Raw genomic sequence first — 48,786 nt, forward strand, 5'->3', positions numbered from 1 at the left:
CAAGTAATCTTTTCTTTTTGAATCTGTAAATAAGGAATGTATAGTATATCTTTATATATAACGTTTTTTAATGTAAACATAAATCGCTCCTTTCTGATTTTAGTTATATCGTATCAAAAAAGAGAAGATAACGGTTATAAAGAGCAACGTTTTTTCTTCGTCTTGAGTTTTATTAATAAGTTAAGTAAACGATCTAATTCTTGGCTGAAAGAAATCACTTTATCATGAGTCAATCCGTATCGTTCAACGAGATAGATTAACTCTTTCTTTTTCGCTTCTATTCGATTGTTTAGTTTCGATAAGTTCATAAGTGGAATGTAATGCCTCCTACAAAAGTATTTATCACATAAAAAATAAGACCGAATGAATTCGGTCTTCAAGGAAATAATAAAACAACTTACAAATAGCATACAATGTTTATCAATATTTTTTAATATAAAAATGAAAAATAAATCATTATAAATATTGAGAAAGATGTGTCTGATAATTTTTAAAAACTGATGCAAAGAGGCTGCCTACATAGTAGACAGCCTGTAAAGTATTAACCTTTATGATATTTGTACATCCAAAGAAGACCAGATTTTAATAATCTCGGTACACGTCCCATTAATGGTTGGTTTGCGAGTAAACCGAATCCATGCTTCTTACCAAGAGATCCTAGAACACCTTTTAATTTAATAACAGGTAGTTCATCCGGGAGTGGTTCATTATTCCAACGTTTTAATAATATTTGGACAATTTGTTCTCCTTGACCTTCAGCAAGTTGGGCAGATGGTGCATGTGGAAGTGCTGCGCAATCTCCTACAACGTAAACGTGCTCATTGTTTGGAATATTGTGATATTTCGTTAAGACAACCCGTCCGCTACCATCTTGTTCAACTGGAAGGTTTCGAACAACTTCATTTGCTTGAATACCAGCTGTCCAGACGATTGCATCACATTCAAGTGGTTCATCGTGGTTGTACACAATATTTGGTTCTACTTTTGTAATGTTAGAGTTTCGTATAATGTTAACTTTATGCTTTACAAACCATTCTTCTACATATCTACTTAATTTCTCTGGATATGGGAATAAAATTCTATCTTTTCGATCAAATAAATAGATTTTTAAATCAGAACGGCTTTCACGAAGTTCACTTGCTACTTCAACGCCACTTAAGCCAGCACCAACAACAGCTACTGTTGCATTTGGTTCTAGACTATTTAATTGTTCATATGTTTTACGTGTTTGTTCAATTGATTGTAGACTATGTGTATATTCCCTAGCCCCAGGAACGTTATGATATTTATCTTCACAGCCAAGTCCGATAATTAAGTCATCATATTGGATTGCTTCGCCGCCATCGAGATGAACAGCTTTTTCTTCGAGGTCAATATTTGTTACTGTGCCGTATTGAATATTGAGGCGTGGGTGTTCAGGAAACGGTATACGAATATGCGTTTCTGAAATAGTACCCGCAACTAATGCATAATATTCAGTTTTGAAGCAATGATATGGTACTTTGTCGATTAATGTCACTTGTACATCATCTGGAAGTTGGTTGCTTGGAAGTAGCCTTTGCAGAATTCTCATTCCACCGTAGCCGCCACCTAGTATTACGAGGTGTTTCATGATGGATTACCCCTTTTCTGTTGAAATATCCCCTAATCATAAAATTTTATATTAATAAAATATTTTGACTTTACTCAATCAAATTATATCGAATTTGTGAACAAATAACAATGCATGAATGAATACTCTGTTGTACAATAAGAAGAAAAGTAAAATAAACTGTTTTTCCTTTGTAGTTACTATTTCATTGGAAGTAGCATGTTATATAGAAGAAGTCATCTACTTTGAAGTGAAATAATGAAGTAACTAAATAGTTTAGACTGTGTAACGAAAACAACAAGAAACAGCTTAGTTTTCTTCTTATAGATAAAGTGAAAAGGTAATTTGTTTTGTAGTACAGGGGGGAGAATTTTGATTAAACCATTAATTGAATTTTGTGTAGGTAACCTTGCAAGTGGTTCACAAGCAGCTCTAGAAAAATTAGAAAAAGATCCGAATTTAGATGTAATGGAGTATGGTTGTCTAGGATATTGTGGTATTTGTTTTGAAGGACCGTTTGCACTTGTAAATGGTGAAGTTGTACAAGGTGCAACAGTAGAAGAGCTTGTTAATAATGTATATGAGTATTTGGATGAAAATCCAATGTTTTAAGGTGTTGCGAATTAGCAGCACCTTTTTTATTAGATAAAATGTGATTTCGATTGGGAAGGGCTAATACTAATTATTAGCTCTCCCCAATCGAAAATAGTGGAATAAATAAAAAAAGGCCCTTTTTAGAAGGGCTTTTTTCTTACACAAATTGTGTAAGAGTGGCTCATCGCCAAACGTTGTCAAATATGAGAAACGGGGGACATTCATATTGTGTTCTAAAAGCATGCATTTTATACTTAACATAACAAATTATTTTTGGAGTGAATATAAATGAGCCAATTTTCTTTTACAAAAATGCATGGTCTTGGCAATAGTTATATATATGTAAATATGTTTGAAGAGCAAATTCCTGAAGAAGATTTAGCCCTTGTGGCGGAAAAGGTTTCAAATATTAATACTGGTATTGGAGCAGACGGGATGATTTTAATTTGCCCTTCAGACGTAGCTCCGGTGAAAATGCGCATGTTTAATAATGATGGTTCTGAAGGAAAGAGCTGTGGTAACGGTTTACGCTGCGTAGCGAAATATGCGTATGAGCATAAACTAGTAGAAGAAACAGTTTTTACAATTGAAACGTTGGCTGGTATTGTAACGGCTGAAGTAACAGTAGAAGATGGTGTCGTGACATTAGCGAAAATCGATATGGGAGCACCGCGTCTAACACGTGCAGAAATACCGATGCTTGGTGAAGGTGAAACACCATTTATTCGTGAAAACTTCTTATACAATAATCATCGTTATGCATTTACAGCTGTTTCAATGGGAAATCCACATGCGGTTATTTTTGTTGATGATGTAGAAAAAGCACCTCTTACAACACTTGGACCAGTCCTCGAGACACATGAAATGTTTCCAGAGCGAGTAAATGTTGAGTTTATCGAAATTTTGAATGATGACGAGATGAACTTCCGCGTTTGGGAACGTGGGTCTGGTGTAACGCAAGCTTGCGGAACAGGGGCGTGCGCTGCAGTTGTAGCTGCTATTTTAAATGGAAAGATGGAACGTGGTAAGGAAATTACAGTCCATTTAGCTGGTGGCGATTTAATGATTGCGTGGACTGAAGAAGGAAACGTGTTGATGAAAGGACCTGCGGAAGTAATTTGCCGCGGAGTGTATGAGTACAAGATAGAAGCGTAAAGATGTATAATGGACTAAGAACAGAAAGGAAGGTGTATTTCATGATTGAAGTAACAGAACAAGCAGCTTTTCAAATTAAAGATATGTTAAAAGATGCTGAAGATGGAGAGAAGTATGTGCGCCTTGCTGTACACGGCGGCGGATGTAGCGGTCTTTCTTACGGCTTAGGGTTTGAAGTAGAACCAAAAGAAGACGACACAGTTCTTGAGTTTTTCGGTGTTGAATTTGTTATCGATACAGAAAGTGCTCCAATTGTTAAAGGAGTAAAAATTGACTATAAACAATCTATGCTTGGCGGCGGATTTACAATCGACAATCCAAACGCAATCGCATCATGCGGATGTGGATCATCTTTCCGTACAGCATCGAATGCTGGTAAGCCAGAAGAGTGCTAAGTTTTTAGCCGAAATAGAAAAGGCCTTTTTAGCGATAGAATAAAATCGTTAGAAAGGTCTTTTCTTTTGCCGTAAAAGCCCGATTACCAAGGCTAATCAATATTTCACTTTATTTTTGCATAGATGCAAGTATCAGTTAGTTGTTTGCCGTCAGCTGAAAAATCTTCATTACGTAATATCCCTTCAAGTTCAAAGCCTAGTTTTTCAGGGAGTGCACGACTTTTCGTGTTATTACATTCACATCGTATTTCAATCCTTCTAAATTTGAATAACTGAAATCCAAGGTTTGTTAACGCACTTACTGTTTCTGTCATATATCCACTGCCACTAAATTGCGTGTTAATCCAGTATCCAATTTCACATTTAGAAACCTTCCAATCAATTCGATGAAGGCTAGCTGTTCCAACAAAATCATTCGTCTCTTTATGATAGATAAGATAGCGAAAGCTTTCTCTTTTCAAAAAATCTATATGTGCATTTCTCAGAAGAATTTCCGTTTCTTCAACAGTAGGAATGGACTGAAATAAAGACAACCATTGCTTTAATTCATTAATGGAATCTTTAATAGCTTGTTGTACTATATCCCCTTCACCAGCTTGAAGTGGTGCTCGAAGAATGAGTCTGTCTGTTTCTATTTGTAACGGAACATCTAATAAAATAGAGTTCATATCATTTCTCCTCTCGAAAACTTTAAATTAGGACAGAATGAAACATATGTAAAAAACTTTCGTTCAAAAGTTAGAGAACAATAAATATATATTCAATTCATCATTTAGAAATCCTTTTTCATCTATTGACTTCTAATTTCTTTATCATTTATTTGAGCTTTAAGTTCTCTTTTTCTAGTTATAATGGAAGGATAGAAAGAGGGGGATATATGCTGGAAGATGTTTTTGAATTTGTATTGAGGTATGTTATAGGTTCTATTTTTAGATGTATAAGATACCTTGTGATAAATATTATAATGGAATGCATAATAGAAGGCGTAATAAACGGTATAAGGAAATTACGTGATAAGTGGCGAAATTGGCGTGAAAGACGTTATTGGCGGTAGTGTAGCTGATGAGCGTGAGAAACAAAAACGTTATACAGAAGCTTAATGGAATGACAATTTCTAAAGTGAAGAAATAATTATTATCTTACAAAAGTGTAATGTTCATGTCATGTTTTTGAATTTCTTCTTTAAGCTCCGGGCTTTAAGATAAGAATATAAGAAAAAACATATGAGGTGAAGGAAATGAAAAGATACATTGCACTATTTAGTATTTTAGTTGTATTTGCAAGTTTGTTAGTTGGTTGTGATTTAAACCGTATGGGTAAAGATGAGTATTATGTTCAAATTACAGTAGATGGAAAAGAATTTGATAGTAAAGCTAGTAATGGGCAGAAATTTAAAGATTATGAATATAAGCTGATTGGCTTTGATAAAGACGGTAAAGAGAAAGAATTAGAATTCACAGCTCAAAAAAATCTTCGTAAAGAAGCATTCCTACGCGTATACCACTCAGATAAAAAGGGTGTAACAGCTTGGGAAGAAGTGAAAAAAGACGAGCTTCCAGCGAAAGTGAAAGAAAAACTAAATGTGAAATAAGACAGATAAAAAGGAATTGACGAACAGGGTCAATTCCTTTTTTTGTTTTCAAATTCTTCTTCTGAAATGACTTTAAATCCGTGTCTTTTAAATAAAGCAGTTGTCACTCCGAAACCAGTTTGCTTATTACCGTTAAATTCTCCAGTGTAAATCGTAGAACTACCACAAGATGGGCTGCGTTCTTTTAAAATAATATATTCTGGGTGTAAATCTTTAATTTGTTCTAATGCTTTATAAGCACCATTTACGAAAGCTTCTGTGACATCTTTACCATCTTTTGTCATCACTTTCGCTTTTCCGTCTAAAACGTCGTCGCCATTCCCGCCAATAATTTCAGCTGAGGGGCGAGGTGTTGGTAATCCCCCTAATACTTCGGGACAAATGAGGACTGTATCTTCTTTTTGCAGAAGCTCCTCTATTTTTGAAACAAGATTGTCATTCCCGTCATAACGGCAAGCGATACCACCTAAACAAGCGCTAATTACGATCATATTTTCATCTCCATTAAAAAAATATTAACTATCACGCCAATTTCACTTCCTGCCTCTTACTTATAAATGAGGTGATATAAATGGGAAGCTTATATAATTTAATGAAACCATATAGTGAATTTCGAAGTAAAGAAGAGTTTAATACATACCAAAAACAAGTTTTGAATTGCTATCGATTTCAATTGAATAAAACGGATGCTACCATCATTCATTTTTTAGGGAAATATGCGGTGAATGAGAAACAGAAAACAGTGGGAGTTGCTTGTCCGTTAATGGAGACGATTGCGACGAATGTTGGAAAGAGTATTCGTACAGTACGCCGCTCAATTGCAAAGTTAGAGGAACTAGGAATTATAAAGCGTGTTGCAACAAAAGAGAGACATAAGCGCGGCGGGTATAGTGCGAACTTATATGTATTTCTTACATCTGCGATTGACCGCATGGATGACCGTATGCAAATGTCCGGTTGTAAAACTGAGAATAATGCAACTGGCTGTAGTAAAAATGAGCAAAAAAGCGCTGGGGAAACAATTCTTTCTAAAAACATTCTACAAATAAAAGAGAAAAGAAAAGGAACGTACGAGCTTGATGAGACGTATTGCCGCCACGATATACCGAAGCCTTTTATATACGCACTTCTGCCGATGACGAGTAATCCGAAGAAAATTAATACATTTTGGAGTAAGGTCGAGCTTGCATATAAAAAGAGCGGGTTACTAGAACAAGGTGTTTTACTAGAGCAAATATTAGCTGAGGAAGAAGTGTATGGAAATTTAATTTGGCGCGTGAAAAGTGTTGTAAGAGCATATAAATATGGGGAAATTCGTAAAGACATTGGGGCACTTTTATACAGTACAGTGCGAAATTTATTTTTAGAGGTTGGATTAGAATGGGGAGCAGCATTAAGGAGAAGTAAGGGAATATCACTATTTGATCCATTCAAAAAAGAGCCATGTGTATAATACATGACTCTAATTAGCTAATCGAACTTCCTTACAACTGGAACACGAATCGCTACAAATAGTACGAAGACGATAACAGCTATTGCACCACTTTTCATAACGGTTACGATTGGAATTCCTATTGCAAGTGCAATGGATGTGAATGCATAAGAGAGCGGGATAAAGCCCATTGATGATAGCATAAGCAAACTCATTACGCGCCCCATCATTTCTTCTTTTACTGTCGATTGAATCATCGCCATCAGTGGAACGATAGCCATTGCGATTGTAATACCGTAAAACATGCCAGCTAATAATGCTTGCCATAGTACGGTACTAAAGTTGATGGATAAGAAGAAGACACCAGACAGTAGCATCATGATAATGCAAAATAGTCCGCGTCTACGATTAATATTTTTTAAACCTACAATGACAGCGCCTATTGCCATTCCGCCGCCTACAGATGCTTCTAAGTAACTGAAATGGAGCGAGTCACCGTGCAGAACATTTTTAACGAAAAGCGGGAAACCGACTTGCATCGGACCGATTAAAAATAAGTTTAAAAAAGCGCTACAAATAAGGAAAGTTGAAAGGAATGGCGATTCCTTTACATATAAGATTCCTTCTTTAATGGAAGTGAACATACCTTTATCTGTATCTTTTAGTTCTGGCATCGTAAATTGTATTTTTTGAACGAGTATGGCTGCGACAATCAGTAATAAAATTGTAATAGAAAATATTGTCTCGTAGTTTGTAAATTTAATGAGAATTCCGCCAAGTACAGGGCCTAAGATGACCGATGCTTGGTTCGTCATTTGTGTAAGTGAATTCGCTTGTGTTAACCGGCTTTTTTCTACCAATTCAGGTAAGATAGATCCATCTGCTGACCAGAAGAAAGCATCAGCAAGTCCAAAGAATAAAGCGAATAAAGCAAATGTATATAGTGTTACATCACCAACGATAAACCATGTGAGAATGGTTGCGACAAGAATCGCTCGAATAATATTGGAGTAAAACATAATATTTTTTTTCGGGAATTTATCAGCTACAGCACCGCCGATAATCATAAAAATAAGCCTTGGAACACTAAGAGCTACGAAAACAACACCGAGTGAAGCTTCAAGGTTTAATGTTTTTGCTATGTACCACGTTTGTGAAAAAGTAAAAAAGGCTAAAGCAAAGCTTGAAAAAAGAGTAGCTGCCCAAAGAAAAAGGAAATTTGTATTTTTTAATAACGGTTTTCCGCTTCCTTCTAAAGCAGTTTTATTTTGTTGTAGTTCCTCCATATTGCTTCCTTTCTATGTGACAAATTTAAACTAAAAAACCAGTAAACGTCCGATTGGTGAGGGCTAATACTTAATGGGAGATGCCCCCACTAATTATAGTTTCACTTTATACAGTTTCTAATATTTCTATACTGCACTTTCTCATTGTAGACAATAATAATGAATTTGCCCAGTAGCTATTTAACGACAAAAAAAGATGCCGAATGGGCATCTTTTTTTAGGCTAACGCAATATAAATACCCAATTGTGCATGATTTGGGTCTAATGCTCTTTCGTCGTAAAGCTCGAAGTCTGTTGTGAAGGCACGTTTATTTTCTTTCGACCATTGCCAAATATATTCCCAAGCTTCGCAAACGACTTCAGCAACTGGTCCCTTTCTCGTTGTAAATACCGCATATGTAGCAGCAGGTATTGTTAAAGTTGTCATATTTTCAGGAACGTCTTCTAATGAAGAAACGGTCGTACCGATTGTAAATGTATATGTACCAGTTTCATCTGATTCATAGTTGGAGTAGAATGCGAATGTTTCTTTCGTTTTTTGATTTGGGATGTGATGCATCATTTGTTCTTGAAAGTATCGGTTCCAGAGCTCGGGAATTTTCCCTTCAGTAGATGCCTCTATTTCGTTAGTCGTCGTAATCGAAACGCCGATTGCTTGGAAAGCTTCTTTTTTCATTATAATGGGCTCGTTAATCATGAAAATTCCTCCTTTAAAATAAGAACATTCGTTCTTGGTTTTAATATAACATATTTTTATATGTGAAGTTTTTTGAAAATTTTAATTATAAATAAAAAATAAGTAAAAAATGGTAAAATTTCTATTTCGTGTACAAATAGATTTGGGAGTATGTTAAGATTTTTATGTATCCTTTAACTGTTATATAAACCTATACAATAGGGCATTTTTTACTATGTTAAAAAATGGTGAAGGTTTGTATAAGTGTCCGATATATATATGCTATTTTTGATAAATTAAAATAGTAATATTCTATGAGATTTATATTGTTGACATTGGGATTTCAACGATACATTTTCGTAGGTCGGATTGTTGCGAGTGGATATATATTGCTATGTATACGGCTACGAAATTAAGTAGACGGATAGCAAGTATATAGAAAGGAGAAAGGTAGAAAATATGAAGCAAGTATTGAAGTGTTTTAATGTCGTAACGATGATCACACTTCTCCTATCCATCATATTGCCTTCACCCAGTGCTTTTGCTACAGAGATAAATAAAAAAAGCTGGGATGAGCTACAAGGAAATGATGTGAAAATTAAGGCAGAGCAAGTAAATGCTGAAATATATAAGGGAGAAGTAGCAGAGAGGGAGCACGTATTTCAATATACGATTGAAAATACGGGAGCTACACCAATTCAAGAATTGGTGCTTAAACAAAATAATGAAAATGAAATTACGTTCCCTTCGCAATCTGTGAAAGTAAACGGAGAGAAGTTACCTGAAAATAAGGTAGCGGATTTCTATGTAGAGGAAAAAGATAAGGGAGGAAAGGTTCTTTCTTCTAATCTTAAAATTAAAGATTTAAAATCACATGAAAAAATGACTGTGTTAATAAAAGCTCGTCGTGCACAACATTTTAATAATGAGTATAAGCAAAAAATTAGTGTGCAAAAGGATCAACTACAAATAGGGAACATGTCTGTAGATGTTGAGGGAATCCCTTCTGAAGAAAAGGTAGCAGCTAATGCCGATGAGGAGGCTGACAGTAGTAAGAAAGAAGTTGGCCCATCAGCTAATAATACAATTAAAAAAGTTGATGAAAAGCTAAAAGTATCTGTAGAAGATAAAAATAACCCTACATCAAAAACAGAACCACCAAAACAACCAGTAACCGAAGCTGAGAAACAGCCAGAAAAAGAGGCAGTAACCGAAGCTGAGAAACAGCCAGAAAAAGAGGCAGTAAAGCAGAGTGTTGCAGAAGTACAAGCTGCATCAGAGAATGCTTCGAAGGTTCAAATGCAAACAGGGGATAAGCAAGGATTTGGAGATCCACTGTATTCTACAATTACTGCTGGTAATTTAGTACAGACTGGTAATGTAACACTTGGTTTGACGACTGATCATTATGGCAGACAAAGTCTGGGGTATAAGACGAATAAAATGACTGTGGACGTTGATAACGATGATAGTACTTTTAATTCGTCAACAGGAGCTTTTCCTAACATTCCTGCTGGAAGTAAAGTGAAAAAGGCTTATTTATTTTGGACAGCAGCTATGGGAACGCCAACTTATCCATCTAAAGAGTATAGAGTTAGCGATGCAGATGTAAGAGAGCCCGTTAAAATGAAAATGGGGAATAAAGGATACGCTGAAGTAAGTGCTGATAGTATACGAAAAGCGGATTATTTACCGTATATTTCAAATTACTCGGGTGCTGGTGCCGGTTATGTTGCATATGCTGACGTAACAAATGTAATTGCAAAGCAAGGTATTTCTCAAACGGTGACAGTTGCGAATGTGCCACAAATTAAATTTGAAAAAGGCAGTGGTTACTACTGGGGCAACTGGAATCTTATATTAGTGTATGAAAACCATAAAGAAACCGTAAAAGATATGAAGATTTGGGAAGGGTTAGTTGCTCAAAAAAGTGCAGCCTGGACAACTATTGGTATTAATAAAATAAACACGCCAAAAGAAGGGGCTTTTAAGGCGAAATTTAGTTATTTCTCGTCACAAGGAGATCCTGCTGAAAATGATATATATGCCTATGATTTTGGGCAGTATGATTTTGGATTCGGTTATAAAGATTTAGAAAACATTAACGGTAAAAAAAATGATGTTAATGATTCATCTATGACAGAAGTGCAAGTGGATGGTACTAACGAGTTTGTTACGAAAAAATATCCAGGATATAATCCGGATTGGACAAATTCATTTAGTACTGATATTCATACGTATCATCTTGAAGGACCTGCTAAAGTAAAAAATGATTTAAAAGAAGGTAAAATGCAATTTAAAGCAAATGGTGCTACTGGTGATATTTACGTATTAAATAACGCTACATTTGTTACAGAACATAATGCGCCAAACTTACAAGTTGATAAAAAGGCGTTAGATAGTGCTGGGAAAGAAATTAAGGACGTTAAAGCTGGTGAAGAGTTTACGTATCAAATTGAAGTGAAAAATGATACGAAAAATAACCAAGCCCCTGTATCTAATGTAAAAGGTTTTGATAAATTAGATGATCGTTTAGAGTATGTTCCGGGATCTATTCAATATGTGTCTGGAAGTAATAAAGGAAATAAAACAGATAATGCAAGCGATGATGAAGCAGAGTTTGTAAATAATCAAATTGATTTCCGTATTGGTGAAGGTGCAAATGCTAAAGACGGCGGTGTTTTAAAGCCTGGTGAAAGTGCTGTTATTACATTCAAAGTAAAAGTGAAAGATTCTGTACAATCAGATACAACAGTAAAAAATATCGTTGTTGTAAAGGGACAAGATAGTGCCGAGATAAAGTATGAAACTGAGGACGATGCAGATATTACGGTTACGACTCCAAAAGAGATCCCTGGAGAAATAGAAGCTAAAAAAATAGCATCTAATAAAACACCGAAGTTAGGTGATGAGGTAGAGTATCGTATTACATTTAAAAATAAGACAAAAGATGGACGTCTAGATGTATTGATGATTGAAGATGAATTACCAAGCAATCTTGAATACGTGAAAGATAGTTTGAAAGCAGAAGGTGCAAAACCAGAGCCAGTAGAGCTGAAGTTTGAAAATGGAAAAGTAATTGCAAAGTATCCAGAAATTATGGATATGGAAGAAAGAAGTATCGTCTTTAAAACAAAAGTAAAAGAAACTGCAAAAATTGGTGAAGAAATTGTTAATAAAGCAACCGTTAGTGATAAAACAAATCCACCAAAGAATCTAGAAGAGAAGATTACACCACAGCATAAGGCCGGTAAAATTGCTGCAAAGAAAAAAGCAACAAATAAGAAGCCGAAGCTAGGAGAAGAAGTTGAATATCAAATTAGCTTCCAAAATACGGTGGAAAACGGAAAACTAGATGCAGTTACAATAGAAGATGAAATTCCAGCTAACTTAGAATTTGTTCAAGGTAGTGAGAGAGCTGAAGGTGCCGAACCAAATCCAGTAGAGTTAAAAGTAGAAAATGGTAAGATAATCGCAAAATATCCAGAGATTACGGATACAAAAGAGCGAAGCATTGCCTTTAAAGTGAAAGTAAAAGAAGAGGCAAAAGCGGGAGAAACGATTGTTAATAAAGCGGTTGTGAGTGAGCCAAATGGACAAACTGAGCATCCAGAAGAAAAGATTACGCCGGATTATAAATACGGTAAAGTGGATGTAGAAAAAAGCGTAACGAATCAAACACCAAAACTAGGAGAAGAAGTGGAATACCGCATTACATTTCATAATACGATAGAAAACGGAAAACTAGAAAAGGTGCTAGTAGAAGATACACTACCTAAAGATGTTGAATACGTAAAAGATAGTTTGAAAGCTGAAGGGATAAAACCAGAGCCAGTAGAACTAAAAGTGGAAGACGGCAAAGTAATGGCAAAGTATCCAGAAATTACGGATACAGAAAAAAGAAGTATTGTTTTTAAAGTGAAAGTAAAAGATTCGGCAAAAGTAGGGGAGGCAATCGTAAATAAAGCAATTGCAAAAGATCCGAAAAATGAGCCTGTTGAATCAAAGGTTGTTATTACACCGCAAAGTAAAAAAGGTGAAATTGCTGCTACAAAGGTAGTTAATAATAAGAAGCCAAAGTTAGGCGAAGAAATCGAGTACCGCATTAGTTTTCATAATACGGTTGAGAACGGAAAACCTGAAGAGGTGCGAGTGGAAGATACAATTCCAAAAGGTCTTGAATATGTAGAAAATAGCATCAAGGCCGAAGGAGAAGCACCTGGACCAGTAGAATTAGCTGTTGAAAATGGGATAGTCAAAGCTAAGTATATCGATATTATGGATATGAAAGAAAGAAGTATCGTCTTTAAAGTAAAGGTGAAGGAAGAAGCAAAAGTAGATAAAGAGATTGTCAATAAAGCAATTGTTGATGATACGAAAAATCCACCGATTGAGCCGGAGGAAAGAATTACTCCACAACATAAAGATGGGATAATTGATGCGATTAAGACAGTAGATAATCCAACACCGAAACTAGGGGAAGAAGTGGAATACCGAATTAGCTTTAAGAATACGGTAGAAAACGGAAAACTTGAAAAGGTAATAATAGAGGATACAATTCCTAACGGTTTAGAGTATGTAAAAGGCAGTGAAAAGGCTGAAGGTGATAAACCAGCTCCATTAAAGTTAAGTGTGAAAGATGGAAAAGTCACTGCTGAATACGAAAATATTACGGATATGAAAGAAAGAAGTATTGTCTTTAAGGTAAAGGTGAAGGAAGAAGCGGAAGTAGGTAAGGAAATCATCAATAAGGCAATTGTGGATGATATGAAAGATCCGAAAGAACCAGAAGCGAAAATTACACCATTACACAAAGATGGAAAAATTAAAGCGAAGAAAAGCGTAAATAATGAAACACCGAAGTTAGGAGAAGAAGTAGAATACCGAATTAGTATGAAAAACACGGTTAAGTACGGAAAGCTAACAGACGTGATAATAGAGGATACTTTACCAGAAGGTTTAGAGTATGTAGAAAATAGTTTGAAAGCAGAAGGTGTCGGAACAGATTCAGTAGAGCTGAAATTTGAAAACGGTAAGGTAATGGCAAAATATCCAGAAATTATGGATACAGAAGAAAGAAGTATCGTTTTTAAAGTGAAAGTAAAAGAAGGAGTAACAGTCGGTAAAAAAATCATTAATAAAGCAACTATTGATGATTCGCAAAATAAGCCAGTTAATCCGACTGCGGAAATTATTCCTCAGTATAAAGATGGAAAACTTGAAGCGAAAAAGATGGTAAATAATGAAACGCCGAAGTTAGGAGAAGAAGTAGAATACCGAATCAGCTTTAAAAATACGGTAGAACATGGAAAGCTAACAGAGGTAAAGATAGAAGATGATTTACCAAATGGATTAGAGTATGTGAAAGATAGTGTGAAAGTAGAAGGTTCTAAGCCAGATCCAGTGGAATTGAAATTTGAAAACGGTAAGGTAATGGCAAAGTATCCTGAGATTACAGATACAAAAGAGAGAAGTATTACCTTTAAAGTGAAAGTAAAAGGTAAAGTGAGCGATTCAATTGTTAATGAAGCGATTGTGAGCGATACGAAACATCCGCCAGAAACACCGACAGCAGAAATTATTCCGCAACATAAAGACGGAAAAGTGAAAGCGAAGAAGACGGTAAATAATGAAACGCCGAAGTTAGGAGAAGAAGTAGAATACCGAATTAGTTTTAAAAACACGGTAGAAGACGGAAAACTAGCAGAGGTGAAAATAGAAGATACTTTACCCGAAGGTTTAGAGTACGTAGAAAACAGTGTGAAAGCAGAAGGTTCTAAGCCGGATCCAGTAGAATTGAAATTTGAAAATGGTAAGGTAATGGCGAAGTATCGAGAGATTACGGATACAGAAGAAAGAAGTATTACTTTTAAAGTGAAAGTAAAAGATGAAGTGAAAGTCGGTAAAAAAATCGTCAATAAAGCAATTATTGATGATACGAAAAATGAGCCAGAAACACCGACGGCAGAAATTACTCCACAGCATAAAGACGGAAAAGTGGAAGCGAAGAAAACGGTAAATAATGAAACACCGAAGTTAGGAGAAGAAGTGGAATACCGAATTAGCTTTAAAAATACGGTAGAAAACGGAAAGCTAGCAGAGGTAACAATAAAAGATGATTTACCAAATGGATTAGAGTATGTGAAAGATAGTTTACGAGCAGAAGGTTCTAAGCCAGATCCGGTAGAACTGAAAGTGAAAGATGGAAAAGTAATCGCAAAATATCCAGAAATTACGGATACAGAAGAAAGAAGTATTACTTTTAAAGTGAAAGTAAAAGAAGAATTTAAGGTTGGTGAAGGCATTGTCAATAAAGTAGTTGTTGATGATACAAAAGATCCAACAACTTCAGAAGTAACAATTACGCCAGAATATAAAGACGGTAAGCTTAAAGCAGAGAAATTTGTAAACAATAAAAAACCGAAATTAGGAGAAGAAGTAGAATACCGAATTAGTTTTAAAAACACGGTAGAAAACGGAAAACTAGTAGAGGTTACAGTAGAAGATGAAATTCCAGCTGGATTAGAGTACGTGGAGAACAGTTTACAAGCAGAAGGCTCTAAACCAAGTCCGGTAGAATTGAAATTTGAAAACGGCAAGGTAATGGCAAAGTATCTAGAAATTGCGGATACAAAAGAAAGAAGTATTATTTTTAAAGTGAAAGTAAAAGAAGAGGTAGAAATAGGTAAGGAGATTGTTAATAAAGCAATCGTAGTAGATACAAAAAAAGAGCCAGAAGAGCCTCATGTGGAAATTACTCCGCAATATAAAGATGGTAAAATTGCTGCGCAGAAAGTGGCAAATAATCATAAACCGAAACTAGGAGAAGAAGTAGAATATCGAATTAGTTTTAAAAATACGATAGAAAACGGGAAACTAGCAGAGGTAAATATAAAGGATGCATTGCCAAATGGTTTAGAGTATGTAGAAGGTAGCATCACAGCAGAAGGTTCTAAACCGAAACCAGTAGAGCTACAGGTGAAAAATAATAAGGTAATGGCAAAGTATCCAGAAATTACAGATACAGAGGAAAGAAGTATTGTCTTTAAAGCGAAGGTAAAAGAAAGCGCAAAAGTGGGTGAAGAAATCGTAAATGAGGCGATTGTGGATGATACAAAGAATGTACCAGAAGAGCCTTATGTACCGATTACACCGCAATATAAAGATGGAAAAATTGAGGCAAGAAAAGAAGTAAGTAATCATGAACCGAAGTTAGGTGAGGAAATCGAATATCGAATTATTTTTAATAATACGGTGAAAGATGGAAAACTAGCAGAGGTAAAAATAGAAGATAAAATTCCAGCTGGATTACAGTTTGTAGAAGGAAGCGAAAAGGCTGAAGGTGACGAGCCAAAACCAGTGGAATTGAAATTTGAAAATGGCAAGGTAATGGCAAAGTATTCAGAGATTATGGATACGAAAGAAAGAAGTATTGTCTTTAAAGTAAAGGTGAAAGATTCAGTTACAATAGGGAAGGACATTACAAATAAAGCGATTATTCATGTGGATGATCCGAACCATCCAGTAATTGATCCGACAGCAAAAATTACACCGCAATATAAAGACGGTAAAATTGCTGCTCATAAAAAGGTGAATAATGATAAACCGAAGCTAGGGGAAGAAATCGAATACCGAATTTCATTTAATAATACGGTGAAAGATGGAAAACTGGCAGAGGTGAAAATTGAGGATGAAATTCCGTCTGGTTTAGAGTATGTGAAAGATAGTCTAAAAGCAGAAGGTGATAAGCCAGCACCAGTAGAGTTGAAAGAAGAAGCTGGTAAGGTTAGTGCGAAGTATGAAAATATCACTGACTTGAAAGAAAGAAGCATTATCTTTAAAGTGAAGGTGAAAGATTCTGTTGAAGTGGACAAAGCAATTGTAAATAAAGCAATTGTTGATGATACAAAAAATCCACCAGAGCGACCAGAAGTAGAAATTACCCCGCAGCATAAAGACGGTAAAGTTAAAGCTGATAAAAAGGTAAATAAAAAAGATCCAAAGCTAGGAGAAGAAGTAGAGTACCGAATTAGTTTTAAAAATACGGTAGAAAACGGAAAACTAGCAGAAGTGAAAATTGAGGATCAATTACCAACTGGTTTAGAGTATGTGAAGGATAGTTTAAAATCAGAAGGTAATGAGCCAACGCCAGTAGAGTTAAAAGAAGAAGCTGGGAAAATTATAGCGAAGTATGAAAATATTACTGATACAGCTGAGCGTAGTATTAGCTTTAAAGTGAAAGTAACGGAAGTAGCAAAAGTCGGTAAGAAAATCGTGAATACGGCAATTGTGGATGATGACAATCCGAAGAATCCTCCGCAAAAACCAGAAGCGATTATTACGCCGGAGTATAAGGACGGAAAACTAAAAGCTGAGAAAACAGTAAATAATCCAGCTCCAAAATTGGGAGAAGAAGTAGAGTATCGAATTACTTTCCGTAACGTAGTAGAGCATGGAAAAGTAGCGAAGGTAAAGATTAAGGATGAATTACCAACGGGCTTAGAGTTTGTAGAAGGTAGTGAAAGAGCCGAGGGAGAGAATCCGAAACCGTTGTATATGAAAGTGAAAAACGGAATCGTCCTTGCGGAATATCCAGAAATTACGGATACGAAAGAAAGAAGTATCGTCTTTAAAGTGAAAGTGAAAGAAAAAGCTAAAGTAGGCGAAGAGATTGTGAACAAGGCGATTGTGGAAGATACAATAAATCCACCAGAGCAACCGAATATCTCTATTCAGCCTCAATATAAAGATGGTGCATTACAAGCAGAAAAAACAGTAAGTAATCATGAACCAAAGTTAGGAGAAGAAGTAGAATATCGAATTAGCTTTGAAAATACGGTAGAGAATGGAAAACTAACTGAGGTAAAGGTAGAAGATGAAATTCCAGCCGGTTTAGAATACGTACAAGATAGTATAAAGTCTGATGGGCCGGAACCACATCCAGTGGAACTTAAAGTAGAGAATGGAAAAGTAACAGCAAAGTATCCAGAAATTACGGATACGAAAAAAAGAAGTATCATCTTTAAAGTGAGAGTACAAGAGACGGTACAAGTAGGAAAAGAGATTGTAAACAAGGCGGTTGTGGATGATAATAATCCGACGACTCCGCCAGTTGAGCCACTTATACCAATCACACCGCAATATAAAGGTGGGAAACTAGAGGCAAGAAAAGAAGTAAGTAATCATGAACCAAAGCTAGGGGAAGAAATTGAATATCGAATTACTTTTAACGGCACAGTAGATGGCGGGAAGTTAGTTGATGTGAAAATTGAAGATGAAATTCCAGCCGGTTTAGAATATGTGACAGATAGTTTGGAGGCTGTAGGTGATAAACCTGCACCAATAGAGCTTAAAGTAGAGAATGGAAAAGTAACAGTGAAGTATCCAGAAATTACGGATACGAAAGAAAGAAGTGTCATCTTTAAAGTAAAGGTAAAAGAAACAGCAAAAGTTGGAGGAGAAATAACAAATAAAGCGATTATTGAAGTGGATGATCCGAAACATCCAGTTATAGAACCGACAGCGAAAATAAAGCCAGAATATAAAGATGGTAAGTTAACAGCAGCGAAGACAGTAAGTAATAAAGAGCCAAAGCTAGGAGAAGAAGTAGAATACCGAATTAGCTTCAAAAATACGGTGGAAAACGGAAAACTAGATGTAGTTACAATAGAAGATGAAATTCCAGCCGGTTTAGAATACGTGCAAGATAGTCTTAGATTTGAAGGTGCTGAGCCAAATCCAGTAGAGTTAAAAATGGAGTTTGGAAAAGTAATCGCGAAATATCTAGACATTGCGGATATGAAAGAACGTAGTATTATTTTTAAAGCGAAGGTAAAAGAAGCACCAAGTAAAGGGATAACAAATAGAGCGGTAGTGGATGATGGAATAAATCCGCCACTTGAGCCTACAGTTACAATTTTACCGAAAACAAAAGAAGATTTTAAGATACCGGAAGAACCAGAAGTGAAACCGGAAGATCCGAAAGAACCAGAAGTGAAACCGGAGGATCCGAAAGAACCAGAAGTGAAACCGGAAGATCCGAAAGAACCAGAAGTGAAACCGGAAGATCCGAAAGAACCAGAAGTGAAACCGGAAGAGCCGAAAGAACCAGAAGTGAAACCGGAAGAGCCGAAAGAACCAGAAGTGAAACCGGAGGATCCGAAAGAGCCGAAGGAGCCAGAAGTGAAACCGGAAGATCCGAAAGAACCGAAGGAACCAGAAGTGAAACCAGAAGTAAGATTGGAAAAATTAATTAAAGAGCCGCAAGTAAAAACAGAAAGAGAATTACCGAAAACAGGGGCAGCGTCTCCATGGATGATGTCAGTTGGTGCTGGAATTTCATTCTTAGTTGGCGGAGTATTATTCGTATTAGGTAGAAGAAGAAAACAATAATTTTTTTAGACGAAAAGCACACTGAGTTCGATAGTTTATCGAATTCAGTGTGCTTTCGTGGTATATAAAATAAAAGCTCCTTCCACGTATGGAAGGAGCTTTTATTTTTACATATTAAAACATGCTTGAGCTATGCATTGGTTGAAGTTTTGCATTTGGATCGAAGTAAGCTTTTGCATTGTTTACTGCTGTTGGTGCTTCACCGAAGCCGCAAGCAATGAGTTTTACTTTTCCTTCATATGTACAAATGTCACCAGCAGCGTAAATGCCAGGAATATTTGTTTCCATTTTTGAATTTACAAGGATGCTGTTTTTTTGTATATCTAAGCCCCAGTTTTTAATTGGGCCAAGAGAAGAAACGAAGCCATAGTTTACAATTACGTCATCAACATCGATGATAACTTTTTCTTCCGTTTTTACATGTTGAAGAACGACTTGTTCAATTTTGTCATCACCAATGAGTTCTACTGGAACGTATGGTGTACTTACTTCTGCACGAGAATTCATTAAGCTTTCTACGCTATGTTCATGCGCACGGAATTTATCACGGCGATGAACGATTGTAACTTTTTCAGCAATTGGTTCTAACATCATTGTCCAATCAACAGCTGAATCGCCGCCGCCAAATACTACGACGCGCTTACCGGCAAATTTATTCATATCATCAACGAAATAATGTAAGTTTTTCTTTTCATACTTTGCTGTACCTTCTAATTCTAAGCGGCGTGGTTGGAAAGCACCATTGCCAGCAGTAATAATAACTGATTTAGAATAGTGAGTTTGCTTATTCGTAACAAGTTTAAATATACCGTCAGCTTGTTTCTCAAGCGTATCGACAGCTTCTTCTAAACAAACGGTTGGGTCAAATTTCTTCATTTGCTCTTTTAAGTTATCAACTAATTCTTGTGCGCGCACTTTTGGGAATCCAGCTACATCATAAATGTATTTTTCAGGGTAGAGTGCGGATAATTGTCCTCCAAGTTGAGGTAAGCTTTCAATGATTTTTACACTTGCTTGTCTCATACCGCCATAAAATGCTGTGAACAGTCCCGTTGGACCACCACCAATAATTGTTATGTCGTAAACTTTTTGATTTTCTGCCACTTTCATTCCCCCTATAGATGGAATTTTGATATTGATTTCATATATTGTTCATATGTACACGAAAATCCTGCAAATGATGATACTTTCAAATAAATGATAGCATATTTGAGTTCATAATACTTCTGAAAACGACTGAATTGTGTGTAAGTTTTCGCATAGGTTCTTTTTTATTGTATAAAATATACAAAAAGGAAAATACATGAAAAAAAGGCTAAAAAACCCTTGAAAACGCTATGTTATTTTAAAATATTGATAATTCTCCAGACGCTTGAATTCTGGAATAAAACCGACTAATATAGGGAAGTATTATGTTAAATTTCTATGACAAAATTCGTACGATTTTTTGACTGCGTTTTGTTATGATATAGAATGTGATAAATTCCACATTCTTGACAAATAGAGTTTTTAGTACTTGGTATTATTTTTCATTACTATTATATAAAGAAAAGGGTTGTGATTTGGTGAAGACTCCAAAAATCGTAGTTTTAGGTGCAGGTTATGGCGGGATGATTACGACTGTTCGTCTGCAAAAAGCATTATCTGTAAATGAAGCTGAAATTACGCTAGTAAACAACAACAGCTATCACTACCAAGCGACTTGGTTACACGAGAGCGCAGCTGGTACATTACAAGATGAAAAAATCTGTCTAGATATTCAAGACGTTATTGATACAAATAAAGTGAACTTTGTACAAGACACAGTAGTAGAAATTAAAGCTGCTGAAAAACGCATTATCTTAAAAGACGGCGAGTTAGAGTATGACTACTTAGTAATTGGTCTTGGTTTCGAATCAGAAACATTCGGAATTACAGGATTAAAAGAGCATGCATTCTCAATCGCTAACATTAATGCAACTCGTGAAATTCGTGAGCATATGGAAGCTAGTTTCTCTAAATATGCAACTGAACAACGCGATGAGTTAGTAACAATCGTTGTTGGTGGTGCTGGATTTACTGGTATCGAGTACGTAGGTGAGCTTGCAAACCGTGTTCCTGAACTTTGCAAAGAGTACAATGTACCACGTGAAAAAGCACGTATCATCTGTGTAGAAGCTGCTCCAACAGCACTTCCAGGTTTCGATCCAGCGTTAGTAGAATACGCTGTAAAACAACTTGAGAAAAAAGGTGTAGAATTCCGCATCGGTACAGCAATTAAAGAAGCAACTGAAGAAGGTATTATCGTTGCGAATGGCGATGACACTGAATTAATTAAGTCTGAAACAGTAGTTTGGGCTGCAGGTGTTCGTGGTAACGGTATTGTGGAAGAGTCTGGATTTGAAGCAATGCGCGGACGTGTAAAAGTTGATGAGTACATGCATGCTCCAGGATACGAAGATGTATTCATGGTTGGTGACGCAGCGTTAATCATTAATGAAGAAATTAACCGTCCATACCCACCAACAGCACAAATCGCAATTCAACAAGGTTACAATATTGCACACAACTTAACTGTATTAGTTCGTGGTAAAGGCGAAATGAAGAAATTCGTATTTGATAATAAAGGATCTGTATGTTCTTTAGGTCATGACGATGCAATGGGCGTTGTTATGGGTAAAAAGTTAACAGGTTGGAAAGCTTCCTTCATGAAGAAAGTAATCGATAACCGTTACCTATTCTTATTAGGTGGACCTTTATTAGTTCTTAAAAAAGGTAAATTAAAGTTCTTTTAATATATATTAGAAAAAGCAGAAACGGCTAAGAGCTGTTTCTGCTTTTTTCATATTAAAAATATAGTATAATATAAAAAGAAAGAATATTCTGTCCGTTCTGAAAGAGGAGGTTATTACATCATGGAAAAACGAGGGAAGGTATGGCTAGCTGTTAGTGGTTTAGTAGCTACAAAAGATGGTAGGTGGCTATTTGTTAAGAAGAAATACAGTGGATTAAAAGGGAAATGGTCTTTACCGGCTGGTTTTGTAAATGAAGGTGAGACGGTTGATGAAGCTGTGAAACGCGAAGTGTTAGAAGAGACAGGCATTGTCGCTCATGTGAAGGGAATCATTGGTGTTCGATCGGGTGTTATTCGTAATGAGATTAGTGATAATATGATTATTTTTCTTTTGGAGCCTGAAGGAGAAAATATTATTATACAGGAGAAAGAATTGTCTGAAGTGGCGTTCTTACATCCGGATAAGATTGTAGACGATCCGAATACGTCTGTGCTTATTAAATATTTGTTAGAAGGAAGATCAGAACTACATCTTGAAGTGGACAAAACATTAAATCCAGGCGAACCATTTGGTTATACAGCTTATCACGTATTTACGGCACGTGCGAAGGAGAGGGGAAAAGAGTGAGTATACCGGTACTACTTATTTCAATGATGTTATTCTTTATTTTGTTCTTTGGAATTGGATTTTTACTCAACATGATTTTGCGAGCTACTTGGGTAATGGTTATTGTGTATCCGATTGTTTGTATGCTGATTATTAATAAAGCGAGTATGTGGGATTATTTTTCAAAACCGAAAGAAACATTTTCTTCATTTGGGACAAGTGTATCGCACTTAGGACAAGCAGACGTATTTATTCTATCTACTGGATTAGTAGGGGCTGCTTTAGCAGGAGTCGTAATCAAGAAACTTCGGAAAAGCGGATATCAAATGTTTTAATCTCCAATTAAGTTGGAGATTATTTTTTTGCATATTCCTTCATGGTATAGGGAATGATTAACGATGAAGGAGTGTGGAATATAAAAATGTTAAAACGATATTGTATTCGCATTATGATGACTTGTTTACTTGCAATTGCATTATGCGTAACATGGAATGCTTTCACAGGAGTTTCTTTATTAGAGATTGTAAAGAAGTATGAGGGAACGAGTGCAAAAGAAGTACATGCAGCAGAAGTTAAGAGAAATGTTGCTCCGAGTAAAGAAGTGATAAATGCTTTAGAGCAGGCAAACGACTGGTCTAAATATCGTTCAATTGAAATGACTGCAACAGGTTATACGTCGGGAATTGAGTCAACTGGTAAGAGGCCGGGACATCCGGAGTATGGTATTACATATTCAGGTGTTAAGGCGAAAAGGGATTTATATTCCACAATCGCAGCGGACTTACGCGTATTCCCAATTGGAACAATTTTATTCGTACCAGGTTATGGGTATGGTGTAGTAGCTGATAAGGGCGGTGCAATAAAAGGAAACCGTCTTGATCTATATTATGATACGGTGAAAGATGTTTATAGCCAATGGGGTAAGAAAAAAGTAAATGTGTACGTAGTAAAAGTAGGAAATGGTAAGTTTACAGAAGAAGAGTTAACGATGTTAAATCAAGACGAAACGATGCAAGTGTTTCGTGGTCAATATTTAAAACAAAGATAGTCTAGTCGTAATTACGCTAGACTTTTTTTCTTGGCTTATTTCATAATAGAGGGGATTTTACACGTCATATAACTGTAGTTAGAATTGTCGCATTTTATCGAAAATAAAGTTATAATGGTGGTAGAGAAATTTAGGGGGTCTGAACATGTTTCAAGTACAAAAAGAATTAGCAGGTCACGAAGCAGTAATTGTCGCTTTATTTGAAGAAGAGAAAATGAGTAGTTTTGTACAAGAACTGGACAAAGCGTTTGAAGGACAATTACAAGTTTTACTAGAAGAGAAAGAATTATCTACGAAGAAAAAGGCCATTTCGAAAGTACATAGCTTAGGAAAAACAAATGTGAAACGTTATTACTTTGTTGGTTTAGGCAAGAAAGAGTCTTACACGACAGAAACGTTACGTGCGGCTCTTGGTAAGGCATTTAAAACACTGCAAGTAGCAAAAGTACAAGATGCAGCAATCTTACTTGATTCTTTCGTAACAGAGAAATTAGAGGCGATTGATGTCGCTCATATTGCAGCAGAGGTACAAGGCCTTGGTACATATGAATTACAAACGTATAAATCAGATAAAAAGGATCGTGTAGAGTTAGAGAAGTTCACGGCTATTACAGCGGAAGATGCACAAGAAATTGAAGCCGCATTAACAGTTGGCTACGTACATGGACGTGCAACAAATTCAGCTCGTACACTTGTAAATATGCCGCCAAACGTATTAACAGCGACAAAGCTTGCTGAGTATGCTGTTGAATTAGCGGAGAAGTATGATATGGACTATAAAGTTCTTGAGAAAGAAGAGATGGAAGATCTTGGTATGGGTGCGTTACTTGCAGTAAACCAAGGTAGTGTAGAGCCACCAAAAATGATTGCTCTTATTTATAAAGGAAAAGAAGAGTGGACAGATGTCATTGGATTCGTTGGAAAAGGTATTACATACGATACAGGTGGTTATTCTTTAAAACCACGTGAAGGCATGGTCGGTATGAAAGGTGATATGGGCGGTGCAGCTGCTGTATTAGGTGCGATGGAAATTATCGGTGAACTTCGCCCAGAACAAAATGTGATCGCTGTTATTCCTTCAACTGATAACGTTGTAAGTGGTACGGCATTTAAGCCAGACGATGTAATTACATCTATGAGCGGAAAAACAATTGAAGTATTAAATACGGATGCAGAAGGTCGTCTAGCTTTAGCTGACGGTATTACGTATGCGAAAAAACTTGGTGCAAACTACCTTGTTGATGTTGCAACATTAACAGGCGGTGTAATTGTTGCACTTGGAAACTATACGACAGGCGCAATGACAAATAATGAAGAGTTATTTGAGCAAGTGCTAGAGGCTTCTATGGAAACAGATGAGCCAATTTGGCAACTACCGATTTTTGATCGTGATAAAGAACGCGTTCGAAACAGTAAGTTTGCTGATTTAAATAACTCACCAGGCCGTGAAGGACATGCGGTTATGGCAGGTACATTCTTAGGCGAATTCGCTGAAGATACACCGTGGGTACACTTAGATATCGCTGGAACATCAGAAACAAAAGGCGCGCACGACTTAGGTCCAGCTGGAGCAACTGGTGCAATGGTACGTACACTTGCAACACTTGTGGAGCGCTTCGGAGAAGAATAAGAGTATAAGTGAAGACTGTTCCAATATTTTGGAACAGTCTTCTTTTTATAGGTTTGTTTACCCCGCTATTTGCCGGGTAGTAAGACTCGCACCCCAAAATTCAGCGAAAGCAAAGCAGTTAGGTGGGGTTGTTGGTAAAAGCCCGATTGGTGAGGGCTGATTAAAGTTTCACTTTATAAAGAAATCGTATACAAAATCCCGTTTAAAGCAAAAGAAGTACGGCCCGTTTCTTCAGAGACAACTAATATAAGTGCATCACTCTTTTCTGATAAGCCAATTGCAGCTCTGTGACGTGTTCCTAGCTCAGGATCAACTTCTGTACTTTTCGTTAAAGGAAGAATATTAGCAGCTGAGACAATATGATTATTTTTTACGAGAACGGCACCGTCATGAAGAGGGTTACCTGGATAAAATATTGATTCGAGTAATGGCGCAGTTAAATGAGCGTTTAATGTCGTTCCAGTTTGAATGAGAGCTTCAAGCGTCTCGTTTCTTTCCACAACGATAAGAGCACCATGTTTTCTGGCGCTTAAATGTTGGATAGCTGTTGTAATAAAAGATGAACTTTCCGTATAAGGTGATAAATATGCCTGAATATAGTATGTAGCTGCCAATGTTTGTACATTTGCTAACATATGATGAATATCTTCCATTTTGCATAAAATACATTCGTCTTCTTTATCGATTGCGTTCCTCATAATCGATAGTTCTTTTTCAGCAATTTCAATCATTTGCTTTGTTTGTATTTTGAGCTCTTCTGACAAGCCCCATTCGTGCATAATCCTCATTCCCTTTAGTGGAGTATTTAACAATAGTGTATACAAATATTCCTAGTAAAATCCTACTAGATTTTATAAAATATTGAGATACAGCATGTTTTTTTCATATAATAAAGGTATGACGAGCGAGAGGAGAGAGAAGAATGAATTGGAAACAAGAATTTAGTCGCTGGCTTTCTTACGCACAATTAGATGCAGAATTAAAAGAACAGCTAGAAAATATGAAGCAAGATGAGAAGAAAATCGAGGATAGCTTTTATAAAAATCTAGAGTTTGGTACAGGTGGTATGCGTGGTGAACTTGGTGCTGGTACGAACCGTTTAAACGTATATACAGTTCGTAAAGCAACAAAAGGATTAGCAAGCTTTATTGAAAAATTAGGTGAGGAAGCGAAAAAACGCGGTGTTGTTGTAGCCTATGATTCTCGTCATAAATCACCTGAGTTCGCAATGGAAGTTGCTGCTACACTTGGGGCACGCGGTATCACAACATATGTGTTTGAAAGCTTACGTCCAACGCCAGTACTTTCTTTCGCAGTTCGTCATTTACATACAGTAAGTGGAATCGTTCTTACGGCAAGCCATAATCCACCTGAATATAACGGATACAAAGTATACGGTGAAGATGGTGGACAGTTACCTCCAAAAGAAGCAGATGAGTTAATTAGCTACGTAAATGCAGTAGAAGATGAATTAACAGTTGAAGTCGCTAATGTAGAGCAATTAAAAGCTGACGGTTTATTACATATTATTGGACAAGAAGTAGATGATGCATATGCTGCAGAATTGAACAATGTCATCATTAATAAAGAAATGGTGCAAAAGGTTGGTAAAGACTTAAAAATCGTCTTTACACCATTACACGGAACATCAAATATTTCTGTACGCCGTGGTTTAAAAGAAGTTGGATTTACAGATGTAACAGTTGTAAAAGAGCAAGAGTTACCAGATCCAAACTTCTCTACAGTAAAATCACCGAACCCAGAAGAGCACGCAGCGTTTGAGTATGCCATTCGTGACGGTGAAAAGGTAGGCGCAGATGTATTAATCGCAACTGATCCTGACGCAGATCGTCTAGGTGTAGCGGTGCGCAATCATAATGGTGAGTTCCAAGTATTAACAGGAAACCAAACAGGTGCATTAATGCTTGATTACTTACTATCTCAAAAGAAAGAAAACGGAACGCTTCCGGAGAACGGTGTCGTATTAAAAACAATCGTAACGTCTGAGATTGGTCGTACAATTGCGAAAGCATACGGTTTAGATACAGTTGATACGTTAACTGGATTTAAATTTATCGGTGAGAAAATTAGGCAGTATGAAGAAAGCGGACAATATGAATTCCAATTCGGTTATGAGGAAAGCTATGGTTATTTAATCCGCCCATTCTGCCGTGATAAAGATGCAGTACAATCTGTCCTATTTGCATGTGAAGTAGCTGCATACTACAAATCACAAGGGAAAACGTTATATGACGGTCTATTAGAAGTATTTGAGAAATACGGCTTCTTCCGTGAAGACCTTGTATCGTTAACGTTAAAAGGAAAAGATGGAGCGGAAAAAATCCAAGAGATGATGGCAACGTTCCGTGAGAATCCTCCGAAAGAAGTAGCGGGCTTAACAGTCGTAGCAGTGGAAGACTATAAAGCAAGCATCGTTACATCTTTACAAGATGGACATAAAGAAGAGATTCACTTACCGAAATCAAATGTGTTAAAATATCAATTAGAGGATGGTTCATGGTTCTGCCTACGTCCATCTGGAACTGAGCCGAAGATTAAGTTTTACTTTGGTGTAAAAGATAGTTCTTTACAAAATAGTGAACAAAAGTTACTTACTATTAAAGAAGACATTATGAATCGTTTATAATACAAAGTAATTTTAAGTAGTAAGGAACAAAAGGGAGCGAAATCTCCCTTTTGTTTTATGTAGGAAATAATTGCTATTGATTCCGACAGGAGAGAGGGTATTTTGTGATGAAAAAAGTAAGAAAAGCGATAATCCCAGCAGCTGGATTAGGAACACGTTTTTTACCAGCAACGAAAGCAATGCCGAAAGAAATGTTACCGATAGTAGATAAACCAACGATCCAATACATTGTAGAAGAAGCAGTGAAATCGGGTATCGAAGATATTATTATCGTTACTGGTAAAACAAAGCGTTCTATTGAAGATCATTTTGATAATGCATTTGAACTAGAACAAAACTTATTAGAGAAGAAAAAATATGAGTTGCTTGAAAAAGTACAAGCCTCTTCAAAAATGGTAGATATTCATTATATCCGTCAAAAAGAGCCGAAGGGACTAGGACATGCTGTTTGGTGTGCGCGTAAATTCATTGGTGATGAGCCGTTTGCAGTGTTACTAGGTGATGATATTGTCCAAGCTGAGAAACCGTGTTTACGTCAATTAATGGATGAGTATGAAAAAACACTTTCTTCTGTTATTGGTGTACAAACTGTTCCAGAGTCGGAAACACATCGCTATGGAATTATCGATCCATTAGAACAAGAAGGTCGTCGTTACCAAGTTCGCAATTTCGTTGAGAAACCAGCACAAGGTACAGCTCCTTCAAACTTAGCAATTATGGGCCGTTACATTTTAACGCCTGAAATCTTTATGTTCTTAGAACAGCAACATGTCGGTGCTGGTGGTGAAATTCAATTAACAGATGCAATCCAAAGCTTAAATGAAATCCAACGTGTATTTGCTTACGATTTCGAAGGAAAGCGCTACGACGTAGGTGAAAAGCTAGGATTCGTTCAAACGACAATTGAAATGGCCCTGCAACACCCAGAATTACGTGATGACATGGTTGCAATGATGAAGAAAATTTTAGAAGAACAAGCGAATCAAGAGTCATAATAAAAAATGAGTTATTTCAGTATACTGAAATAACTCATTTTTTTATTATGAAATCGTCGAATGAGAATGCTGATAAGCAGAACGACGCACAGCATAGTATATGCGAGGTGCGATAATAGCACCGATAATTGTAAATGCAATATCTTTTACTGCAAACCACATCATAATCATCCAAGCAGCTTTATAGCTCATATTACCGCCCATAAAGATATTGACTGCTCCGTACATGTAAGTAGTACCGATTATATAAGTTAAAATAATTCCAGTGAAAGAGGCAATTGCAAATGTAATGAAAGTTGGTCTTTCTTTTTGTTCTACTAGTTTTCCTAATACGTAAGCAACAATAATAAAGGCGATAATAAAACCACCAGTAGGATCTAAAAGTGCTCCAAATCCAGCTTTGAAGTTAGCGAAGATTGGTGCGCCGGCTAAGCCAACGAGCATATATACAGTCATGGATAAGGCACCAAGTCTACTTCCAAGAAGAAGACCTGCTAAAATTGCGAAAAATGGTTGCATAGATAATGGGATGCCTGCTACTTGTAAGAAAGGTGCCCAAGATACAATATTTGCACCGATGGCCATAAGAGCAACGAACATGGCAGCTAATGCTAAATCTAAAACATGAAATCTTCTCATAATGTTAACCTTCTGTTGTTTTTAGGTTAACATTATCGTAGCGAAAATATTTACTTGTTGTCAATCAAAATATTTTGATAAGAAGGCTTTAAATAGTCTCTTAGCAACGTATATGGAATACGAAATTGCGGAATTCCACTTGAATAGGGAGCAATCTCATATAAAGGGAAATAAATGACGAGATTATCTGGCTCTAAAAAGAAGTGAAATTTTTTCATACTCATTACTTTTTCAGTTGCATCAGGAAAATAAATGCTTTCATTTTGTTTAATTTGTCGTACAATCTCTGCACGGATTACATCTTTATATTTATCCTTTTGTTGAAATAAATCGTCTAAGTGCAGCACCTTTTTTTCGTTTAAATCAAATGTATTTGCCTTCCACGTATAAAGACCGTGTGCTCCGCCAGTATATTGATAGTAATTCACATATAGGCTAAGAAAAGGTGGTTTGTTTAAAGAGACTTTATAATCAACATTTGCTACGTACGGATGAAAGGGTGTACTAGATCCTTCTGTCTCTTTATAATATTTTTTTGCTTCTTTTTCTAATTTGTTTTTAAATTTGTCAGTGGATTTTTTGTAGTATAAATTGAGTTTATTTTGAAATTTAGAATCAGAAAAGTTGTGAAAAGAAGGCCTATTTATTTGATATTCTATATAAGGTTTCTTACCTTTTTGCGTTACAGTCTTAACATCGATTGTCAGGTTAGATGCTTTGGCTGTTATTGCACAATTTGGTACAATAGTCAGCAAGGAGAACATAAGCAGTAATATACAAAATTTCTGTTTCATTTAGGTGAAGCCTCCTTATATAAGTGTTATAAGTAGTTTGAAAATAAATAGGTAAAATTATACATTTAATTAAAGTAAGAGAAGGGGGAAGCGATATGGCAAAAACTTTAATGGATTCACTTGGAATTGAGTTGTTAGAGATGACAGAAGATAAGGTAGTTGCTACGATGCCTGTTGATGAGCGTACGCATCAACCGTTTGGATTTTTACATGGAGGTGCATCGGTTGCATTAGCGGAAACAGTGGCAAGTGTTGGTTCATATAATTTAATTGATCAAGAAAAATGTATTTGTTTCGGATTAGAAATTAATGCAAACCACATTCGCTCAAAGAAAGATGGAATTGTAACAGCGATCGGAACACCGATACATAGAGGACAATCGACAATGGTTTGGGATGTTCGTATTATTGATGAAAATGATGATTTACTATGTATATCAAGATGTACAGTAGCAATTAAAGAAAAACGTGAAAAGTAAAAAAGAGGCGCTCTTATGAGCAGCCTCTTTTTCTTATAATTAGAACTGGATTTTCTTCTCTAAGAAACCTTTTAGTTCGCTAATTGGCATACGAACTTGTTCCATTGTGTCACGGTCACGTACTGTAACAGCTTTGTCTTCAACTGAGTCGAAGTCGTATGTGATACAGAATGGTGTACCGATTTCGTCTTGACGACGGTAACGTTTACCGATAGAACCAGTTTCATCAAAGTCTACCATGAAGTCTTTAGCTAATTCTGCGAATACTTCAGTAGCACCTTCAGATAGCTTCTTAGATAATGGTAAGATAGCTGCTTTGTATGGTGCTAAAGCAGGGTGGAAACGAAGAACTGTACGAGAATCGTTTTCTAATTGCTCTTCTTCATATGCATCACATAAGAATGCTAATGTTACGCGGTCTGCGCCTAAAGATGGCTCGATGCAGTATGGCACGTAACGCTCATTCGTTTGTGGATCAATATAGTTAAAGTCTTCGTTTGAATGTTCCATGTGACGTTTTAAGTCGAAGTCTGTACGAGATGCAACGCCCCAAAGTTCGCCCCAACCGAATGGGAATTTGAATTCAATGTCAGTTGTTGCATTACTGTAGTGAGATAACTCTTCTTCACCGTGGTCACGAAGACGCATGCTCTCTTCAGACATACCAAGTGAAAGTAACCAGTTTTTACAAGTTTCACGCCAGAATGCAAACCACTCTAAATCTTCACCAGGCTTACAGAAGAATTCAAGTTCCATTTGTTCGAATTCACGTGTACGGAATGTGAAGTTACCAGGCGTGATTTCGTTACGGAAACTCTTACCGATTTGGCCGATACCAAATGGAAGCTTTTTACGCATAGAGCGTTGAACGTTTTTGAAGTTTACGAAAATACCTTGTGCTGTTTCAGGACGAAGGAAGATTTCGTTTGTGCTAGACTCTGTAACACCTTGGAATGTTTTGAACATTAAGTTGAACTGACGGATTTCAGTGAATTCTTCACTACCGCAATCAGGACATTTTACTTCATGTTCTTTCATTAAGTCAGCCATTTGGTCGAAAGTAAGACCGTCAACAACCATTTCGATGCCTTTTGCATCTAAAGCATCTTCAATTAATTTGTCAGCACGGTGACGAGCTTTACATTTTTTACAGTCAATCATTGGATCGTTGAAGTTACCAACGTGACCAGAAGCGATCCAAGTTTTAGGGTTCATTAAAATAGCTGCGTCTAAACCAACGTTGTGTGGAGATTCTTGAATGAATTTTTTCCACCAAGCTTTTTTAACGTTATTTTTTAATTCGATTCCAAGTGGACCGTAATCCCAAGTGTTTGCAAGACCACCGTAAATTTCAGAACCAGGGAAAACAAAACCGCGATGTTTCGCTAAGTTTACAACTTGTTCCATTGAATACATAAGAAAATCCTCCTTTTGAAAGTTAACGTATTGGCGATGACATACTCTGATACTTTGGAAACGAGCAGTATATGCTAAAAAGAACATAAAAAAACGCTCATCCCAAGGCTTATTTGCCTAGGGACGAGCGTTTGCCCGCGGTTCCACCCTAGTTGATACACAAAAGGTGCATCCACTTTATCATGTATTGCTCGGGACTGCCGTTTCCTTGCGGCTTCAGGCTTTCACTATCCCTGAATCGCTTTTTATGCAAGTACTTATAAGTCCGTCATCGCTACTTATATTAATAATAATGAACATATTCTAACACGTTCTTTTTTAAATCTCAATAGAGGAACGCGTCTATCTATGATAGAGTCTCGCCTATTTTTTCATTATTTATTCCGTAATTTTCTTTAATATGCTTAATTGCTTCACGCTTACTTAATGGAGCGAGCTCATTGTTTTGAACGTATTCCCAAACTACATTCGGATTTGTTTTTGCATATTCACGAAGGACCCAGCCAATCGCTTTTTGAATGAAAAATTCTTTTGAAGAATGTAGTTGTCCAATAATCCAGAAAAGAAGTTCTTCATCCATCTTTTGTTTATATTTTAGTTGGAATAAAATAGCGGCACGTTGTAACCATATGTTATCTGATGCAATCCATTTTGGAATATAGGCAGAAATTAATTCTGGATGTTTTAAAAAGATATCGCCTAAAAATGTAGGGACGATGCTATCGACAGAGTCCCACCAAGATTTTGTGACAATCAGTTCTTCTAAGAAGGGGATATGAGTTTCGTTTATATGCTTTTTATATTTTTGCATAATATCAAGTGCGGCCGCTTGGAATTCACGTTCTGGCAAGTCCCAAAGCTCACGTATGATAATTTGGAAGTCTTTTTGATCTGGGAGAGTATGTATTTGAATGATGTCTTTTAATAATTGGCGTCTTTCCGGTGTTTGAATACCTAGAAATGGGAAGTGATTTTTCATATAACGAGCCATAGGTTCTGCTTTTTCAGGATTTTGATGAGCTGTGAAATGCTCTTGTAATGCTTTTACAAATGGATGCATAAGTGTTGCTCCTCTCTTATTCTCTTTCTTCTCTTATTATACAAAGAGTTTGGATAAATTTTAAAACATAACTTGCAATGTAATGAAATATGTTGAAAGTAGAGAGGAGAGGATAAGATGGAGGATCAAGGCGTATTAGCAGGTTTCTTTGCTCTTAGTTTTGCGTTTATTCTTGTTATATTGATTTGGGCAATTATTTCATATTTGTTAACGGCTTTTGCACTTTATTCGATGGCGAAAAATGATGGTGCAACGGACGGGGTGCTTGCGTTTATTCCGTTTTTGAATAGTAAGACATGGGGTGACTTAGCGAAAGATAAATTACCAGATTTTTTGAAAGAAGAAGCAGGGTGGAAAGTATTCGGCATATATGTTGCATGTTTTATTTTTAATTTCGTACCAATTATAAGTTTACTAGCAACAGCTGTATCGATTGTATTGTCCATTTATCTTATCTACGCTATTTTAGACAGATACGGAACGAACTCTATATTATTTACGATTATTCATGTAATCACATTTTCGGTGTTCTTACCGATTCATTTATTTATTATTCGGAATGAACCGGTGAGATATAAAGAGTAGATTTTTCGTTTTGTTGATAAGTCGATATATTTTAGATATAAGTAAAAAAGCGCCCTGATTATCAGAGCGCTTTTTTTACTACATAAGGTAGCGTAAATAAATATAAATGTGAGAAATGATTAATGAAACGATCATAATTGGGAAACCGACTTTTAGGAAGTCCATGTAACTAAATTTATGTCCTTCGCGGCTCGCGATACCTGCAACGATTACGTTGGCAGAAGCTCCGATTAATGTTCCGTTTCCGCCCAGACAAGCACCTAGTGCTAATGCCCACCATAATACATCGATTTGTGCGTCAGATGGTGATAAGCCTAGCCCAACTGCCATATCGTTAATAAGTGGAATCATTGTTGCAACGAATGGGATGTTATCAATTGTTGCAGAGGCGATACCAGATACCCATAAAATAAGGATGGATGCGTAAGAAATATCTCCGCCTGTTATACCAATTACTTTTTGAGCTAACATTTTGATAAGACCGATATCGATAAGTCCTCCAACAAGTACGAATAGCCCTGCGAAGAAGAAGATTGTTACCCATTCTACACTTGCGAATACCTCTTCAATTTCATGTTCTTTCACACCAATTAACATAAGTACAGTAGCACCAGTTAAGGCGATAATAGCGGCATCAATATGGAAAATAGAATGAGTCATGAAACCTACAATTGTAAGTCCAAGTACCGTTAAAGATTTTTTCATTAATACTGGATCTTTAATGTATTGTTTTTCATCTAAGCTCATTAATTTTTTTACTTGTACAGGATCGGCAATTAATTGTTTGCGGTACATGAAGTAAAGTATTGTTGCTGTAACTGCAATAATAATAATTACGATTGGTGCTAGATTCAATAGGAAAGCATTGAAGTCTAAATGCTTATTTGCAGAACCAATCATAATGTTAGGTGGATCACCAATTAATGTTGCTGTTCCTCCAATATTTGAAAAAATAATTTCAGAAAGTAAATAAGGAACAGGATTTACTTGTAGTATGCGCGTAATAGATAAAGTAACTGGAACAACAAGAAGTACAGTTGTAACGTTATCTAAAAATGCGGAGCCAAGCGCGGTAAGTAGGGAAAGGGAAATTAAAATTTTAATTGGATTTCCTTGTGCCCCTTTTGCTGCTTTAATGGCAACGTATTGGAAAACACCTGATTTACTTGTAATGTTCACCAAAATCATCATACCGATGAGTAGCGTAATCGTTCCCCATTCAATATGTTTCGTAAAGGCGTTATGTAAATCGACGACCCCCACAATTACCATGAATGCTGCACCGAGAAGTGCGATGACAGCGCGATTAATTTTTTCAGAAATAATAATGGCATATGTAATTAAAAAGACTGCGATAGCAAAATAATACTGCCAGTTAGCGAGTTCTTGCGTTGTTTCATGCAAAGATCTCATCTCCTTTCATTCATTTTTCTTAGTGTGTCAAATATTAACTAGATGAAACACACATAACGTCATTATAAAGTAGAAAAACTGCGGATGTAAATGAAAGGAGAGATTTTGTCATATTTTCTGCATAGGTCATTTTTTCTTATTTTTTAAAATATTTGTGGGCATTTGACATATATATAAGATACATCCAATCTGAATATTTAAAATGGAATTAGCATTCGAGCTTGTTCGTGTAGGAGTGTCAAATAGAAAGGAATGACAAAAATGATAAGGAAGGGATCGTATGGATGAACAACGATTTTTATTTTTAGACTTTGAGTTTACGATGCCCCAGCATAGAAAGAAACCGAAAGGATTTTTTCCAGAGATTATTGAGGTAGGACTCGTTTCAGTTGCTGGCTGTAAGGTAGAAGATACGTATTCATCACATGTCAGACCGAAAACATTTCCCTCTTTAACGGATCGATGTAAGAAGTTTTTGGGAATAAAACAAGAAGTCGTAGATAAAGGGATTTCATTTCCTGAACTCGTTAAGAAGCTTGCAGAATACGAAACGAAATGTAAACCGACAATTGTAACGTGGGGAAATATGGATATGAAAGTGCTGAAGCATAATTGTGAGATGGCAGGGATAGCTTTTCCATTCTTCGGACAGTGTCGTGATTTATCGCTTGAGTATAAGAAGTTTTTTGGAGAAAGAAATCAAACAGGATTATGGAAAGCAATTGAGGCGTATGGAAAAGTAGGGACAGGGAAGCATCATTGTGCGCTTGATGATGCGATGACGACGTACAATATTTTTAAACTAGTAGAAAAAGATAAAGAGTATTTAGTAAAGCCAGCACCTCCAACATTAGGAGAACTCGTTGATTTTTCAAAAGTGTTAAAGAAAGTGAGCACACAGTAACGACCAAATTGCACATTATGTAATTTGGTCGTTTTGTTTTTTAGAGTTTGTAGTCTTTCTTTAACTGTTGTAATGTTTCTAGACTACGCTCTGCAAAAGGTGAATCATCTTCAAAAAATGAATTCATTTGAGTTTCTAATGCTAATTTTAGTGACTCGGTATAATCCGGAATTTCTCCTTCATATTTTTTCACCATTTGCTCTGGAATGTTCGTCTGTTCACGGAAAGCTAAAGCGCGTCTTTCATGGAAAAATGGTACGTCAGCTTGTTTTACGTTATGTAAGTCACCTTGCACCGGATGTTTTAAAACAGCTAATACTTTTACGACGTAACTGCCAGGGCGGCTATTTGTAACTTCGCCAATGTATTTTCCTGTTTTATAAATACCAGTAACGATTTCGCCAATTTCAAATGTTTCTCTCATATTTTTCACCTCAAGTTTATAGTAAGGAAAGTAGGAGAAGGAGTCAAAGAAATCATTTGCTTTCAGAACGCCCCTTGAGAATATGGATAGGTTCCACTATAATTTAAAATGATATAACAGAAAATTCTGATGTTTTATAAATCCTATAATAAGGAGTGTTCTATATGATGCCTTTATATTTTCCGGAAGATAAAACAGAATATATTATTCCAGGGATTGTTTGCGTTCTATTTATTATCGGTGCTATTGCCACCTGGCGCATGTTTATTCGTGTATCAAAAAGAGAAGCAGAGCGATTGCAGAAAGTTGAAGAAAAACTATTAGCTGAAAAGAAACAGTAATGCATTTTTGTATGTTTCCCTCTATGCTCGGACAATCTAAGGGCAGAATATATTTTGGAGGGAATAAAATGAAGAAACGGCTTTTTTTCAGTTGTTGTTTATTATTTCTGATGGCAGGTTGTGACCAAGGAAAGCCGAAAGAAATTGAAGTGAAATTACATAATGCTTCAGGAGATGAAGTAGGGACTGCGAAAGTAGTTCAGCAAACAAGTGGAGTGAAAATTACGATTAAAGGGGAAGGTTTCACGCCAGGCCCGCACGGACTACATGTACACGAAATTGGAGAGTGTAAAGCACCTCGTTTTGAATCAGCTGGAAATCATTTTAATCCAGATGATAAAAAACATGGTCTTCTTAATCCGAAGGGTGCAGAAAACGGTGATTTACCGAACGTAGTTGCAGATGGTTCTGGAAAGATTAAGGCGGAAATTAATGCCCCACACATCACACTTGAAGAAGGAAAAACGACGATTCATAGAAAAGATGGAGCGTCTATTATTATTACAGAAAACCCTGATGATGGTATGACTCAACCGACAGGTAAATCAGGGGATCGAATTGCTTGTGGCGTAATTGTAAAAAAAGCATCGGATATGAAGAAAAAGTAAAAGCTACCGTGAATGGTAGCTTTCTTTGTGAAATGTAATTGAAAATATATTAGCGATTATTGGAATATATCGACTGTAACTCAAATTATATCGGCGATTATTGGAATATATCGACCGTAACTTGAAATATATCGACTTACTGACAAAATATGACAAAGGAGTCTGTCCAAGAATGATTAGGGGGACAGACTCCTTTCTTATTATGAAACCGTATGACGCAGTCTGTTTAAAATTTCTTCTAAAACAGATCGTGGACAGCCGATATTAATTCGAATATGTTCTTCGCCACCTAACCCGTATTTCTCACCAGGTTCAACAATGATTTTTCCTTTTTCCTCAAGTAATGCAGTACGCTCGTTTTGAGAAAGCTTTAGACGAGAACAATCAATCCATAATAAAAAGCTACCTTCTGGCTTCGTTACGGAAAGAGCAGGTATGTGAGTTTTAATATATTCACAAGCAAATTGAGCATTATCTTCTATATATAATCGAATTTCGTTTAGCCAATCATTACATTCTGTATAGGCACTTTGCATCGCTGTATAAGCGAAGATATTTAATCCGTGGAAGCCTTGTCTATATTGGATAGATGTAAAGGCTTGACGGAGTTTTTCATTTGGAATGATAATAATCGATGCTTGTAATCCAGCGATATTAAATGTTTTACTTGGAGCCATACAAGTGATAGTGCGCTCTGCTAATTCTTCAGATAAGGAAGCGAACGGTGTATGTGTATGATCTGCATAAATAATATCGGAATGAATTTCATCCGCCACAACGATTACGTTATATTTAGTACATAACGATCCGAGCTGCAAAAGTTCCTCTTTCGTCCAAACGCGCCCGATTGGGTTATGAGGGCTACAAAGAAGCATGAGTTTGATGCCTTGCTGAAACTGCTTTTCTAAATGCTTGAAGTCTATCACATATGTATCATTTTGTTTCTGTAATGGACTCACGTATAACTGTCTGTTGTTTGTTGTGACCATTTCGAAAAATGGAGGATAAATAGGTGGTTGTACGAGAACGGATTCGTTTTCTTTTGTGAAAGCTTGTATGCTCGTACTAAGAGCTGGAACGATTCCGGCGCTAAAGACAATCCATTCTTTTTGAATATCCCAGTCGTATTGTTGTTTTGTCCAGTTACAAATAATATTCCCAATATTTTCGGGAGGAAGTGTATAGCCAAAAATCGGATGTTCGATTCGTTGTTTTAAGGCAGTTTGGATTGGTTTTGGTACTTCAAAATCCATATCAGCAATCCAAGCATGGATAAGTTCTTCGTTTTTATATGTATCCCATTTTATACTATGCGTTCCACGTCGATTGATTGCTTTATGAAATAGTTGCATAAGTTTGCTCCCTTCTTCTGTAAAACCAATAAGTTATGAAAGTTCTCTCTCTTCTTATAGAATAGCTGATGTGATAGGATAAAGAAAACTATTAAAAAGTGAAAAGGCGGGAAGCGAATGGGTACATATGAAAAGATGATAGAGGTTGTGAAGAATTGGGATCCGTTTCAAATGGGACCGGAGTTTTATGAAACAGAAGCGAGCGATGTTGTGAACGTCATAAGTGTGTTTGACGATCCAAAATACATCGCAAAGAAGATTCAACATATATACTTTATGTCTTTTGAGGAAGTACCTGCGCTTGAAAAATGTGAGAAATTAGCTATGGAATTACTTATAATAAAAGAAGGTGGAAGCTGTTCATTATAGGCTGTCAGAATTTCCGACAGCCTTTTTTATATTATCCCGCTATTTGCTGGGTAGTAAGACCCTCACCTCAAAATTCAGCGGAAGCAAAGAAGTTAGGTGGGGGCTGATTAAAGTTTCATTTTATTGCGCGGAAAAAGCGATAATTTCTTCATAAACATGTTCAGGCTTTTCTTCAGGTAGTAAATGTCCTGTATTTTCATAAGAAATAAATTTTGAATTCGGTAAATCTTTGTGTAGACGATGACCTACATGTACAGGGACGACGCGGTCTTTTTCACCCCAAATGAGTAGGATAGGTGTTTCGATTTTTTGTAATTCAGTTGAAGATAAGTCACCTTCACGGTCTCGTATCATGCGAGTTAAAGCGGGAAATATACGGTTGTCATAAAAAGGAGCGGAGTAACCTTTTTTCATTTCATCGTCAATTAATGAGTGATCATGAACGACATTCATTAAGTTATGAACAATGCCGCGTCTAATAATCCAGTTCTTTACGTATAAATGAAAGAACGGTAAATAAGAAGAGTATAGTAAAGGTAAGGTTGCGCGCGCTAAATAGCTCGAGCTACATAGTAAAATCGTCTTTGAAATGAGTTCAGGACGTATACGGTTTACATAGAGAGAAATTTGCCCACCCATAGAATGCCCAACTAATACAATGTTTGAGAGAGATAAATGTTCAATTAAATCAATAATAATCGTTGCTAAATTGTGATAAGAATACTTAAACAGATGAGACTTATCACTTTTTCCGAACGGTGGTAAATCAAGAGCAATGACTGTTCCTTCCTTCGCTAGTAAAGGAATGAGACGGCGGTAACTGAATGAGGAAGATAAAAAGCCGTGAACGAGTACGAAAGTAGGGCGTTCTGTTTTATTATCATGTTCATACAATTCGTAATGAACAGTAGTGCCGCGAGTGGAAAAAGTGAAATAAGGACAAGTATATTTATGATTCATTTTTTGTCACTCCATTGATTTTTGTTCATATCATCTCCAAGGAAGAAGAAAATATGTTAACAAAAAAAGGCAAGATGACGATGTCATCTTGCCTTTCGTTTATTCAGTATTACCCGCGCACAATATTAGGCGGTGTTTTTCCTTGTAATCCTGCAACTAAATTTTCAGCGGCGGTCATGGCCATTTGCTGACGAGTTTTTAATGTTGCAGATCCGATATGTGGTAAAGTCACAACATTTTGTAATGATAAGAGTGGATTATCTTTTTGAATTGGCTCTTGTGTAAAAGTATCGATGCCTGCTGCAAAGATTTTCTTTTCTGTTAAAGCATGGATTAACGCTTCTTCATCTACTGTTTTCCCCCGAGAAGCATTAATGAAGATTGCTGTTTCTTTCATTAATGAAAATTCCTTTTCTCCGATAAGGTGATATGTTTCATCTGTTAATGGAGTAAGAAGAACAATAAAGTCAGACTGCTTCAGTAGCGTCTGTAAATCACAATATGTAGCATCGAATTTTTGTTCAGCTTCTTCTTTACGACGGCGGTTATAGTAAAGAACATTCATATCAAATCCGAATTTTGCTCGTTTTGCAACGGCTTCTCCAATTCGGCCCATACCGATAATACCAATTGTGCTATGGTGTACATCTAGTCCGAAGTGTTCTTTTCCGATTTCAGCGTTCCATTCACCATTTTTTACGTAAGAATCGAGTTCGCAAACGCGGCGCCCAGCTGATAGCATAAGGGCGAAAACGAGATCAGCTACTGTATCATCTAATACGTATGGTGTATTCGTTCCGATAACATTTCGGTTTTTCATCGCTTGTAAATCAAAATTATCGTAACCAACAGAAATATTGCTCACTACTTTTAAGTTAGGAGCCACTGTCAGTAATTCTTCATTAATAGCAGATCCGAAATTTAATAACCCATCTTTATCTTGTATTTTCTCTAATAGAACATCACGAGGTACTTTCTCATTTTGATCCCATTTTTCGTAATCACAGTGTTCTGATAAATAGTTTTCTACAAATGTCGGAACTGGTTCAGCAATATAAATTTTTGGTTTCACGGTTCCATCCCCTTTCGCTTTATCACGCATTTTTCCACTGATTAAAGTTTCACTTTACCCCGCTTTAACGAGCAGTAAGACTCCAACCTAAAAAGACGGTTGAGACAAAGAAGTGAGGTGGGAGATCAACTGCTCGTAAAAGCCCGATTGGTGTGGGCTGATAATCAGCGGGGTGAAGCATTCCGCTGATTAAAGTTTCACTTTATTTTGACATAATTCAATAGAAAAATCTTCTTTTCAAACTGGAAAGGGTATTTGTATAATTTAGACACAAACGAAAAGGAAGGATGATTTATATGGTGACAGAAAAAGAATTAGAATTATTAGCTTGTCTTGAAAAGAGTAGTCGATTATCTGTAGATACATTAGCGAAGCTGTTAAATATAGAAGTAGAAGAAGTAAAGAAGATGGTTGCGAGATTAGAAAATGAAAAGATTATTGTGGATTATGTAACACATATCGATTGGACGAAAGTGAAAGAACATACAGGTTTAACGGCAATGATCGATGTGAAAGTTACGCCAAAGCACGGCGTTGGGTTTGATGCGGTTGCTGAGCAAATTTATCGTTATTCAGAAGTGAAATCCGTTTATTTAATGTCAGGGACATATGATCTTTCTATTACATTAGAAGGGAAAACGATGGGGGAAGTAGCGATGTTTGTTTCTGAGAAATTAGCAACAATTGAATCTGTCGTTTCTACAACTACTCATTTCATTTTGAAGAAGTATAAACATGAGGGCGTTATTTATGAAAAAGACGATGATGATAAGCGAATTGTGGTGACACCATGAAGCAATTTGAACTATCTAGATCAGCAGAATCTTTAAAACCATCTGGTATTCGAAAATTTTTTGATTTAGCAGCAAATATGAAAGGTGTTATTTCCCTCGGGGTAGGAGAGCCGGATTTTGTTACCCCTTGGAATGTAAGGCAAGCATGTATTCGTTCTTTGGAACAAGGGTATACGTCATATACAGCAAATGCAGGATTATTGGAGCTCCGTCAAGAAATAGCAAAGTATCTAAAAAAACAATTTGCAGTATCTTATGATCCAAGTGATGAAATCATTGTTACAGTTGGAGCGAGCCAGGCGTTAGATGTAGCGATGCGTGCCATTATAAATCCTGATGATGAAGTGCTCATTGTTGAACCAAGCTTCGTTTCTTATGCACCACTTGTGACATTAGCTGGAGGAGTTCCGGTTCCTGTGGCGACTAAGCTAGAAAACGAGTTTAAAGTACAACCAGAACAAATTGAAGCAGCTATTACAGCGAAAACAAAGGCGATTTTACTTTGTTCACCAAATAACCCGACAGGTGCAATGCTAAATAAATTCGAGCTTGAAGAAATAGCAGTGATTGTTGAGAAGTACAATCTAATTGTATTATCTGATGAAATTTATGCAGAGCTTGTATACGACGAAGCATATACAAGTTTCGCGAGTATTAAAAATATGCGCGAGCATACGATTTTAATTTCAGGATTTTCAAAAGGATTTGCGATGACAGGATGGCGTCTCGGTATGATTGCAGCTCCTGTTCAGTTTTCAGAATTGATGCTCAAAATTCACCAATATTCCATGATGTGTGCACCGACGATGTCTCAGTTCGCAGCACTTGAAGCGTTACGTGCGGGGAATGATGAAGTAATTCGGATGAGAGATAGTTATAAGAAGCGTCGTAATTTTATGACGACATCTTTCAATGAAATGGGCTTAACGTGTCATGTGCCGGGCGGAGCATTTTATGTTTTCCCTTCTATATCTTCAACAGGATTATCTTCAGCGGAATTTGCAGAACAGTTATTGCTGGAAGAAAAAGTAGCTGTTGTCCCTGGTAGCGTATTTGGCGAAAGTGGTGAAGGGTTTATTCGTTGTTCTTATGCGACGTCGCTTGAACAACTTATGGAAGCAATGAAGAGAATGGAACGGTTTGTTGAAAATAAAAAAAGGACAAAACGTAATACGTTTTGTCCATAAAAGGGGGGGAATACTAGAAAGCCATGTGTTAGTAGTCTATCCCAATATTGGAGAATTATACTTCTTTAAGGGAAATTTTTCATGAATTTTGAATGAGTTCTGTCATAGTGGTATAATTTACTAATATAAGGTATGCGCATTCTAGATATTGTTATCTAGAATGTGTACTAACCAATCGGATATTTAAAATAAATATATCTGCTTTGCTCTCTATAATTGTAGAGAGAATGGTAAACGTATGGGAGTGTTTCATATGTCAGAACAATATACAACAGGAGTGGTTGTAACAGGGAAAGTGACTGGAATTCAAGATTACGGTGCGTTTGTAGCGTTAGATGCAGAAACACAAGGACTTGTGCATATATCTGAAATTACAAATGGATATGTAAAGGATATTCATGACTTTTTAAAGGTCGGCGATACAGTAGAAGTAAAGGTACTTTCAATTGATGAAGAGCACAGAAAAATGAGTTTATCGTTAAAAGCGGCGAAAAGAAAACAAGGAAGGATTCTTATACCGAACCCATCTGAAAACGGATTTAATACGCTGCGAGAAAAGTTGGCAGAATGGATTGAAGAGTCCGAGTTAACAAAGTAAAAGAGGAACGCATATGAGCGTTCCTCTTTTACTTTATCTTATGATATATATTTGCAAATATGATTGCATGCAATCATATTCGTATGTCGGAGGTGAAAGGACATACTGATTATCGAATTTCGTTTGTTTCTGGGTGCGTACCAAGATTTTCAGATGGTTTAAACAGTAAACCAAGGTTGATAAGCCCAGATATACCAACGATGCCGTAAATAATACGTGCAAGAGCTGAATTTTGTCCACCGAAAATGGCTGCTACTAAGTCAAACTGGAAGAACCCGATTAGTCCCCAGTTCACAGCGCCAATTACAGTAAAGACTAATGCGATACGTTGTAAAGTACTCATGAAAAAGCCCCCCTTAATTGTGAAGCATGAGCAAGCGATGAGTTAATTAACTCTTTTATAGAATGGGGTAGTTATGTTGTTTTTATACATAAAAAATGTTTGAAAGAAGATGTATATACATCTATACCGAAAAATGCGAATTTTTATGCAAAAAATGAACTTTTTCTAAAAAATATATATTGGTTACGTTTACAATGTTTGAATCGCTTGATTTACAACTTCAGTTTCGCTAAAGTGAATACAGAAATACATATCCATAATTGGAGGGAAAAAGATGAGTACACATGTAACGTTCGACTATTCTAAAGCGTTATCCTTCATCGGTGAACATGAAATCACTTATTTACGTGATGCAGTGAAAGTAACACATCACGCAATCCACGAAAAAACTGGAGCTGGGAACGATTTCCTTGGGTGGGTAGACCTTCCGCTTCAATATGACAAAGAAGAATTCGCTCGCATTCAAAAATGCGCAGAAAAAATTAAAAATGACTCTGACATTTTACTTGTTGTAGGTATTGGTGGTTCTTACCTAGGAGCACGCGCAGCAATCGAAATGTTAAACCATTCTTTCTACAATACGCTTTCTAAAGAACAACGTAAAACTCCACAAGTGCTATTTGTTGGACAAAACATTAGCTCCACTTACATGAAAGATTTAATGGACGTATTAGAAGGTAAAGACTTCTCTATTAACGTTATTTCCAAATCAGGTACAACAACAGAGCCAGCACTAGCATTCCGTATCTTCCGTAAGTTATTAGAAGAAAAGTATGGAAAAGAAGAAGCTCGCAAACGTATTTATGCAACTACAGATAAAGCGCGTGGTGCATTAAAAACATTAGCTGATAACGAAGGTTACGAAACATTTGTTATTCCAGATGATGTTGGAGGTCGTTTCTCTGTATTAACGCCAGTTGGTTTATTACCAATCGCAGTAAGTGGCTTAAATATTGAAGAGATGATGAAAGGTGCAGCTGCTGGTCATGATGACTTCGGAACATCAGAACTAGAAGAAAATCCAGCTTACCAATACGCAGTAGTTCGTAACGCTTTATACAATAAAGGAAAAACAATTGAAATGCTTGTTAACTATGAGCCAGCACTTCAATACTTCGCTGAGTGGTGGAAACAGTTATTTGGTGAAAGTGAAGGAAAAGATCAAAAAGGTATTTTCCCATCTTCAGCAAACTTCTCAACTGATTTACACTCATTAGGTCAATACGTTCAAGAAGGGCGTCGTGACTTATTTGAAACAGTTCTTAAAGTAGGTAAATCTACACATGAACTAACAATCGAATCAGAAGAAAACGATTTAGACGGATTAAACTACCTTGCTGGTGAAACTGTAGACTTCGTAAACACAAAAGCATACGAAGGTACATTACTTGCACATAGCGACGGGGGAGTACCAAACTTAATCGTAAATATTCCTGAATTAAATGAGTACACATTCGGTTACCTTGTATACTTCTTCGAAAAAGCATGTGCGATGAGCGGCTACTTATTAGGCGTGAATCCATTTGACCAACCTGGAGTAGAAGCATACAAGAAAAACATGTTTGCTTTACTTGGTAAACCAGGATTTGAAGAATTAAAAGCAGAATTAGAAGAGCGTTTAAAATAATAAAAAGCGACCGGATTCCGGTCGCTTTTTATTATTTTATCGAAAAGTTCATCAGTATATTCAAACTAAAGTGGGTATGCTAAAGGAAAAGTCTAGGAGGGATGGGCTTGATTCCGATTCAATCAAATTTAGAAGGACGTACATATGCGTTATATAAGTTAGAAGAGATTATGAAACCACTTGGATATAGCATTGGTGGTAATTGGGATTATGATAAAGGATGCTTCGATTACAAAATTGATGAAGAAGATGGGTATCAATTTTTACGAGTTCCATTTACAGCCATTGATGGAGAACTAGATGTACCAGGCGTAATAGTTCGTCTTGGAACGCCGTATATTCTTTCGCACGTATATCAAGACGAACTAGATGATAATGTGAATACTTTAACAGCTGGAACAAGTGGAATGGATCAATTTGCTGAGCCGAAAGATCCAGATGGAGATGTGAAAAGAAAATATATCAATATTGGGAAAGTGCTCATGCAAGAATTAGAGCGTCATTTTACTAATGGTGAATAACAATGAGTATGTCGCTTTCAATGAGAACAAAGGAATGAACTGGATTAATCATATATTGTTCGTCGCGCTTTATACCTAGTAAGAGAATGTTTTGCTTTAAAAGAGTATAGCTACAATTGGCAAAAGTTTGTCCGGTGCAGGATGGGGGAAGCTCCATCAGTTGTAATTTATTATCAGAGATTTCGTCGTAAAGTGAAAATAGTACACCTGAAATGGAAGGGAATAAAAGAGAAGCGGTAAATACATAGCTCGTTAATTTATTTCCTTCTATAATTTCTGACACGCCAGCTCTCGTTGCATTTTGTATTTGTTCAGAAGTAAGAAGTTCAGCGATGCAGTGAATGTTTGGGTTGAGCCCTTTTGCAGTTAAAATATTTAAAATGGACTGTGTATCCGCTGAGCTTTCGTTTTTTTCTTTATCAGCTGTTATTAATATGGTGTGTGCCGTTGCAATATTAGCCTTTAATAAAGTTTGATCGTGATGCGGACAACCTTTTATAAATTCTAAATGATGAAATGGTTTTGGGAGTAAAGAAAGTGTTTCATCAATTAAAACGATATCAAGGTTTGGTTGTAATACGTGCATTTGCTTTACAACATGTTTTGCACGCTCATTCCAGCCAACGATAATCATATGACCGTTAGAAGTAGCGGCTTCTTCACCTTTAATTTTCATATATTGTTTATTAATCATTTCAGTAGCAAACAGCACCATATAATAAGAACAAAAGCCAGTTCCTAATAAAATAATACTTATACCTATTAGTTTTCCTATCGTCGTATGGGGAGCAAAGTCGCCATATCCAACTGTAAAAATGGTAACGATTGACCACCAAATTCCGTCAAACCATGTAGTGAAATGAAAAGGTTCTAATCTATGTATAAGAAAACCGGAAAAAGCAGTCAGTACAATAATAAAACAAATTAAACGAAAAATAATGGAATCACGAAATGTATCTACTAAATTCGGACGGGATTTCAATTGCCTATTCCTCCTTACTTTGTAGGACTACATTCATTGTTGCCATTATAGAAAAAAGAAAAACTCTCTAATTAAAGAGAGTTTGTTTTACGTTACATACTTTCCACTTCAGTTTGTTGGACACTTTCAAGATGCTGGAGAGCATAGTAAACATCAGCAGTATGTCTTTTTTGATCAATGGACAGTTTAAGATGTAAATAGTGAGAACCGTTTTCTAATGTTTTAAGCTTCATATTCTTAACTTTTATATCCATTTCTTTTATTTCTTCAATTACGATTGGGATATTGTCCATATTTCGTACAACAAGTTTCACAGCGATATCACGTTGACGAAATGATCTAGGGCCTACATATTTCATCGCGAGTGGTATAAGTTCGACACTAATCATAAGGAAACACATTCCGAATATCGCTTCAATATAGAATCCGGCCCCAACAGCAATACCAATACCAGAAGCACCCCAGATCATAGCGGCAGTCGTGAGCCCTGCAATGCTATCGTTGCCTCTTCTTAAAATTACGCCAGCACCTAAAAAACCAATTCCTGATACAATTTGAGCGGCAAGTCGAAGTGGATCCATATTCATATGATCGGTATGTGGTAAGTTATAAGCTGCTTTAATAGAAACAATCGTTAGGAGGCAACTAATAATAGAAATAACTAAACACGTTTTTAAACCAAGTGGTTTCCGTTTTAATTCACGTTCTAAACCAATGGCAAATCCTAAAATAGCCGAGAGACCTAGTTTGATTAATAAATCGGTATAGTCCATATATATTCCTCCCTGTATGATATGCTATATGAATAAAACGCTTATTATAGAAAGAAACGTCTTTTGATAGAGTAACTTTATATAAAATATATGTAGGAATTGCTCATACATGAAAGAGATATTTCGTTTAAGTATATGATATAAAAAAAGAAATGTGGGCAGTTTTAAAAAAAGTTTATAAAAGGTGTTGCATTTCATTTTTCACCATGATATATTAATAACCGTCGCTGATGCGGAAACGCAGAAAACGACAAAAAAGAAATTAAAAAACTTAGTTGACATCGAAAAACGAAGATGTTAACATAAGGAAGTCGCAAATGAGCGACCAAGTAGTTCTTTGAAAACTGAACGAAACAAACAACGTGAAACGTCAATTTTTATTTTAGATGCTAGACAAACTAACTTTATTGGAGAGTTTGATCCTGGCTCAGGATGAACGCTGGCGGCGTGCCTAATACATGCAAGTCGAGCGAATGGATTAAGAGCTTGCTCTTATGAAGTTAGCGGCGGACGGGTGAGTAACACGTGGGTAACCTGCCCATAAGACTGGGATAACTCCGGGAAACCGGGGCTAATACCGGATAACATTTTGAACTGCATGGTTCAAAATTGAAAGGCGGCTTCGGCTGTCACTTATGGATGGACCCGCGTCGCATTAGCTAGTTGGTGAGGTAACGGCTCACCAAGGCAACGATGCGTAGCCGACCTGAGAGGGTGATCGGCCACACTGGGA

General features: G+C 36.5%; 45 protein-coding genes, 1 rRNA gene and 1 pseudogene (1 of these 47 only partly in view). 26 read left to right on the plus strand and 21 right to left on the minus strand.

Going from position 1 to position 48,786, the window contains the following annotated elements:
* The 3 genes from GBN91_RS24900 to GBN91_RS24910 form a co-directional block, all read right to left on the minus strand.
* A protein-coding gene (locus GBN91_RS24900; protein ID WP_070179541.1) for an ABC transporter ATP-binding protein crosses the window boundary here: on the minus strand, positions 1–80 show its 5' portion. Its footprint begins 580 nt before the window's first position; the window shows 80 of its 660 coding nt (coding positions 1–80); the start codon lies at positions 78–80; the stop codon falls past the left edge of the window.
* A 54-nt stretch (positions 81–134) separates the two neighbouring features.
* Entirely contained in the window at positions 135–308 is a 174-nt protein-coding gene (locus GBN91_RS24905; RefSeq protein ID WP_001054091.1) for an aspartyl-phosphate phosphatase Spo0E family protein, read from the minus strand.
* Between the two features lie 233 nt (positions 309–541).
* Positions 542–1,612, minus strand: coding sequence for an NAD(P)/FAD-dependent oxidoreductase (locus GBN91_RS24910; protein WP_000682079.1), 1,071 nt, complete (start codon positions 1,610–1,612; stop codon positions 542–544).
* 351 nt (positions 1,613–1,963) lie between these two features.
* Here GBN91_RS24910 and GBN91_RS24915 point away from each other — a divergent pair, with 351 nt between their 5' ends.
* The 3 genes from GBN91_RS24915 (at position 1,964) to GBN91_RS24925 (ending at position 3,735) form a co-directional block, all read left to right on the plus strand.
* Complete coding sequence (locus GBN91_RS24915) at positions 1,964–2,203, plus strand: YuzB family protein (RefSeq protein WP_000595026.1); 240 nt, start codon at positions 1,964–1,966, stop codon at positions 2,201–2,203.
* Positions 2,204–2,473: 270 nt separating this feature from the next.
* A complete protein-coding gene (dapF, locus tag GBN91_RS24920) occupies positions 2,474–3,340 on the plus strand; it encodes a diaminopimelate epimerase (protein ID WP_000077396.1) in 867 nt (288 codons plus the stop codon).
* A 41-nt stretch (positions 3,341–3,381) separates the two neighbouring features.
* Positions 3,382–3,735 carry a HesB/IscA family protein gene (locus GBN91_RS24925; protein ID WP_000573825.1) on the plus strand — a complete coding sequence of 118 codons (354 nt, stop codon included), beginning with the start codon at positions 3,382–3,384 and terminating at the stop codon, positions 3,733–3,735.
* A 104-nt stretch (positions 3,736–3,839) separates the two neighbouring features.
* Here GBN91_RS24925 and GBN91_RS24930 read toward each other — a convergent pair whose 3' ends face one another.
* Positions 3,840–4,403 (minus strand): GNAT family N-acetyltransferase, encoded by a 564-nt coding sequence (locus tag GBN91_RS24930; RefSeq protein ID WP_001084691.1) that lies wholly within the window; start codon positions 4,401–4,403, stop codon positions 3,840–3,842.
* Positions 4,404–4,760: 357 nt separating this feature from the next.
* On the opposite strand from GBN91_RS24930, the pseudogene GBN91_RS29350 reads away from it, so the two are divergent.
* Together GBN91_RS29350 and GBN91_RS24940 are read left to right on the plus strand one after the other, a co-directional pair.
* Positions 4,761–4,829: pseudogene (locus tag GBN91_RS29350) on the plus strand (methyltransferase); the annotation flags it as partial.
* Positions 4,830–4,972: 143 nt separating this feature from the next.
* Positions 4,973–5,326, plus strand: a complete 354-nt coding sequence (locus tag GBN91_RS24940) for a YxeA family protein (RefSeq protein ID WP_152122591.1) — start codon at positions 4,973–4,975, stop codon at positions 5,324–5,326.
* A 29-nt stretch (positions 5,327–5,355) separates the two neighbouring features.
* On the opposite strand, the gene GBN91_RS24945 is transcribed toward GBN91_RS24940, so the two are convergent.
* Entirely contained in the window at positions 5,356–5,817 is a 462-nt protein-coding gene (locus tag GBN91_RS24945; RefSeq protein ID WP_152122593.1) for a 2-thiouracil desulfurase family protein, read from the minus strand.
* Positions 5,818–5,897: 80 nt separating this feature from the next.
* Here GBN91_RS24945 and GBN91_RS24950 point away from each other — a divergent pair, with 80 nt between their 5' ends.
* Positions 5,898–6,779 (plus strand): helix-turn-helix domain-containing protein, encoded by an 882-nt coding sequence (locus GBN91_RS24950; RefSeq protein ID WP_098272304.1) that lies wholly within the window; start codon positions 5,898–5,900, stop codon positions 6,777–6,779.
* Positions 6,780–6,796: 17 nt separating this feature from the next.
* Here the strand turns inward: GBN91_RS24950 and GBN91_RS24955 are convergent, their stop codons facing one another.
* Both GBN91_RS24955 and GBN91_RS24960 read right to left on the minus strand, forming a co-directional pair.
* The gene (locus GBN91_RS24955; protein WP_152122595.1) at positions 6,797–8,044 is read right to left on the minus strand and encodes an MFS transporter; all 1,248 of its coding nucleotides are present in this window, start codon (positions 8,042–8,044) and stop codon (positions 6,797–6,799) included.
* Positions 8,045–8,261: 217 nt separating this feature from the next.
* A complete protein-coding gene (locus GBN91_RS24960) occupies positions 8,262–8,741 on the minus strand; it encodes a GyrI-like domain-containing protein (RefSeq protein ID WP_152122597.1) in 480 nt (159 codons plus the stop codon).
* A 438-nt stretch (positions 8,742–9,179) separates the two neighbouring features.
* Between GBN91_RS24960 and GBN91_RS24965 the strand changes: the two genes are divergently transcribed.
* Positions 9,180–19,112: an isopeptide-forming domain-containing fimbrial protein gene (locus GBN91_RS24965; RefSeq protein WP_152122599.1), complete on the plus strand. Its 9,933-nt coding sequence runs from the start codon at positions 9,180–9,182 to the stop codon at positions 19,110–19,112.
* 114 nt (positions 19,113–19,226) lie between these two features.
* On the opposite strand, the gene GBN91_RS24970 is transcribed toward GBN91_RS24965, so the two are convergent.
* Positions 19,227–20,216: an NAD(P)/FAD-dependent oxidoreductase gene (locus tag GBN91_RS24970; protein ID WP_000829789.1), complete on the minus strand. Its 990-nt coding sequence runs from the start codon at positions 20,214–20,216 to the stop codon at positions 19,227–19,229.
* Between the two features lie 461 nt (positions 20,217–20,677).
* On the opposite strand from GBN91_RS24970, the gene GBN91_RS24975 reads away from it, so the two are divergent.
* From GBN91_RS24975 to pepA, 5 genes are all read left to right on the plus strand, one after another.
* Entirely contained in the window at positions 20,678–21,886 is a 1,209-nt protein-coding gene (locus GBN91_RS24975; protein WP_137050169.1) for an NAD(P)/FAD-dependent oxidoreductase, read from the plus strand.
* 120 nt (positions 21,887–22,006) lie between these two features.
* Positions 22,007–22,513, plus strand: coding sequence for an NUDIX hydrolase (locus tag GBN91_RS24980; RefSeq protein ID WP_000415315.1), 507 nt, complete (start codon positions 22,007–22,009; stop codon positions 22,511–22,513).
* Complete coding sequence (locus tag GBN91_RS24985) at positions 22,510–22,827, plus strand: YuiB family protein (protein WP_000027016.1); 318 nt, start codon at positions 22,510–22,512, stop codon at positions 22,825–22,827. The genes GBN91_RS24980 and GBN91_RS24985 overlap by 4 nt, the downstream gene beginning before the upstream one ends.
* 86 nt (positions 22,828–22,913) lie before the next feature.
* Positions 22,914–23,540 carry a 3D domain-containing protein gene (locus GBN91_RS24990; RefSeq protein ID WP_006922360.1) on the plus strand — a complete coding sequence of 209 codons (627 nt, stop codon included), beginning with the start codon at positions 22,914–22,916 and terminating at the stop codon, positions 23,538–23,540.
* Positions 23,541–23,685: 145 nt separating this feature from the next.
* Positions 23,686–25,170: a cytosol aminopeptidase gene (gene pepA / locus GBN91_RS24995; protein ID WP_000487952.1), complete on the plus strand. Its 1,485-nt coding sequence runs from the start codon at positions 23,686–23,688 to the stop codon at positions 25,168–25,170.
* A 173-nt stretch (positions 25,171–25,343) separates the two neighbouring features.
* On the opposite strand, the gene cdaS is transcribed toward pepA, so the two are convergent.
* Complete coding sequence (cdaS, locus tag GBN91_RS25000) at positions 25,344–25,949, minus strand: sporulation-specific diadenylate cyclase CdaS (RefSeq protein WP_000545252.1); 606 nt, start codon at positions 25,947–25,949, stop codon at positions 25,344–25,346.
* A gap of 143 nt (positions 25,950–26,092) precedes the next feature.
* On the opposite strand from cdaS, the gene GBN91_RS25005 reads away from it, so the two are divergent.
* Both GBN91_RS25005 and galU read left to right on the plus strand, forming a co-directional pair.
* A complete protein-coding gene (locus GBN91_RS25005) occupies positions 26,093–27,817 on the plus strand; it encodes a phospho-sugar mutase (protein WP_001104227.1) in 1,725 nt (574 codons plus the stop codon).
* A gap of 107 nt (positions 27,818–27,924) precedes the next feature.
* Positions 27,925–28,812: a UTP--glucose-1-phosphate uridylyltransferase GalU gene (galU, locus tag GBN91_RS25010; protein WP_002097988.1), complete on the plus strand. Its 888-nt coding sequence runs from the start codon at positions 27,925–27,927 to the stop codon at positions 28,810–28,812.
* Positions 28,813–28,857: 45 nt separating this feature from the next.
* On the opposite strand, the gene GBN91_RS25015 is transcribed toward galU, so the two are convergent.
* Both GBN91_RS25015 and GBN91_RS25020 read right to left on the minus strand, forming a co-directional pair.
* Positions 28,858–29,451, minus strand: a complete 594-nt coding sequence (locus GBN91_RS25015) for a biotin transporter BioY (RefSeq protein WP_152122601.1) — start codon at positions 29,449–29,451, stop codon at positions 28,858–28,860.
* A 50-nt stretch (positions 29,452–29,501) separates the two neighbouring features.
* On the minus strand, positions 29,502–30,245 hold the full coding sequence (locus GBN91_RS25020; protein WP_000810329.1) for a DUF3298 and DUF4163 domain-containing protein: 744 nt from the start codon (positions 30,243–30,245) through the stop codon (positions 29,502–29,504).
* A gap of 95 nt (positions 30,246–30,340) precedes the next feature.
* On the opposite strand from GBN91_RS25020, the gene GBN91_RS25025 reads away from it, so the two are divergent.
* Positions 30,341–30,724 carry a hotdog fold thioesterase gene (locus GBN91_RS25025; protein WP_001140612.1) on the plus strand — a complete coding sequence of 128 codons (384 nt, stop codon included), beginning with the start codon at positions 30,341–30,343 and terminating at the stop codon, positions 30,722–30,724.
* Between the two features lie 39 nt (positions 30,725–30,763).
* Here GBN91_RS25025 and GBN91_RS25030 read toward each other — a convergent pair whose 3' ends face one another.
* Together GBN91_RS25030 and GBN91_RS25035 are read right to left on the minus strand one after the other, a co-directional pair.
* Positions 30,764–32,140 (minus strand): glycine--tRNA ligase, encoded by a 1,377-nt coding sequence (locus tag GBN91_RS25030; protein WP_000287147.1) that lies wholly within the window; start codon positions 32,138–32,140, stop codon positions 30,764–30,766.
* Positions 32,141–32,486: 346 nt separating this feature from the next.
* Positions 32,487–33,200, minus strand: coding sequence for a DNA alkylation repair protein (locus tag GBN91_RS25035; RefSeq protein ID WP_000553310.1), 714 nt, complete (start codon positions 33,198–33,200; stop codon positions 32,487–32,489).
* A 117-nt stretch (positions 33,201–33,317) separates the two neighbouring features.
* Here GBN91_RS25035 and GBN91_RS25040 point away from each other — a divergent pair, with 117 nt between their 5' ends.
* On the plus strand, positions 33,318–33,785 hold the full coding sequence (locus GBN91_RS25040; protein WP_000390061.1) for a hypothetical protein: 468 nt from the start codon (positions 33,318–33,320) through the stop codon (positions 33,783–33,785).
* 78 nt (positions 33,786–33,863) lie between these two features.
* On the opposite strand, the gene GBN91_RS25045 is transcribed toward GBN91_RS25040, so the two are convergent.
* Positions 33,864–35,189, minus strand: coding sequence for an ArsB/NhaD family transporter (locus GBN91_RS25045; RefSeq protein WP_000545209.1), 1,326 nt, complete (start codon positions 35,187–35,189; stop codon positions 33,864–33,866).
* A 289-nt stretch (positions 35,190–35,478) separates the two neighbouring features.
* Between GBN91_RS25045 and kapD the strand changes: the two genes are divergently transcribed.
* On the plus strand, positions 35,479–36,102 hold the full coding sequence (gene kapD / locus GBN91_RS25050) for a 3'-5' exonuclease KapD (RefSeq protein WP_000344356.1): 624 nt from the start codon (positions 35,479–35,481) through the stop codon (positions 36,100–36,102).
* 40 nt (positions 36,103–36,142) lie between these two features.
* Here the strand turns inward: kapD and kapB are convergent, their stop codons facing one another.
* On the minus strand, positions 36,143–36,526 hold the full coding sequence (kapB, locus tag GBN91_RS25055) for a kinase-associated lipoprotein KapB (protein WP_001209342.1): 384 nt from the start codon (positions 36,524–36,526) through the stop codon (positions 36,143–36,145).
* Positions 36,527–36,690: 164 nt separating this feature from the next.
* Here kapB and GBN91_RS29000 point away from each other — a divergent pair, with 164 nt between their 5' ends.
* A complete protein-coding gene (locus tag GBN91_RS29000) occupies positions 36,691–36,867 on the plus strand; it encodes a hypothetical protein (protein ID WP_000982757.1) in 177 nt (58 codons plus the stop codon).
* 68 nt (positions 36,868–36,935) lie between these two features.
* Positions 36,936–37,475: a superoxide dismutase [Cu-Zn] gene (sodC, locus tag GBN91_RS25060; RefSeq protein ID WP_006922350.1), complete on the plus strand. Its 540-nt coding sequence runs from the start codon at positions 36,936–36,938 to the stop codon at positions 37,473–37,475.
* A gap of 200 nt (positions 37,476–37,675) precedes the next feature.
* On the opposite strand, the gene GBN91_RS25065 is transcribed toward sodC, so the two are convergent.
* Positions 37,676–38,827, minus strand: a complete 1,152-nt coding sequence (locus GBN91_RS25065) for a MalY/PatB family protein (protein ID WP_025710387.1) — start codon at positions 38,825–38,827, stop codon at positions 37,676–37,678.
* Positions 38,828–38,944: 117 nt separating this feature from the next.
* Between GBN91_RS25065 and GBN91_RS25070 the strand changes: the two genes are divergently transcribed.
* Positions 38,945–39,196 (plus strand): YugE family protein, encoded by a 252-nt coding sequence (locus GBN91_RS25070; protein ID WP_000537637.1) that lies wholly within the window; start codon positions 38,945–38,947, stop codon positions 39,194–39,196.
* A gap of 120 nt (positions 39,197–39,316) precedes the next feature.
* Here GBN91_RS25070 and GBN91_RS25075 read toward each other — a convergent pair whose 3' ends face one another.
* Positions 39,317–40,156 (minus strand): alpha/beta fold hydrolase, encoded by an 840-nt coding sequence (locus tag GBN91_RS25075; protein ID WP_001015860.1) that lies wholly within the window; start codon positions 40,154–40,156, stop codon positions 39,317–39,319.
* Positions 40,157–40,265: 109 nt separating this feature from the next.
* On the minus strand, positions 40,266–41,258 hold the full coding sequence (locus tag GBN91_RS25080) for a 2-hydroxyacid dehydrogenase (protein WP_002024995.1): 993 nt from the start codon (positions 41,256–41,258) through the stop codon (positions 40,266–40,268).
* Positions 41,259–41,524: 266 nt separating this feature from the next.
* Between GBN91_RS25080 and GBN91_RS25085 the strand changes: the two genes are divergently transcribed.
* The 3 genes from GBN91_RS25085 (at position 41,525) to yugI (ending at position 43,807) form a co-directional block, all read left to right on the plus strand.
* Complete coding sequence (locus GBN91_RS25085) at positions 41,525–42,022, plus strand: Lrp/AsnC family transcriptional regulator (RefSeq protein WP_000255696.1); 498 nt, start codon at positions 41,525–41,527, stop codon at positions 42,020–42,022.
* On the plus strand, positions 42,019–43,209 hold the full coding sequence (locus tag GBN91_RS25090; RefSeq protein ID WP_000808534.1) for an aminotransferase: 1,191 nt from the start codon (positions 42,019–42,021) through the stop codon (positions 43,207–43,209). The genes GBN91_RS25085 and GBN91_RS25090 overlap by 4 nt, the downstream gene beginning before the upstream one ends.
* Before the next feature lie 253 nt (positions 43,210–43,462).
* Complete coding sequence (gene yugI / locus GBN91_RS25095) at positions 43,463–43,807, plus strand: S1 domain-containing post-transcriptional regulator GSP13 (RefSeq protein WP_000003764.1); 345 nt, start codon at positions 43,463–43,465, stop codon at positions 43,805–43,807.
* Between the two features lie 109 nt (positions 43,808–43,916).
* Here yugI and GBN91_RS25100 read toward each other — a convergent pair whose 3' ends face one another.
* Entirely contained in the window at positions 43,917–44,150 is a 234-nt protein-coding gene (locus GBN91_RS25100; protein WP_000105788.1) for a DUF378 domain-containing protein, read from the minus strand.
* A 274-nt stretch (positions 44,151–44,424) separates the two neighbouring features.
* On the opposite strand from GBN91_RS25100, the gene GBN91_RS25110 reads away from it, so the two are divergent.
* Positions 44,425–45,777 (plus strand): glucose-6-phosphate isomerase, encoded by a 1,353-nt coding sequence (locus GBN91_RS25110; RefSeq protein WP_000103654.1) that lies wholly within the window; start codon positions 44,425–44,427, stop codon positions 45,775–45,777.
* Between the two features lie 107 nt (positions 45,778–45,884).
* A complete protein-coding gene (locus tag GBN91_RS25115; RefSeq protein ID WP_000612334.1) occupies positions 45,885–46,298 on the plus strand; it encodes a YugN-like family protein in 414 nt (137 codons plus the stop codon).
* Here the strand turns inward: GBN91_RS25115 and GBN91_RS25120 are convergent.
* Together GBN91_RS25120 and GBN91_RS25125 are read right to left on the minus strand one after the other, a co-directional pair.
* Complete coding sequence (locus GBN91_RS25120; RefSeq protein WP_149215202.1) at positions 46,285–47,280, minus strand: potassium channel family protein; 996 nt, start codon at positions 47,278–47,280, stop codon at positions 46,285–46,287. The two genes, GBN91_RS25115 and GBN91_RS25120, sit on opposite strands and share 14 nt — an antisense overlap.
* Positions 47,281–47,372: 92 nt before the next feature.
* On the minus strand, positions 47,373–48,053 hold the full coding sequence (locus tag GBN91_RS25125; protein ID WP_000386676.1) for an MgtC/SapB family protein: 681 nt from the start codon (positions 48,051–48,053) through the stop codon (positions 47,373–47,375).
* Positions 48,054–48,457: 404 nt separating this feature from the next.
* Between GBN91_RS25125 and GBN91_RS25130 the strand changes: the two genes are divergently transcribed.
* Positions 48,458–48,786, plus strand: a 16S ribosomal RNA gene (locus GBN91_RS25130); the annotation flags it as partial.

This window comes from Bacillus sp. B1-WWTP-T-0.5-Post-4, assembly GCF_009183795.1.
Lineage (GTDB): Bacteria > Bacillota > Bacilli > Bacillales > Bacillaceae_G > Bacillus_A > Bacillus_A cereus.

Excerpts from the sequence above, each read along its gene's own strand:
- GBN91_RS25100 (WP_000105788.1), bottom strand. The coding sequence starts at position 44,150 with ATGAGTACTTTACAACGTATCGCATTAGTCTTTACTGTAATTGGCGCT.
- GBN91_RS25030 (WP_000287147.1), bottom strand. The coding sequence starts at position 32,140 with ATGTATTCAATGGAACAAGTTGTAAACTTAGCGAAACATCGCGGTTTT.
- GBN91_RS25070 (WP_000537637.1), top strand. The coding sequence starts at position 38,945 with ATGGGTACATATGAAAAGATGATAGAGGTTGTGAAGAATTGGGATCCG.
- GBN91_RS24930 (WP_001084691.1), bottom strand. The coding sequence starts at position 4,403 with ATGAACTCTATTTTATTAGATGTTCCGTTACAAATAGAAACAGACAGA.
- GBN91_RS24960 (WP_152122597.1), bottom strand. The coding sequence starts at position 8,741 with ATGATTAACGAGCCCATTATAATGAAAAAAGAAGCTTTCCAAGCAATC.
- GBN91_RS29000 (WP_000982757.1), top strand. The coding sequence starts at position 36,691 with ATGATGCCTTTATATTTTCCGGAAGATAAAACAGAATATATTATTCCA.
- cdaS (WP_000545252.1), bottom strand. The coding sequence starts at position 25,949 with ATGCACGAATGGGGCTTGTCAGAAGAGCTCAAAATACAAACAAAGCAA.
- GBN91_RS25015 (WP_152122601.1), bottom strand. The coding sequence starts at position 29,451 with ATGAGAAGATTTCATGTTTTAGATTTAGCATTAGCTGCCATGTTCGTT.
- GBN91_RS25110 (WP_000103654.1), top strand. The coding sequence starts at position 44,425 with ATGAGTACACATGTAACGTTCGACTATTCTAAAGCGTTATCCTTCATC.
- GBN91_RS25075 (WP_001015860.1), bottom strand. The coding sequence starts at position 40,156 with ATGAATCATAAATATACTTGTCCTTATTTCACTTTTTCCACTCGCGGC.
- yugI (WP_000003764.1), top strand. The coding sequence starts at position 43,463 with ATGTCAGAACAATATACAACAGGAGTGGTTGTAACAGGGAAAGTGACT.
- GBN91_RS25085 (WP_000255696.1), top strand. The coding sequence starts at position 41,525 with ATGGTGACAGAAAAAGAATTAGAATTATTAGCTTGTCTTGAAAAGAGT.
- pepA (WP_000487952.1), top strand. The coding sequence starts at position 23,686 with ATGTTTCAAGTACAAAAAGAATTAGCAGGTCACGAAGCAGTAATTGTC.
- GBN91_RS25025 (WP_001140612.1), top strand. The coding sequence starts at position 30,341 with ATGGCAAAAACTTTAATGGATTCACTTGGAATTGAGTTGTTAGAGATG.
- GBN91_RS24910 (WP_000682079.1), bottom strand. The coding sequence starts at position 1,612 with ATGAAACACCTCGTAATACTAGGTGGCGGCTACGGTGGAATGAGAATT.
- GBN91_RS25125 (WP_000386676.1), bottom strand. The coding sequence starts at position 48,053 with ATGGACTATACCGATTTATTAATCAAACTAGGTCTCTCGGCTATTTTA.
- GBN91_RS24955 (WP_152122595.1), bottom strand. The coding sequence starts at position 8,044 with ATGGAGGAACTACAACAAAATAAAACTGCTTTAGAAGGAAGCGGAAAA.
- GBN91_RS25020 (WP_000810329.1), bottom strand. The coding sequence starts at position 30,245 with ATGAAACAGAAATTTTGTATATTACTGCTTATGTTCTCCTTGCTGACT.
- GBN91_RS24965 (WP_152122599.1), top strand. The coding sequence starts at position 9,180 with ATGAAGCAAGTATTGAAGTGTTTTAATGTCGTAACGATGATCACACTT.
- GBN91_RS24980 (WP_000415315.1), top strand. The coding sequence starts at position 22,007 with ATGGAAAAACGAGGGAAGGTATGGCTAGCTGTTAGTGGTTTAGTAGCT.
- GBN91_RS25005 (WP_001104227.1), top strand. The coding sequence starts at position 26,093 with ATGAATTGGAAACAAGAATTTAGTCGCTGGCTTTCTTACGCACAATTA.
- GBN91_RS24940 (WP_152122591.1), top strand. The coding sequence starts at position 4,973 with ATGAAAAGATACATTGCACTATTTAGTATTTTAGTTGTATTTGCAAGT.
- galU (WP_002097988.1), top strand. The coding sequence starts at position 27,925 with ATGAAAAAAGTAAGAAAAGCGATAATCCCAGCAGCTGGATTAGGAACA.
- GBN91_RS25090 (WP_000808534.1), top strand. The coding sequence starts at position 42,019 with ATGAAGCAATTTGAACTATCTAGATCAGCAGAATCTTTAAAACCATCT.
- dapF (WP_000077396.1), top strand. The coding sequence starts at position 2,474 with ATGAGCCAATTTTCTTTTACAAAAATGCATGGTCTTGGCAATAGTTAT.
- GBN91_RS25080 (WP_002024995.1), bottom strand. The coding sequence starts at position 41,258 with ATGCGTGATAAAGCGAAAGGGGATGGAACCGTGAAACCAAAAATTTAT.
- GBN91_RS24925 (WP_000573825.1), top strand. The coding sequence starts at position 3,382 with ATGATTGAAGTAACAGAACAAGCAGCTTTTCAAATTAAAGATATGTTA.
- kapB (WP_001209342.1), bottom strand. The coding sequence starts at position 36,526 with ATGAGAGAAACATTTGAAATTGGCGAAATCGTTACTGGTATTTATAAA.
- GBN91_RS24950 (WP_098272304.1), top strand. The coding sequence starts at position 5,898 with ATGGGAAGCTTATATAATTTAATGAAACCATATAGTGAATTTCGAAGT.
- kapD (WP_000344356.1), top strand. The coding sequence starts at position 35,479 with ATGGATGAACAACGATTTTTATTTTTAGACTTTGAGTTTACGATGCCC.
- GBN91_RS24990 (WP_006922360.1), top strand. The coding sequence starts at position 22,914 with ATGTTAAAACGATATTGTATTCGCATTATGATGACTTGTTTACTTGCA.
- GBN91_RS24905 (WP_001054091.1), bottom strand. The coding sequence starts at position 308 with ATGAACTTATCGAAACTAAACAATCGAATAGAAGCGAAAAAGAAAGAG.
- sodC (WP_006922350.1), top strand. The coding sequence starts at position 36,936 with ATGAAGAAACGGCTTTTTTTCAGTTGTTGTTTATTATTTCTGATGGCA.
- GBN91_RS25065 (WP_025710387.1), bottom strand. The coding sequence starts at position 38,827 with ATGCAACTATTTCATAAAGCAATCAATCGACGTGGAACGCATAGTATA.
- GBN91_RS25040 (WP_000390061.1), top strand. The coding sequence starts at position 33,318 with ATGGAGGATCAAGGCGTATTAGCAGGTTTCTTTGCTCTTAGTTTTGCG.
- GBN91_RS25035 (WP_000553310.1), bottom strand. The coding sequence starts at position 33,200 with ATGCATCCATTTGTAAAAGCATTACAAGAGCATTTCACAGCTCATCAA.
- GBN91_RS24945 (WP_152122593.1), bottom strand. The coding sequence starts at position 5,817 with ATGATCGTAATTAGCGCTTGTTTAGGTGGTATCGCTTGCCGTTATGAC.